A 54,698-nucleotide genomic window follows, 5' to 3' on the forward strand; every position below is an offset into this window, starting at 1 on the left:
GCATCGTCGTGCCCTATGCCATGCCGGGCATCGTCGCCGGCTGCATCATCGTCTTCATGCTGACGGCGGGCAGCTACCTCACGCCCATCCTGCTCGGCGGCAAGAACAGCATGTGGTTCACCGAGCAGATCTACGAACAGTTCGTGACGCGCTACAACTGGGAATCGGGTGCGACCTTCGGCGTGCTGCTGCTCGTCTTCACCTCGTTCGTCGTCTGGCTCGGCCTGCGGCTTACCGGCCAGAGCCTCGCCTCCACCGTCGCAAAGGACTGACCATGAACGTCGCGGCCCCGCAATCGCCTTTCCTGCAATGGCTCTATCGCGGCTACATGCTGGCGTTCCTGTTGTACCTCGCCGCCCCGCTCTTTGCCGCCGGCATGTTCGCCTTCAACGATTCCATGTTCCCGGCGCTGCCCTGGAACGGTTTCACGCTCGACTGGTTCTTCAGCAGCACCGAGCCGAAGATCGGCATGTTCCATGATCGGCGCCTGCTGCGCGGCCTGCAGAACTCGCTCTATATCGGTGTCATCGTCTCGGCGCTCGCCGTCGCGGCCGGCACCTGCAACGCCTTCCTCTTCGAGCGCAAGCAGTTCCCGGCGAAGAATTTCTTCTACATCCTGATGATCGTGCCGCTGGTTATTCCCGGCGTCATCCTCGGCATCTCGATCCTCGTCTTCGCCAGCATGATTGCCAACGGCCTCGAAGAAGCCTTCGGCATCGAATGGGACTTCCTGCGTCCCGGTCTCTTCCTCGTCATCCTCGGCCAGTTCTCGTTCCTGACGACCATCACCTCGCTGGTCATCGCCGCGCGCCTGCGCAAATTCGACATCTCGCTGGAGGAAGCCGCGCTCAATCTCGGTGCGACGCGGCTGCGCGTGCTGATGACGGTGACGCTGCCCTATCTGATGCCCGCGCTCTTCTCCGCCTTCGTCGTCGCCTTCCTCGTCTCCTTCGAGAACTTCAACACGACGCTGATGCTGGTCGGCTCCGACGCGCCGCTGACCATCACCATGTACGACCGCATGGTGAAGGTCGGCTCGACGCCGGTGCTGAACGCCGTCTCGTTCTTCCTGATGGTGGGCTCCGGGGCGCTGGCACTGCTCAGCGTGGTGGTTCAGCGCGGGAAGGAGTGAGCCGCACCCCGGGCCACCCATTTGCGGCGCAGGGTCGGTTATGCTGCAGCCCTGATTCCTGGTTTGTTTGCAAAGCGCCGTCCTGTCACTCGATGGATTGGCCGGCCTCCAGGAACGGTGCGTTTTCGCGGAGATGGATGACCGTTGGGCCATCCGCGGCGAAGGCGGCCTTTACCGCGGCTTCCAGTTCGGCAAAACTGCCCGGCTGGGCGGTGCGGCAGCCATAGGCTTCGGCGAGCTTGACGAAATCCGGATTGTGCTGGTTGACGCCGATTGTCGGGATGTCGCGGGCGATCATGCCGTCGCGGATCTGGGCGAGGCTGTCGTTGTTCCACAGGATGATGGCGAGCGGCAGCTTGTTCTCCACTGCGGTGCCGAGTTCCTGGAGCGTGAACTGGAACCCGCCGTCGCCGACGATGACGGCGACCGGCGTCCCAGGGCTTGCGATCTTGCCGCCGATCGCCGCCGGGAGCGCATAACCGAGCGTACCGAAGCCGGCCGGGAAATGCCAGGTGCGGGGCAGGGCGCTGCGGTAGAAGGCATAGCCGGTATAGGCGAGCTGCGTCATGTCGGTATAGACCACGCCGTCGTCGGGGATGGCGTTGCGCAGGCTGTCGAGCACGCGGACGTGTTTTTGTTCGAGCGGCGTCAGGGCGCTGCGTTCGGCGGCGCGCAGTTCGGCGATGGCGTTGGAATTCCTGAAGCCTTCGGCCGGGGCGAGCCTTTCGGCGATCGCCGCGAGCGCGAGTCTCGAATCCGCCTCCATGGCGACATCGACGTCGTAGTCGCGCACCAGGGTTGCCGGGTCGATGTCGATGCGGATGATTTTTCCGCGCATCGGCAGCGGGCCGTCGAGCCAGATATCGGGTTCGGCCAGCTCGGTGCCGACGAGCAGCACGGCGTCCGCATCGTGTACGAAGGCCTGGGTGGCGCCGCGGTCGACCGTTACCTCAAGGGCGAGCGGGTGGTCGTCGGGCAGGATGCCCTTGGCCGCGATGGTCGGAATGACGGCCGCGCCGATCTTTTCCGCGAGCGCCTTGACTTCGGCGGAGGCCGGGACCGCGCCGCCGCCGGCAATGATCACCGGCCGCCTGGCGGCGTTGAGGATCGCGGCGGCGGCCTCGACCTGTGCCACGTCCGGCGCGCGGCGGCGGGCGGTGCTGCGCCGGTTCGCCGGCTTGTCGTCGGGCGCCTTGAAGACGTCGAGCGGGATGGAGAGGTGGACGGGACGCGGGCGGCCGCTTTCGAAGAGGGCGAAGGCGCGGGCGATGTATTCGCGCACCTGGTCGGGGCTGGTGGCCGTCTCGGAGAAGGCGGTGAGGGGACGGGTGACGGCGGACTGGTCGGTGATCTCGTGCAGCATGCCACGGCCCATGCCGAGGTCCTTGTTGGCGGCGACCGATGTGATGACCAGCATCGGCACGCTGTCGGAATAGGCCTGGCCGATGGGCGTTGCGGCATTGGTGACGCCGGGGCCTGATATCAGCACGCAGACGCCCGGCTTGCCGGACATGCGGGCATAGCCGTCGGCCATGAAGCCGGCGCCCTGTTCATGGCGCACGCCGACATGGCGGATGCCGGCGGCATCCATGCCGCGATAGGCTTCGAGCGTGTGCACGCCAGGCATGCCGAAGACGGTGTCGACGCCGTAGGCCTTCAAAATCTGCATCAGGCGGCTGCCGCAGGAAATGGTCTCGTTCATGGAAGGATCCGTTCGGAAAAATCGGTGTCAGGGTTTGGCGGCGTCTTCGAGGCCCATCCAGATCGAGCCGTATTCGTCGGCGACGACCATCAGGCTCGCGCCGAGATCTTGCGCGAAGGCCCGCTCGGTGCGCGACCAGGCGGGCATGATCCAGGGTTTGCCGGCTTTCGCGGCGGCCTCGGCGATCTTCTTGAGGTCCGCCTTGTCGGCATCCGTGTTGCGATAGGCCCCGCGGCCGGAATCGAGCGAGAGGTCGCTCGGGCCGACGAAGAGGCCGTCGACGGTCGGCAGCGCGAGGATCGCCTCGACATCTTTCAGGGCGGCGGCGGATTCGATCATCGGGTAGCAGCGCGTCTTGGCGTTTTCGTTGTCGTAGTAGTCGGGCTTCACGCCGCCGTAGCGGGCAGGGCGCGTGCCGGAGAAACTGCGCGTGCCGAGCGTCGGGTACTTGGCCGAGGCGGTGACGCGGAGGGCGTGTGCGACATCGCCGATATGGGGGATGATGACGCTGTCGGCGCCCATGTCGAGCGCCTGCTGGATCGGGATCGCCTCCGGCCCCAGCACCTTGGCGTGCATGGTCATGCCGAGCGCCTTGCCGAGCGCGATGATGCGATCCAGCGCTTCGAGGTCGAACAGGCCGTGCTCGATATCCAGCACGACATGGCGATAGCCGATGTCATGGGCGATCTCGATCATCGCCTGGTGCGGGGTGGAGAGCCAGACGGCGAGGTTGTTCAGCGTATCAGCCATGGGCGGCTCCATCCTTCTTCTGCCGCTCGGCGATCATGGCGGCGATATCGACGAGATCCTGCAATTTTGCGCCGGCGCGGATGCGCGCCACCCAACTTCCCTCGTCCTCCTGGTCGGCGAGCGCGATGTCGGAGATGCCCGCCACTTCGGCGGGCGGCAGGACGAGGATGCCGCAATCGTCGGCGAGGATCGCATCGCCCGGATTGACGGTGACGCCGCCGCAGGAGACGGGGATGTTGCAGCCCCCGCCGAGATTGAGCAGCTTCGTGGTGATGGGCGAGACGCCGCGCGCCCAGGTCGGCACGCCCGCCTCGCGGATGGCGGCGGGATCGGTGATCATGCCGTCGACGATGACGCCGGCAAGGCCGCGTTCCCTGGCGACCGCCGCCATGAAGCCGCCCCAGGCGGCATGACGCTCGTCGCCGGCCCGGTCGATGACGAGGATGTCGCCCGGCCGCACCCGATCCATCGCGTGATAGAGCAGGGTGGAATCGGGGCCGGGGATCGACACGGTCTGTGCGGTGCCGGCGACGCGCACGCCGTCGATCAGCGGGCGCAGGTCGTTGCGCATGAAACGGTCGTGCAGATAGTGGCCGACGGTCGCCGCCTCGACGCGGGCGAAGCGGGCGAGCAGGTTGGCGTCGAGTTGCGGCGCGGGATCGGCGATCCGGTAGGATTTGATCGACATGATATGGAAATGTCCTATTGCGTGAGAAGTCTGATGGCGGCCGGCGCGCAGGCGAGCGTGCCGGGCTCTCCGGTCTGCGGGGTCGGGCGGCCGTCGCCGTTGCGAAGGCGGGCGTGCAGGCGGGTGCCGTCGGCAAGCGTCAGGCCGTAGACGGTGTCGGTGCCGATATAGACGGCCCCGCTGACCGTGCCGGCAAAGCGGATCGTCCCGCCGGCCTCGCCCTCGACGAAGTGCAGCGCCTCCGGGCGGATGGCGAGCGTGCAGGGATCGCCGGCTTGCACGGGCAGGGTGCAGGGCATCTCGAACCGGCCGCCAGCGGCCTCCACGGTGAGGCGATCGTCGCTGCGGCCGAGAACGCGCGCATCGATGAGGTTCATGTCGCCGATGAAGCCGGCGGTGAAACGGTTGGCGGGGCGCTCATAGATATCGGCCGGGCCGCCGACCTGCTGGACGGTGCCGTTGTTCATCACCGCGATGCGGTCCGACATGGTCAACGCCTCCTCCTGGTCGTGGGTGACGAAGATGAAGGTGATGCCGAGCTTGCGCTGCATCTCCTTCACCTCCATCTGCATCTCCCGCCGAAGCTTGAGATCGAGCGCACCGAAGGGTTCGTCGAGCAGCAGGACGGAGGGGCGGTTGATCAGCGCGCGGGCGAGCGCCACGCGCTGTTGCTGGCCGCCTGACAGAGCCGAGGGCTTGCGGTCGACGGCGTGGCCCATGTGCACGCTTTCGAGCGCGGCCTGCACGCGCTGGCGGATCTCGTCCTTTGCAACGCCCTTCACCGAAAGGCCGAAGCCGACATTCTCGCTGACGGTAAGATGCGGGAAGAGCGCATAGCTCTGGAACACGGTGTTGACGTTGCGCTGGTGGGCGGGAACGCCGGTCACCTCCTTGCCGTCGAGCAGCAGGCGGCCGGAGGTCGGCTCCTCGAAGCCGGCGATCATGCGCAGCGTCGTCGTCTTGCCGCAGCCGGAGGGGCCGAGGAAGGTGAAGAACTCGCCCGCCTTGATGGTGAGGTTCATCCGGTCGACGGCATAGGTCGTCTCGCCGCCGGCGGCGCCGAAGGCTTTTCGGATATCGATCAGTTCGATGGCGGCACGGCTTGCGCCGGCCGTCCCTGTCGTGGTGTCAGGCGGCATATCGTTCGAAACTCGCGATGGAAAGGAGGGGCGGCCGGAGATCGGCTTCCGGCCGCCGAAAGCGCGTTACTGGGCTGTCTTCACCTTGGTCCAGCCGTCCTGGTAGAGTTTCGTCGCATCCCCCACGTCGAGGATGAAGTCGGCCTTCATCAGCTTGTCCTCCGGCGGATAGATCGCGGCGTTCTCCGCCACCTCCTTCGGCAGCAGCGCCTTGGCCTCGTCGATGACGGTCGCCGATTTCGACAGGTCCGCCGCCTTGGCGGCGACCTCCGGCCGCATGATATAGTCGATGAACTTGTAGGCTTCCTCGACATTCTTCGCCGATGCCGGAATGGCGAAGCCATCGATCCACATCGAGCCGCCTTCATCCGGAATGACGTATTTGACGTTCGGGTTCGTCGCCATCACCTGGGCGATCGAGCCGTTCCAGCCCTGCACGATGCAGGCTTCGCCCGATGCGACGAGGTCGCCGAAATTCGTGCTGTTATAGCCGCCGAGCACCTTCTTCTGCTCGATCAGCGACTGGGTCGCCTTCTCGATCTCCTCCGCGTTGGTGGTGCCGGCCTTGAAGCCGTTGACCTGCAGGCCGGCGATATAGGCCGCCAGCATGTTGTCGAGCATGTAGATGCGGCCTTCGTACTGCGGGTCCCACAGCGCCTTCCAGCTCGTCGGCGGCGTCTTCACGCAGTCTTCGTTATAGGCAAAGCCGGTCGTGCCCCAGATATAGGGCACGGACCATTTCTGGCCGGGGTCGAAGGAGACCTCCCTGAACGGGGCGCCGAGATTGCCGAGATTGGGGATTTTCGTGTGGTCGAGTTCCTTCAGCAGGCCCTGCTTGGCGAGCACCTGCACAGTGTACTGGCTCGGCTCGATCAGGTCGTAGCCGCTGGCGCCGGCCGAGAGCTTGGCCATCATCGTTTCGTTGGAATCGTAGGTATCGAAGGTCACGGTGATGCCGGTCTCCTTCGCGAAGTCGTCCACGATCTCCTGCGGCACTTCGCCGGACCAGGCATAGATGTTGAGCTCGGCGGCCGAGGCGCCCGATGCGAAGGCGATCAGGCTGACCGAGGTGAAAAGGGTTCTCCAGTTTTTCATTGTCGCATTCCCCATTTTGGTTGGTGGTTATGATGGTTTGCGGACCGTCTTGAGATAGCGTCCCATGACGATCAGGATGACGAGCACGTTGACGGCGATCAGCATCGCGCCGAGCGCGTTGATCTTCGGCGTGAGGCCGGTCTTCAGCATGGCGTAGATCTGGATCGGCAGCGGCGTGGAGCCGACGCCGGAGACGAAGGTCGAGACGACGAAATTGTCGAAGGAAATCACCGCGCAGAGCAGGAAGGCGGAGAGAATGGCGGGTGCCAGCAGCGGCAGCGTCACGCGCAGGAAAACCTGCCGCCCGTTCGCGCCGAGATCGGCGGCCGCCTCGTCGAGGCGCGGATCGAGGCCCGAGGCGGCGGCGCGCACGATGAGGAAGCTGAACGGGATCGACACGAGGACATGGCCGGCGATCAGCGTGCCATAGCCGAGCGGAATGCCGGTCCAGACGGTCGCGACGAGCAGGCCGACAGCAAGCACGATTTCCGGCAGCACGAGCGGGGCGATGACCAGCGTCGAGAACAGGTTCTTGCCTGCGAAGGGACGCTTGACCACGGCGAGCGCCGCGCTGGTGCCGACGGCGGTTGCAAGCGCCGCCGAGGCGAATGCGACGATGACGCTGACCTGCAGGCCGGCGCGAAGGCCGCGGTCCCGGAATGCCTCCGCGAACCAGGCGAGCGAAAACCCCTCCCAGATCACCGTCGAGCGGCCGGCATTGAAGGCATAGATCACCAGCACCAGCAGCGGGGCAAAGAGGAAGATGTAGCCGACAAGCGCGGCGACGGGCACGTAGAGCGAAAGAACCTTCCTCATGCCCGCGCCTCCTCGACCGAGCGCAATACGCGCATGTAGCAGACGATGATGACCGAGGAGATGGCGAGCAGCACGACGGAGACGGCGGCGCCGAGCGGGATGTTGCGGAAATCGAGGAAGAGCTGGACGATGAGGTTACCGAGAATGATGCTCTTGCCGCCGCCGAGCAGCACCGGGATGGCATAGACGCCCATGGCCGGCACAAAGACGAAGAGGATCGCCGCCATGACGCCGGGCAGCGAGAGCGGGAAGGTCACCCGCCAGAAGGATTGCAGCGGCGTCGCGCCGAGGTCGTCGGCCGCTTCCAGAAGGCGCCTGTCGAGGCCGTTCAGCGCGGCGTGGATCGGCAGCACCGTCGTCGGCAGGAAGGCGTAGAGCATGCCGACGAGCACGGCCGGATAGGTGCCGATCATGCGGATCGGCTGTTCGATGAAGCCGAGGCCGAGCAGCGCGCTGTTGATCGTGCCGTTGCGGCCGAGCAGCACCATCCAGGCCGACATGCGCACGATGAAGTCGATCCAGAAGGGAATGAGGAGCAGCGCGAGCAGGATACCGGCGTAGCGGCCGGCTCTCAGCGCGATGAAATAGGCGATGGGGTAGCCGACCAGCAGGCAGACGAGCGTGGAGACGGCGGCGAGCTGGAGCGAATTGACGAAGATCGGCAGATAGATCGACTGGAAGAGTTCGCGGTAGCTCGTCAGCGTGAAGCCGAATTTCGCGCCGCCATAGGTATCCTGCTCGGCGAAGGAGAAGGCGATGACGATCAGGATCGGGATGACCAGGAGAAGGATCGCGCTGAGGAGGGACGGGGCGAGAAGCGCCAGCGTCACGAGGTTGCCCCGGCGCGCGGCGGTCATTTGCGTGTCTCCACGCGCGCGTGGCGCGCTGGCTCCACCGGCCGGATGAGGTTCGTCGCGCTGACGGAAAGGTGTGCCTGCATCGCGGCCTCGGCCTTGTCGGGGTCGCGGCTTGCCAGGGCCTCGTGGATGACGACCATGTCCTTCAGGTCCTCGAAGAGCAGCGCCACCGGCATGCGCGAGACATAGAGGCTGCGCACCGAAAGGGCATAGAGGCGGGTCAGCGCCTGCGCGAGATAGGTGTTGCCGGAGGCCTCGGCGATCAGCTTGTGCATCTCCTCGTCGATGCCGAGATGCCATTCGATCTCCATGCGCTTCGCTTCGACGCCGGCGCGTGCCTCCTCGATCAGCACGGCGAGGCGGTCGAGCTGGGCGTCGCTGATGCGCGTCGCCGCGAGGCGCGCGGCCCAGACTTCGGCCTGCAGGCGGAATTCCTGGAGCTGGAAGAAATCGGTGGCTGAGGTGGAGGAGACGAAATAGCCGCGCTGGGGCACCGCGAGCAGCAGGTCCTCCTGCGCCAGCCGCTGCAGGGCTTCGCGCAGCGGCGTGCGGCCGACCGAGAGCCGTTCCATGCATTCCTTCTCGTCGATCGGCGAACCCGGCAAGAGTTCCGCCTTGATGATGGCGGTGCGCAGCCCGTGATAGGCGACGTCGCTGAGGCGCATTTTCTTGGCGGAGAAGGGCTGCAAGGCTTGGTACTCCAAAAATATATTTTTAAGATATCAACTAAATATTTTCTGTCAACGGATCTTCACGCAGAGCGTCGACCGTGAAAAAACGGCAAGCATCGCCCCGGAGAGCTCTCGGGATGGCCGGGATTTCGGGATGGCGTCCATCGGGCGTCGGCTGAGGGCCTGCTCCTTCGGCGTCCAGCAGCCGAGGTGTCGTCGCGTAGGCTCGTTTTCAGTGCCGGCGACGGCTGGGCTTCCGCGCGATCGAGGAGCTATCGACCGGTTGGCGCCGATTGTCCCGGCTCATGTTTGACGTCACAATGGGAGTGGAAAGCGCGGCCGGGGCGTCTGAGTACAGACGGCAGCCCGTTCGTGCTTTCCGTGGAGCCCAACACCGTCGGAGCAGAACGTGGCCACTCTCACCAGGATACGCGAACCCAAGAGCGGCGCAGATCCAAGGCCCGGCCCGTTTTCCTCAAGCCCGCCAACCTTCGAGCACATCATCACGGGCATCGACGAGAGCTTTCTCTGGCGGCTCGATGACTATCCCTGGGAACGCAATGTCTGGAATTTTCATCCGGAGTTCGAGATCCACCTGATCCGCAAGGGGGCGGGCATTGCCTTTGTCGGCGACTATATCGGCGCCTTTTCGGCGACCTATCTCACGGTTATCGGCAGCGACCTGCCGCATGACTGGGTGACGATGACGGCGCCGGGCGAGGTGATCGAAGGGCGGGATATCGTGCTCCAGTTCCACCCCGACCGGATTCGCGAGGCGACGCGGCTGATCCCGGAATTCGCCCAACTGGAGGATTTCTTCTCCCGCGCCCAGCGCGGCCTCGTCTTCCACGGCGAGACGCTGGTCAAAGGCGCCGAGCTCGTCGAGCGCATGGGGACGGAGAAAGGCGTCGCGCGTTTTGCCCTCTTCCTTCAACTGCTCGACCTGCTCGGTGCGTCCAGTGAATACGACATTCTCTCCTCGCCGGAATATTCGCCGAAGCTCGATGCCGAAACGCTCGACGCCCTCCAGCGCGCCCTCGTCTTCATCTACCGCAACTTCGCAACCGATATCCGGCTTGCGGATGTCGCGGACCTTGCCGGCATGAGCGAGAGCGCCTTTTCCCGTTTCTTCAAGAAGAACACCGGAAATACCTTCACCGATCACGTCAACAAGCTGCGCATCTGGCAGGCCTGCAAGCTTCTGGCGGAAAGCGACATGCCGATCACCGACATCTGCTTCGAGGTCGGCTACATGAACATTTCCAATTTCAACCGCACCTTTCTGCGCCAGCACCGCATGACGCCCTCGGCCTATCGGCGGCTGGCTCCCCATCGCCGGTCCATGCGTGACGATCCCGCTGCAAGCCGATGAAACGTTGCGAAAACCATGCAGAATTTTCGCATTGCAGCATAATATTCCGCATTAAAGTATAGAATCGCTGCATCAGGCGCGCTAGTTCCCCCGTCTCCCTTCGCTAGTATCAGCACCAGCGAAGATATTCGCTGACAGATTGGCGCCGGCACGAGGAGGTCGAGCCGCGCCGACCACCGGATCCTTAGGGGAGGTTCATCCATGAAATCCGTGAAGACGCTCGCTTCGAGCATCGCCTATGCATGCCTTCTTGCCGGCTCGGTCTCGTCGATCGCGCTGGCTGCGGAGTGCTCCGGCACGATCCGCGTTCTCGCCCAGCCGCGCGACGGCCTGACGCTTCTGGAAGGACACAAGGACGAGTTCAAGAAACTCTCCGGCGGCGCATCCTTCGAGATCGACTATCTCAACGAGAACGACCGGCGCGCCAAGACCAAGGCCGATGCCTCCACCATCGGCAAATACAACGTGTACTATGTCGACGAAGCGAACGTGGCGCTCTTTGCTTCCTCCGGCTGGGTGGCGCCGCTTTCCGACTATTATCCCGCCGAATACGACTATGCCGACTTCGATCCCGGTCGCCAGAAGGTCGCGACCTATGACGGCAAGGCCTGGTTCGCGCCCGTCACGGGCGGCGGCGACCTGATGGTCTACCGCAAGGACCTCCTGGACGCTGCGGGTATCAAGCCGCCGACGACGCTCGATGAACTGAAGGATGCCGTCCAGAAGCTGCACCAGCCGGACAAGGGCGTTTACGGCATTGCACTGCGCGGCCAGCGCGGTTCGGGCGCCAATGTCTGGCGCTGGATGCCCTACTTCAAGGGCTTTGGCGGGGAATGGTTCGACGGCAATACGCCCGTCTTCAACGGCGAGGCGGCCGTCAAGGCGACGGAGACCTATCTCGATCTCTTCAAATATTCCGCGCCCGGCACGCAGACCGGTAGCTGGGATGAATCGACGGGCGCATTCCTCTCCGGCCAGGTCGCCATCCTGATCGAATCGACGCCGCTCGCCGGCCTCGCGATCGATCCGAAGACCTCGCAGGTCGTCGGCAAGGTCGGTTACCTGCCGCCCCCGACGCCGTTGACGGGCGGCGGCTACGGCCATGGCCTTGCCATCGGCACCAAGGCCAATCCGGACGAGGCATCCAAGGCCTGCGCCGGCCTTTTCATCGCCTGGGCGACGTCGAAGGAGAATGAGCAGCGGCGCCTTGAAGCCAATCAGTTCGGTGAGCTGAATCGCACCAGCATCATGGCGAGCGATGCTTTCGCCAAGCTCTATGGTCCGGACCTCGGTCAGGCGCTTGCCGACACCGGCAAGGTCACGGCGGTCAATTTCTGGCAGAGCGCGCTCTGGCCGGATCTCGGCGACCGCTGGGGCATCATCCTGGAGGAACTGATCACCGGCTCGCGCTCCGACATCAAGGAAGGCCTTGCCGAACTCGAAGGCTTCGCCAAGGACCTCGTCGCCCGCAGCCAGTAAACCTTTGAGCCGCGCGGCCGCTTTCGCCTTCCGAGACGGCGGCCGCGCGATCCCGGGGAAACATCCATGAAACCAAGAACCAGCCTGCCGGCCGTCTTCCTGGCGCCGCCGCTCGTCATCCTGGCGGTGCTCGCCTTCGTGCCGACCGCCTATGCCATCTACATTTCCTTCCGCAACCGCGAGCTCAGCCGCCCCGACGGCAGCTTCGTCGGCCTGGCCAACTATATCGACCTCTTCTCCGACCGCCGCTTCATCAATGCGGTGGGCGTGTCGCTGACATGGGAGGTCATAACGGTCACCTTGACGCTCCTCGTTGCGATCGTGCTCGGCATCCTGCTCTTCGAATTCGCCTCGATGCGCCAGCGGGCGGTGCTGACGCTGGTCTTCCTGGTGCCGGTCATCCTGCCGCGCGTGTCGGCCGCCTTCGTCTGGAAATTCGCCTTCCATCCGCTCTACGGGATCATCACCTATCCCTACAAGATGATCACCGGCCAGCCGCTCGACGTGCTGTCGAGTCCCGCCACGGCGCTGATGACGGTCGCGCTGGTCGATGTCTGGCAATGGGGCCTGTTCTTCGCGGTCATCGTGCTCAAACTACTTGAAACCCTGCCGCCACAGCCCTTCGAGGCCGCACGGCTCGACCATGCGCGCCGCTGGGAGATCTACGCCTATGTCGCCCTGCCCATGCTGAAGGCCCCGCTGATCTCGCTCACCTTCATCAAGATGATCGAGTCCCTGCGCGCTTTCGACCTCATCTATGTCATGACCCGCGGGGGGCCGGGCATCGCGACGGAAACGCTCGACATGTACGCCTTCTCGCAGGGCTTCATCGAGTCGGGCCGCATCTCCTACGCTTCCAGCATGGCGGTCCTGATGATGCTGGCGACGACCGTGATCTTCACGGTGATCTGGAAGAGGGTGAAGCCATGAATGTCTCCCGTTTCCTCGGCAAGTCCATTCTCTATCTTGCGGCCTTTTCCGCGGTCTTCCCCATGGTCTGGACGGCGATCAATGCCTTCAAGAACCGGGTGGATATCGTCACCCCCACGCCGCTCTTCCTCTTCACGCCGACGCTCGACAACTTCGCCTATGTGCTGGGACGGGAGAGCGTTGCGGCGGGTCTTGTCAATTCGCTGCTCGCTGCCGGCGGATCGGTGCTGATCGGCGCGCTGCTCGGCCTGCCGGCGGCCTATGCGATCGCGCGCTACCCGAACCGCTGGTCCGCCGACATCCAGTTCTTCGTGCTGTCGCTGCGCTTCCTGCCGCCGGTCGCGGTCGCGATCCCGCTCATGGTGATCTGGCTCGACCTCGGTTTCTACGACACGCGGTTTTCGTTGATCGTCACCTATACCTTGTTGACGCTCGCGACCATCATCTGGCTCGGCGTGCCGGCCTTCGCCCGTGTTCCGAAGGAGGTCGAGGAAGCGGCGCGTGTCGATGGCTACGGCCCCTATGCGGTCTTCCTGCGCGTCGCCCTTCCGATCGCCTCGCGCTCGCTCATCGGCGCCGTCGCCTTTGCCTTCGTGCTGGTCTGGAACGAGTTCCTGATCGCGCTGATGCTGACGACCTCGGACGCCAAGACGTTGCCGATCGTCGCCTCGGAACTCACCCAGCTCGGCCGTGACGTGCCCTGGGGCATCCTCAATGCCTCGGTCGTGCTGCTCTCCATTCCGCCGCTCCTGCTTATCGGGATCCTCAGCGGCCTCCTCAACAATGCGTTCCGGCGCAAGAGCAATTGATGACAGGACATTCTCCCATGCAAGCCTTGGTTCTCGAAGAGAAGGGCGTGCTTGCCCTTCGCGACATCGATCTCCCGCTTTCCGTCGGGCCTGAGGATGTGAAGATCGCCATCCATACGGTCGGCGTCTGCGGCAGCGACGTGCATTACTATACCCATGGCGCGATCGGTGCCTATGTGGTGCGCGCGCCCATGGTGCTGGGCCATGAGGCCGCGGGTACCATCGTCGCGGTCGGTGAGAATGTCCGCTCCCTCTCGGTCGGCGATCGGGTCTGCATGGAGCCCGGCATTCCCGACCTTTCCTCCCGCGCGTCCAAGCTCGGCCTCTACAATGTCGATCCGGCCGTGCGCTTCTGGGCGACGCCGCCGGTGCATGGGGTTCTTGCCCCCTATGTCGTACACCCCGCCGCCTTCACCTATCGCCTGCCGGACAATGTCTCCTTCCCGGAAGGCGCGATGGTCGAGCCGTTTGCCATCGGCATGCAGGCGGCCGCCCGCGCCCGCATCGTGCCGGGCGACGTCGCGGCGGTCATCGGCGCCGGCCCCATCGGCATCATGGTGGCGCTTGCAGCGCTCGCCGGCGGGTGCAGCCGGGTCCTCATCTCGGATTTTTCCGCCGAGAAGCTGGCGATCGCGGCCGCCTATCCGGGCATCGAGCCGGTCAATGTCGGCGAAGCTGTCTTTGCTGGAGCCATAGCCGCGGCAACAGGGGGATGGGGCGCCGACGTCGTCTTCGAGGCGAGCGGCAGCGCCAGGGCCTTCGAGGGGCTCTTCGATCTCGTGCGGCCGGGCGGCGCCGTCGTGCTGGTCGGCCTGCCGGTCGATGCGGTGCGTTTCGACGTCCCGGGTGCCATCTCCAAGGAGGTGCGCGTCGAAACGGTCTTCCGCTACGCCAATGTCTTCGACCGCGCCCTTGAACTCATAGCGTCCGGCAAGGTCGACCTGAAGCCCTTGATCACGGGCACCTATGCCTTTGGTGAAAGCGTCGCGGCCTTCGAACGGGCGGCCGAAGCGCGGCCGACCGACGTGAAGCTGCAAATCCGCGTGCAGGGGGAGAACTGAGCATGGCAAACATCGTCTGCAGCCGTGTCGACAAGGCCTACGGCGCCGTCAACGTCATCCGGGACTTCAATCTGGAGATCGAGGACCACGAATTCGTCGTCTTCCTCGGTCCCTCCGGTTGCGGGAAATCGACGCTGCTGCGCATGATCGCGGGGCTGGAGGAAATCTCCGGCGGCGCGGTCTCCATTGCCGGCCGCACCGTCAACGATCTCGAACCGCGCGACCGCGGCGTTGCGATGGTCTTCCAGAACTACGCGCTCTATCCGCACATGACGATCTACGACAACATCGCCTTCGGCCTGAAACGCATGAAGGTCGACAGGGCCGAGATCGACAGCCGCATAAAGGCCGTCGCCGGCACGCTCGGGCTGGAGCCCTATCTCGGCCGCAAGCCGACGGAGCTCTCCGGCGGCCAGCAGCAGCGCGTGGCGATCGCCCGCGCCATGATCAAGACGCCGCGCGTCTTCCTCTTCGACGAACCGCTCTCCAACCTCGATGCCAAGCTGCGCAACCATATGCGCGTGGAAATCGCCCGGCTGCACCAGAAGCTGAAGACCACGACGATCTATGTCACGCACGACCAGCTCGAAGCGATGACGTTGGCCGACCGTATCGTGCTCATGAAGGGTGGCGCGATCGAGCAGGTCGGCACGCCCGCGGAGATCTACGAGCGTCCCCGCACGCTCTTCGTTGCCGGCTTCATCGGCACGCCGAACATGAACTTCCTCGACGTCACGGCGCGTTCCGACGGCCAGGCCTGGCTGCTCGAAGGCGATGGCGTGCGCTTCAGGGCCGACCGCGGGCGCTTCGAGATCAAGGAGGGGCAGGCCCTCACCCTCGGCGTGAGGCCATCGTCGCTTTTGGCCGCTTCTCTCGAAGGCAACAGGGAGAACACCCTCGCCGGCATCGCCGATCTCGTCGAATTCCACGGCGACAGTGCCCTCGTTTCCTTCCGTGTGGGCGGCAAGGAGATCGGCGCCCTCGTTCCCGCAGGCAGCCGGCCGACGACCGGCGCTCCCGTGGCCTTTTCCGTCGGTGGCGAAAGCCTGCACGTCTTCGATCGCGTGACGGGCCTTTCGATGTTACGGGAGGAATCGTAAAGTCCGCTGGCGATTCATCCTGGTGAAAGAGGTTCCTGCATGACCGAGGCGACTGATGCGATCCTGGCGCTGTGCAAGGCGCTGTCGCCGACCAGGACAGCGGTTGTCCATCCGGTCAAGCCGAACGTGCTCGAAGCCGTCGACGAGGCGGTGCGCGAAAAGCTCATCGTACCGGTTCTGATCGGGCCGAGGGTGAAAATCGAGGAGGCGGCCGCTGCCGCCTCGGTCGATATTTCCGGCTGGGAGCTGGTGGACGTGGAGCACAGCCATGCCGCTGCGGCGAAGGCCGCGGAGCTGGCGGCCGGCCATCAGGTCGACGCGATCATGAAGGGATCGCTCCATACCGACGAACTGCTCGCAGCCGTCGTGCGACAGGATGCGGGGCTGAGGACGGAGCGCAGGATCAGCCATGCCTATCTCATGAGCATCGCGAGCTACCCCAAGCCTTTCATCATCACCGATGCTGCGGTGAACATCCTTCCCGACCTGCCGGCCAAGGCCGACATCGTGCAGAATGCCGCCGATCTCTGGCGCGTGGTCTTCGGGAAAGGGGTGCTTCCCAAAGTGGCTGTCCTTGCCGCCGTGGAAACGGTCAACCCGAAGATGCAGGCGACGCTTGATGCCGCCGCGCTCTGCAAGATGGCGGATCGCGGCCAGATCACGGATTGCGTCATCGACGGGCCGCTGGCCTTCGACAACGCGATCAGCGCGGAGGCGGCCATTGAGAAGGGTATCGTCTCCGAGGTTGCCGGTCAGGCGGATATCCTTGTCGTTCCCGATATCGAGGCCGGCAACATGCTGGCCAAGCAATTGACCTTTCTTGGCGGTGCGGAGGCGGCCGGCATCGTGCTCGGGGCCCGCGTGCCCGTTATCCTGACAAGCCGGGCGGACAACGAGCGGGCGCGGCTGTTGTCCTGCGCGCTCGCGGCGCTTCTTGCCGAGGCGCGCGATAAGGGGCAGATCAAGTGAACCACGTCCTCCGGGAGGCGGGTGTTGCAAGGCCCGCGTTTCTGCCGCCATTCAAGGCACTGGTGATTCCGGCCGATGAGGAGATGACGATGGCGATCCATGCACGCGCGCTCTTGGAGGAAGGGCGATGAAGGGTCTGATTGTCGGCCTCGCGAATGACCAGTCGCTGGCCTGGGGCTGCGCCGTGGCGCTCAAGGCGCTCGGCGCTGACATTGCCGTCACCTACCAGAACGACAAGGCCAGGCCGCATGTGGAGCCCCTTGCGGACGAACTCGGGGCGCCGATCTTCCTGCCGCTCGACATATGCCGGCCGGAACAGATGGACGATGTTTTCAAGGCCATCGAGGCACGCTGGGGCCGGCTCGATTTCCTGCTGCATTCGATAGCCTTCGCGCCAAAGGCGGACCTGCAGGGGCGTGTCGTCGACAGCTCGCCGGAAGGTTTTTCGATCGCCATGGACATTTCCTGCCATTCGCTCATCCGGCTTGCCCGGCGCGCGGAGCCGCTGATGCCCGATGGCGGCGCCATCCTCACCATGAGTTTCTACGGGTCCGAGAAGGTGGTTCCCGGCTATGGCATCATGGGGCCGGTCAAGGCGGCCCTCGAATCCACGGTTCGCTATCTGGCGGTGGAGTTGGGCGGCAAGGCCATCCGTGTGAATGCCCTCTCCACAGGGCCGGTGAAGACCCGCGCCGCTTCGGGGCTCTCGCATTTCGACGACCTGCTGGTGAGGGCCGCGGACGAAACGCCGCTCAAACAACTGGTGACCATCGAACAGGTCGGCGAGGCGGCATCGTTCCTGCTGTCGGACAAGGCCCGTTTCGTCACCGGGCAGACGATCTATGTCGATGCCGGCTACAATATCCGAGGCAAGAGATGAAACTATCCCTGCCGCTCCGGCAGGTCGACGAGCAGGCCGTCGAGAGTGTCCGTCAGCTTGATCTGGCAGGAAAGGCGCGAGCGGGCGGGGTCCGGGTCGTGGGCGAAGTCGAGCATGTCCTGTTCCAGCGCCGAGATGGCCGGCAGTCGGTCCACCCATTCGGGTGCGACATAGACATGGCAGGTGGAACAGGAGCAGGCCCCGCCGCATTCGGCGAGGATGCCGCGCACGTCGTCGTCGCGGGCCGCCTCCATCAGCGTCATGCCGGCAGCGGCCTCCACGACATGGCGGCTTCCGTCATGTTCCACAAAGGTGATCTGCACCATCGTCGTCTTTCCTTTTTCGTGCGCACTTCCGGGGACAGAACCGCTTGGCGGTCTGCTGGAACTCTTCAGGGCAGGAGCGCCGTCGCCTCGACCTCGACCAGGAATTCCGGCCGGGTGAAGCCGGAAACGATCATGAGGGTGGAGGCAGGCTTGACCGGAAGGTCGGCGACGAGGCGGTCGCGCACGGCCATGTAGTCGGCCATGTGCGCGCGCTCCGTCACGAAGGCGTTGAAGCGCAGGACATGGGAAAAGTCTGCGCCGGCTTCGGCAAGGATGGCGCGGATATTGGCGAAGCATAGTTCCGCCTGGGCGGTGACGCCCTCGGGGATCGTGCCGTCGCCGGCAAGGGCGAGCTGGCCGGAGGTGACGAGAAGCCTTTCCGAAGCAACGCCGTGGGAATAGCGGCCGAAGGGTGCGGGCAGGATGGCGGGTTGCAGCGTCTTCATGGCTGTCACGCCTCCTTGCCGGAAAGCCCGCAGCGGCGCAGGAAGAGCTCGGTTGCTTCGGCGATGATGCGGTCCGCGTCGAGCGCCTCGCTTCCCGGCCTGTCCATCAGCACGCGGGCTTGCGCCTCGTATTCGGCATAGTGCTGGGTCACCGCCCAGATGTTCATCTGGAAGAGCAGCGGATCGACGGGGGCGATCTTGCCGCTGTCGATCCATTGCTGGATCACGGCGTTCGCCTCCTCGACCGCGGCCTTGAGCGCCGCCCAGTGGGGCGTCATCTCCGGTGCACCACGGGCGATCTCATTGGCGAAGAAGCGCGAGAGATCGGGAAATTCCAGCGTGTGGCGCACCTTGCGCTTGATATACTGGGTAATCGCCAGCGCCGGATCGTCGCGCGAGGCGGAAAGGAAGAAGATGTCCTTGTAGGCCCCGACGATGTCGCTGAGGACCTGCTGGTACAGTTCCTCCTTGGAGGAGATGTAATAGTGCAACTGGGCCTTGGTGATCCCGGCCGTGAGCGCGATCGTCTGGGTGGAGGTGCCCGACAAACCGTTGCGTGCGAACTCCTGGATGGCCGCGTTGCGGATGGCGGCGTGGATTTCCTGCCGCTTTTTCTGAAGTGTGCTCATGGCGATCCTGGCCTTCCTGGCGATGCGTCGGGAGCGGACCGGCACGGTCGGCGCCGGCCCGCGGTTTCGGTTACTTGCCCGTCAGCCTGGTCTTGATGTCGAGACCCTTGCCCTTGTTGACGAAGCGCGTGTCGGCGACCTTCGAGAGATCGACGGCGCCAGCCTCGATGATCTTGCTTTCGACGGCAAGGTCATGGAAGGCCTTGATGCGCTCGGGGCTCATCGCGCCGATGCCCTTCTCCACCGCCTCGCCGGAATCGATGATCTCAAGCTTGTCGAACTGCGCCATCTCGGCGTCGAGCTTTTCGACCGTCATTTCCGGGTTGGCGGCGATGATCGCCGCATAGGCGGCTGCGCGGTCGCCGTAGAGGTAGTTGTTCCAGCCCTCGATCGAGGCGTCGAGGAAGCGCTGCACGAGGTCGGGATTGTTCTCGACCAGCTCGCTGCGGGTCTCGATGATCGAACCGTAGGTGCTCCAGCCCTGGTCGGCGAGCAGGAACACGTCGACGTCGGCGCCTTCCTTCGCCGCGTAGAGCGGCTCGGCGGTGCCATAGGCCTGCTGCACCATCGACTTGTCGCTCAGGAACTGCGCGAGGTTGAAGCCGTAGGGACGCAACTGCTCGTCCTTGAAGCTGAGGCGGGTGACCATCCACTGCCAGAAGCTGAACTGGCCGTCCTTGGAAACGAGGATGGAGGGGGCCTTGGTGAGCGCCGCGAAATCGGCATATTCGCCCTTGTGCGCCATGAAGGCCTGCGGGTCCTTCTGGAAGATCGCCGCGACGACGGTGGTGGGAATGCCGTTGCGCACGTTGTCGAAGGCGAGCAGCAGGTTGCCGCCCATCAGGAAGTCGAGCCGGCCGGCCGGCAGCATCGGCCGTGTGTTGACCTGCGGGCCGCCCATCTTGATCTCGACGTCGAGGCCGTATTTGGCATAGGTGCCGTCCACCACGGCCTGGTAGAAGCCGCCATGGCCGCCCTGCGCCAGCCAGTTGGTGCCGAAGACGACCTTGTCGGCCGCCCAGGAGGAGCCGGCGGCGAGCAGCAGGCCCACGGCGGCGAAAAGACTTGTCATGCGTTTCATGCGCGTTTTCCCCTTTGGTTGTCTCAGGTATCGGTGCGGGCCATGCCGTCGGTCCAGCCCCGGGTCTTGCCGGGGTTCATCAGGCCGTACGGATCGGCGCGTTTCTTGAATTCGATCTGCGTCTGGTCGATCTGCTTCATGCCGCCGTCCTCGATGGTCACGACATGAGGGTCGAAGATCGTGCAGCCGTCCGTCTCTTCCAGCTCGGCGATGAGCCGGTACATGGCCTCCTCGCCGCGATAGCGCACCAGCGGCAGGGCGAAGATCTGCACCTCGCCATCCATGCGCGCCATTTCGTGGTGCCAGTAGATCTCCTCGCCGTAGCGGGCCATCTGGCGGAGCACGAGGTCTGGATCGAAGGGCCGCGGATAGGCGACCTGCAGGTAGGTCCAGCTCTTGTCCACCTTGAGGGCCTGCAGCGTTGTGTGGTTCCAGCCGCATTCATAGGCCGGTTGCAGGCCGGCGGCGCGGATCTCCGGCTTGCGCATGGCGAAGGAGATGCGCCCGCCATGCGCCTCGGCCTCGGCGGTAAAGCGCGCCATCTCCCCGGGCGCAACCATGGCGAAGACGGCGTCCCGGTCGGCCGGGAAGAGATCGCCGAGCTTGTTGTAGAAGGGCGCGAAGCGGCGCTCGACGGTGGTCAGCAGATAGCAGTCGAGGCCCTTCTCCTGGGCGGAGGAGGCGAAGCGCAGCGCCGCGTCGTAGCCGTCGAAGAGCGCGGCGGTGTGGATCCAGTCCGTCGCGCGGGTGAGGCCGACGCCGAGCTCTACCACGATGCCGTTGGTGCCGTAGGCGTGCTGCACCTTCTGCACGTCCTCGCCGAAAAGCTCGATGACCTGCGGCTCCGGCTCGACGGTGACGACCTTGGCATAGGTGAGGTTGCCGGGGTCGCGCAGCATGCCGTGGCGCAGCGAGCCGATGCCGCCCGAGCCGCCGGCGACAAAGCCGCCGATGGTCGCCATCTGGCGGGTCGAGGGATACATCATCAGTTCCTGCCCGGTCTCGTGCGCGGCGTCGTCGAGCCGCGAGATGCGGGCGCCCGCCTCCACGCGCACATGGCCGTCGGTGATCTCGATCACCTTGTCGAGGCGGGTGAGGTCCATGACGATGCCGCCCTCCAGCGGCACACACTGGCCGTAATTGCCGGTGCCGCCGCCGCGCAGCGTGAGGGGAACCTTGTGGCGGGCGACGACGGAGGCGACATGCATGACCTCCTCGACGGTCTGCGGCACGACGACCAGCTCGCCGAGCTTGTCCTTGAGCTGCTCGTTGAGGATCGGGCTGTACCAGAAATAATCGCGCGAGCGCGCGGCGATGTAGTTCTCGTCGTCATGGGCGCGGATCCCATTCAGCGCCGCCTTGATCGACGTCCAGTCGCGGTGTCCGGTCATGTCTGTTCTCCTTGATGGTCTGTCAGGATGCGGCCATTGCGCCAGACAGTGCGGTCGGCACGCGGTCGGCTCAGGGCATCGATAAGGTCCTCGGCGTCGAGCCGGATGAAATCGGCGGGGCCGCCCTCGGCAAGCGCAAGGCTGCGGCCCATCCAGCGGGCGGGCGTCTCGCTCACCGCGTCCAGCCAGTCTTCGGGTTGGAGGTGGCCGAGCAGGGTCGCGCCGCGGAAGGCGTCGAAGAGGTCGTAGTCGCCGAAGGGGAAGAAGGCGTCGCGCACGTTGTCGGAGCCGATCATTACCTTCAGCCCGGCGGCGCGTGCCTCGTGCAGGGGCGCAAGGCCGCGCAGGCGCGGCGTGCGGCCGGCCTTCGCATCCTGCAGGTAGGCGTTGCAGCCGGGCAGCACCGTCAGCCCGACGTCCGCTGCGCCCGCCCGGGCGAGAAGAGCCGCGACCTCGGCGGGATCGCGCACCGAAAGCGCGCAGCCATGCCCGCACAGCACCCGGCCGGCAAGGCCGCGCCGTTCGGTCTCCGCCACGATGGCGTCGATGCCGCGCGCCTCGACCTCCAGCCCCTCGTCGACATGGAAATCGAGGAGGAGGCCGTGCTTTTCCGCGAGGTCGAAGACCTGCGCAAGCCGGGCTTCGAGGTCGTCGTTGCGATAGATGAAGGCCCCGAGCACCCCGCCGGCCGCCTTGACCTCGCGGGCGATGGTCTCGCCAATCTCGGCGAAGAGGTCGAGCGGGGTCAGCGAGGCGAATTCGAGGTGGATGCGGGCCCGCCACTCATCCGCAAGGTCGCGCAGCACGGTCCAGGCCGCCGGCGGCGACGCGCCGTACCAGTCGACATGGCTGCGCATCAGCGCCGTGCCGTGGCGATAGGCGCGGTCGAGGGCTCGGCTCGCCCGCTGTCGGAGATCGGTATGATCCCAGAGCGCGGCGTCGGCCTGCATCATCTCGATGGCGTGGAAAAGCGAGGTGGCGCGGGCCGGCATGCGGGGCGCGGTGAAGGTCTTGTCGAGATGGGTGTGGATGTCGGCCATCAGCGGCAGGACGAGGCCGCCGCCCCGGCTGGACGAGGGGGCGATGGCCGCGATGCGGCCGCCGCTGACGGCGATGTCCCAGTGCCCCTCCCGGCCGGCGAGGCTGACGCCCGCAAGGCGCTGGCCGCCGGCGCCGGCATCGGCGGGGCTGGTGATCTCGATGGTCCGCATGGGGTTCACGTCTCGCGCTTGATTTCGCTTTCGTGCCAGTGGCCGAGCACGAGATGCGACAGCCAGGACGTGACGAGGAAGATCCCGACGCCCAGCACCGAGACGAGGAACAGCGCGGCGAACATGCGCGGGATCTCGTTGCGGAAGCTCGATTCGAGGATGCGCGAGGCAAGGCCGGTGTTCTGCCCCGCCGTGCCCGCGACGAACTCGGCGACGACCGCGCCGATCAGCGAAAGGCCGCCCGCGATCTTCAGCGCCGCCATGAAATAGGGCAGCGCCGAGGGGATCAGGAGATGGCGCAGGCGCTGCCAGGGCGTCGCCTGGTAGAGCCGGAACATGTCGCGCAGGTTATGGTCGGCGCTGCGCAGGCCGATCGCCGTGTTCGACAGGATCGGGAAGAAGGCGACGATCCAGGCGCAGATGAGCAGCGCGAAGAAGGTGTTGCTGACATAGATGAGGATCAGCGGCGCAATGGCGATGATCGGCGTCACCTGCAGGATGACGGCGAAGGGGAAGAGGCACATTTCCACCGTGCGCGACAGGGCGAAGAGCATGCCGAGCAGCACGCCGCCGATGATGGCGAGGCCAAGCGAGAGCAGCGTCAGCTTGACCGTGAAGGCTGCGCTCTGCATCAGCGACGACCAGTCCTGCACCAGCGTTTTCGCGATCAGGCTCGGCGCGGGGATGAGGTAATGCGGCACCTCGTTGTACCAGACGAGGAATTCCCAGAGGCCGAGGACCGCGAGGATCGAGACGATGGGCATGATGACGCGCAGGCGCCGCTCGCGGCGTTCGAGAAGGATGCGCGGATCGAGGATTTCGCTTTCGGCAACGGCGGGATCAATGGTTGAGATCGACATGGTCCATGGTCCCTTCGAGTGCGTTGCTGACGAGACGACAGTTGTCGGTGTATTCCGACGTCATGCGGTAAGCGCTCGTGCGCGTGTCGGCGCCGGGCAGCGCGATATCGTGCACCACGCGGCCGGGGCGCGCGGCCATGACCACGACGCGGCTGGAGAGATAGACGGACTCGAAGACCGAGTGGGTGACGAAGATCACCGTCAGCCCGTGCGAGCGCCAGAGGCCCAGCACTTCGTCGTTGAGCTTGGAGCGCGTCATCTCGTCGAGCGCCGCGAAGGGCTCGTCCATCAAAAGCAGCTTCGGCTTCGTCACCATGGCGCGGGCGATGGAGGCGCGCATCTTCATGCCGCCCGAAAGCTCGCGCGGATAGGAGCGGGCGAAATTGGCAAGGCCCACCATGGAAAGGGCCTCTTCCACGCGGGCCTTCGCCTCGCCCTTGCCGAGCCCCTGCAATTTCAGCGGCAGGAAGACGTTCTCGAATACCGTCGCCCAGGGCATCAGCGTCGCTTCCTGGAAGACATAGCCGATATCGCTGCCATGGGGGCTTTCGCCGGCCGGATGGCCGTTGACGGTGATCGAACCCGACGAGAAGGACAGAAGGCCGGAGATCATCTTCAGCGCCGTGCTCTTGCCGCAGCCGGAGGGGCCGAGGAAGGAGACGAACTCGCCGTTGCGGATTTGTAGCGACATGCCGCGCAACGCCACGGTGCCGTTGGCGAAGCGCTTGGAGACGTCCTTCATGTCGATGAGGACGGGGGCGCCGGTGAGGCCGGCGGCCTTGGGGAGGGGGCTTGCCGCGTTCATGCTACCACTCCGGTTTTCTGTCCAGCCAGTCGGCCGGCAGGCTGTCGATTTCCGCCATGGCTTCGACGAGGCGCGCGACGGCGTGGTCGAGGGTCGCCTCGCCCTTCGCGGCGGTGGCGAGATGCGCCTCGCCGCAGGCTCCGGCGACGCTGAAATCCTGCGTCTTCCAGCCGGGCTTCGCGCCGCGGCCGAGGCCGAGATGGCGGAAGTTTTCGACAAGATCCTGGCCGCGCGAGCGGAAGTCGCGGGCGGCGGTCATGTCCACATTGTCGGGATCGAGCGCCAGCAGGACGGAGGTTTCCATGTCGCCGGCGTGGATGCCGTGGGTGCGCTCGACATCGGAATAGATGCCCTCCGGCATGCCGAAGCCGAACCAGTTGACCGAGAAGGTCAGCATGTCGTGCGCGATGCGCAACTGGCGGGTGACGACGTCCATGATCGGGATGTTGCCGCCATGGCCGTTGAGGAGAACGAACTTGCGCACGCCCGAGCGCGCCACGCTGGCGCCGATCTCGGTGAGCACACGGATCAGCGTTTCGGCCGAAAGGGTGAGCGTGCCGGGATAGTCGATGTGCTCGTCGCTCTTGCAGACGGCCTGCGTGGGCAGGAAGAGCACCGGGCTGTCCTCCGGCAGGGCTTTTGCGAGACGGCGCGACACCCCGTCGACCGTACAGCTGTCGACGGACATGGGCAGGTGCGGCCCGTGCTGCTCGATGGCCCCGATGGGAAGGACGGCGATGATGCGCCCGCGATCGAGCGCGGTGAAATCGCGGCTGGAATAGTCGGCCCAGAAACGCTTCATCGAAAAGCCTCCGTGCCGTCAGAGACACCCGTTGCTGACAGAAACTCCATCTTGCTTCTCCTCTTCCTCCGGGTTTAGATAAACAAACTCATAGCAAATGGTCAAACTATTTGGTATGTTCTTTCCAAGTGTTACGATAAGCTTTTGATTATCATCATGTTTATTCGTGGTTCCAGCTATCGGGAGGATGGCCGGAATGACGTCTGGGAGGACTCATGAGACGACCGCGCCTGTTGATCACACGCCCTATGCCGGCGCCCGTGCATGAGCGTGCGGGCACGCTCTTCGACCTGACGATCCGCAAGGACACGGGCCCCACGACAATGGCGGAACTCTCCGCCGCCCTCCTCGATCATGACGCGATCCTGCCCTCGCTCGGCGACGTCTTTTCCCCGGCGGTGTTTGCGGGCGTGGTATCGTCGCGCTGCCGCATCCTTGCCAATTTCGGGGCCGGGGTCAGCCATATCGACCTTGCGGCCGCCGCAGGCGCCGGCATCGCCGTGACCAACACGCCGGGGGCCGTCACCGGCCCGACCGCCGATCTCGCCATGCTGCTTCTGCTGATGAGCGCGCGCCGTGCGGGCGAGGGCGAGCGGCTCGTGCGATCGGGGGAGTGGAAGGGCTGGCACCCGGTGCAGCTTCTCGGCCAGGACGTTTCCGGCAGCACGGTCGGTATCGTCGGCATGGGGCGCATCGGGCAGGAGGTCGCCCGGCGCGCCGCCGCCGGTTTCGGCATGCGGGTGTTGTTCCACAACCGCTCACCGAAGACGGTGCCCGGCGTGGAGGCGATGCAGGTGCCGCTGGATGAATTGCTGCGGCGCGCCGACTTCGTCGTGCTGACCGTGCCGGGCGGCAACGAGACGCGCCACCTGATCGACGAGCGCGCCTTCATGCTGATGCGGCCTGAGGCGCATCTCGTCAATGTCTCGCGCGGTGAAGTGGTGGACGAGGCGGCGCTGATCCGGGCGCTGGACAATCGCCGGATCGCCGGGGCGGCGCTCGATGTCTACGAATTCGAGCCCGCCGTGCCGGCCGCCCTGCGCGAACGCGACGACGTCGTGCTGCTGCCCCATCTCGGCTCGGCGACGCATGCGGCACGCGCGGCGATGGGCATGACGGCGCTCGACAATCTGGAAGCCTTTTTCCGCGGCGATACGCCGGAAAACCGGGTCGCGTGAACACGAGGTAGGGGAGGACGACATGAACCATATTGCGATCCTGGGGGCCGGGCAGGCCGGCTCGTCACTGGCGGCCAAGCTGCGGGGCCTCGGTTTTGGCGGGCGCATCACCCTCATCGGCGAGGAGGGCACGCTGCCCTACCAGCGCCCGCCGCTCTCCAAGAAGTACCTGATGGGGGAAATGACGCTGGAGCAACTGCACCTGCGGCCCGAACGCTTCTACGCGGACAACGACATTGCCCTGCTGCTCGGTGAAAAGGTCGCCGCCATCGATCGTGCCGCGCGGCAGGTCCGTCTCGGCAACGACGTGGTGGCCTATGACCAACTGGCGCTGACGACGGGAGCGACGCCGCGTGCGCTGCCGGCCGCGCTCGGGGGCGGCCTGCAGGGCGTCTATGTGGTGCGCAACCTGGCCGATGTCGATCGCATGGCCCCGGAATTCCGCGAAGGGCGGCGGGTGCTGGTCGTCGGCGGCGGTTATATCGGGCTGGAGGCGGCGGCGGTGGCGGCCAGGCTCGGCCTGAAGGTAACGCTGATCGAGGCGGCCGAACGCATTCTCCAGCGCGTCGCCGCACCGCAGACCTCGGACTATTTTCGGAACCTCCATGCCGGCAACGGCGTCGAAATCCTCGAAGGGACGGGCCTTGCCGGGCTGGAGCGCAGGGAGGCGATCTCGGCGGCGCTTTCGGACGGCTCGCGCCGCGAAGTGGATTTCGTCATCGTCGGCATCGGTGTGGCGGCCAATGACGGGCTGGCGGCGGCGGCGGGTCTTGCCTGCGACGGCGGCATTCTCGTCGATGCGCATGGCAGGACCGGCGATCCGGCCATCTGGGCGGCCGGCGATTGCGCGCGCCTGCCCTATCGCGGCGAGATGATCCGGCTGGAAAGCGTGCAGAACGCCATCGACCAGGCCGAGGCGGTCGCCGCCAACATGCTGGGCGCGGCGGCGGATTACGTGCCGAAGCCGTGGTTCTGGTCCGATCAGTATGATGTGAAGCTGCAGATCGCCGGCCTGAACATGGCATTCGACCAGGTGGTGGTGCGGCCGGGGGCGAACGAGAGGGCGCGCTCGCACTGGTATTTCCGCCAAGGCGCGCTGCTCGCCGTCGATGCCATGAACGAGCCGCGCAGCTACATGGTGGGCAAACGTCTGATCGAGGCAGGGCGCTCACCCTTGCCGGGCCAGGTGGCCGACGCGGGCTTCGATCTGAAAAGCCTGATATGACAGGCTCCGAGGCGCGTTTTTCCGCCGGCATCGCGCCTGTGCCCGGCGGAGGTCCATCCGGATGCCTTCCGCGCTTCCGCTGATGTTTTCCTTGAAACCCGGTGGCTCAATCGATATCCGACGCCGGTGATCGGAAACACAGAACCATCGACAGGTTGAGCAGCATGGCCCCCGACTTCCTTGTAACGCATTCCGGCGGCTTTCATGCGGATGAACTGCTGTCCAGCGTGATCCTCACGCGGCTGTTTCCGGCTGCCCGTCTCGTGCGCAGCCGCGCGCCGCAGTGGATTACGCCCGGCAGCGACAGGATCATCTATGATGTCGGCGGCGCCTATGATCCGGCCATGGGGATATTCGACCATCATCAGCGCGGGGCGCCATTGCGGGAGGATGGCCAGCCGTTCAGCTCCTTCGGGTTGATCTGGCGCCAGTTCGGCCGGGACTACCTGAGGGCCGTCGGCGTTCCCGCTTCCGATATCGATGCCCTGCATGCAGGCTTCGATATGGATTTCGTGCTGCCGGTCGATCTGATGGACAACGGGGCCTTGAGCCCGTCGGTTGCCGGCGCTCTGGCCAAGCTGACGCTGCCTGTCCTGCTGGAAACGCTCAAGCCTGTCTTCGATGACAGGGAGCCGGATGCCGACGACCGGGCATTCCAGAATGCGCTTGCGATCGCGCGCAGTTTCGTAGAGGCGAGCATAAGGCAGGCCGCCGCGAAGCTGCGCGCGGAGGCGATCGTGCTCCAGGCGATCACGGCGGCTGGTGATAATCCGGTGCTGGAGCTTCCCATGGGGATGCCGTTCCGGCCTGCAATCGTGAAGGCGGGTGCGGATCATCTTCTGTTCGTCGTCCATCCGCGAGAGAACGATTGGTGCCTGACCGGCATCAGGCGGTCGAGCGACGGATTCGAATTGCGGGCCGATCTTCCGGCGAGTTGGGCCGGCCTGTCCGGCGAGGATCTTGCAGCGGTTTGCGGCGTGGCCGACGCAACGTTCTGCCATAACGGCCGCTTCATCGCCGCGGCGAGAACGCGCGATGCCGCGCTCGATATGGCGAGGATCGCGGTCGTGCATGCCGGGCCGGCAGCGGCAACATAGGCGGCCGGCTGACCTCGGGACATCGATGTGATCCGTATGGCGGGCCGGGGGGAGGCGATCCGCGCCGACGGGACATGCGCAGGCCGGCCCCGCAAGGGGCCGGCCACGTTGTTCGATGGGGTGCGGTCGATGGTCATCGTGCCGGGTTGGGGCCGATGCGCTTGCCGTGGCGGGTGCGTTCCTCGCCCTTGTGGACCATGGTGACGGCATAGTCGATGCCCATGCCGTAGGCGCCGGAATGTTCCTTCACGATGGCGGTGACGGCGTCATAGGTCTTCTTGTGGGCCCAGTCGCGCTGCCATTCGAGGAGGACCTGCTGCCAGGTAACGGGCACGACGCCGGCCTGGACCATGCGGTCCATCGCGTATTTGTGGGCATCCACCGACGTGCCGCCGGATGCATCGGCCACCATGTAGATCTCGTAGTCGGTGTCGTGCAGGCAGGAGAGGGCGAAAGTGGTGTTGCAGACTTCCGTCCACAGACCGGAGACAATGACCTTCTTGCGGCCGTTCGCGGCGTTCCTGGCGAGTGCGTCGCGAACGTTCTGGTCGTCCCAGGAGTTCATCGAGGTCCGCTCGAGGATGTCGTTTTCCGGGAAGACGGCGAGAAGTTCCGGATAGGTATGCCCGGAGAAGGAGTCCGTCTCGACGGTCGTGATGGTTGTCGGAATATCGAAGACCCTGGCTGCCTTGGCGAGGCCCACGACATTGTTCTTCAGCGTCTGGCGGTCGATCGACTGGACGCCGAAGGCCATCTGCGGCTGCTGGTCGATGAAGATGATCTGGCTGTTTTCCGGAGTCAGGACTTCGAGTTTGCTGGACATGGTCTATCTCCTCTCTGATGTGGAAAGGAAGGGCCCTTGCCCTGCCTTCGCCGTTTCTGCATTTCGATGGAGACAGATGTAGCGGCGTTGATTGCGTCGTAGAATTACAATAATAATGTCCATTGAATTGCGATTACGGAAATAATCGAAGTGAACGACTACAAGGCCCTGCGCATCTTCCTGCTGGCCGCCGAAAAGCGGAACTTCGCCCAGGTGGCGCGGGAGCTCAACATGGCGCCCGCCGCCATCACGCGCACCATTGCCGCGCTGGAGGAGGAACTCGGCCTCCAGCTCTTCGTGCGGACGACGCGGCAGGTGTCGCTGACGACGGACGGCGCCATCTTCGCCGCCCAGATCCAGCCGGCCTTCCAGGCACTCGAAACGGCGCGCAAGGATATCATGGATGCCCACAAGACGGACCAGGGACGGCTTCGCATCAGTGCGCCGACATGGTTCGGCAAGGCCGTTCTGCCGCCGATCCTCACCGGCTTTCGAAAACTCTATCCGAAGATCAATTTCGAGATCTCGCTGGCGGACGGTTTCGTCAACATTCTCGACCAGGATTTCGATCTCGCCATTCGCATCTCCTCGACCCCTTCCGACAAGTTCACCATCTGGCGCAAGGTCTGCGTGATTCCGCGTGTGCTCGTGGCGGCGCCCGGAAGCCGGTTTGCGGCCATGGACCATCCCGGCGAACTGGCGCCGGACGAATGCCTTGCCTATAGCGGGGAAAGCCGCCGCGAGGCGTGGGTGCTTTCGGACGGCAGCGCGACCGTCGAGATCTCCGCCGGCCGCAGCTTCAGCGCCAACAATGGCGACGTCCTCGCCGACATGGCGGCGGAGGGTGCCGGCGTCACGCTGCTGCCGCGCTTCCACGTCGCGGCACACCTGCAGGCCGGCCGGCTGGCGCATGTGCTGCCGCGCTGGTCGCCGCCCGACCTGTGGCTGACCCTTTATTACCCGCCCTACCAGGCGCTTCCGCCCCGCATCGCGGCCTTCTCGAAATATTTCGAGCAGCACGTGCCGGCCTACATGTCCGTACTGCAGTAGATCGGACCACCGGACGCGCCGATGCCGGCCTTACTCCCCGGCGTGCCGGGAAGCGGAACGCCTGAAGCGGGATTCCTCTGCAACGGGGCCTGATGCTTCAGGCTGCCCCGCGGGCCTCCCCCTTCCGCGCCAGCACGAAGTCGTACTCCACCTCCCAGAACGGCCCGGCGAAGTCGTAGCCCTTCGCCCGCGCGGGATCGTCGACGAGATGGAAATCGGCGAGGAGACTCTGCTTCACGCCGAACACGGCGTCCGAGTTGATATAGGGGTCGTGCGGGTCGAAGATATGGGTGATCAGCGTCTCGAAGCCTTCGGCCTTGAGGATGTAGTGCAGGTGCGCCGGGCGATAGGGATGCCGGCCGAGATGGTTCAGCATCCGGCCAACCGGCCCGTCATGCGGGATCGGGTAGTATTTCGGCTTGACGGCACGGAACCAGTAGCGTCCGTCCTCCCCCGTGCGAAACACGCCGCGCAGGTTGAATTCCGGCTGGATGCCGAGCTGCTGCACGTCGTAGAAACCCTCGTCGTTGGCCTGCCAGACATCCAGCACCGCGCCCGTGATCGGCCGGCCGGCCGTGTCGAGGATGCGGCCGGAGATCACCATGTCCTCGCCCTTCTGGTCGAGGCAGATGTTCGCGCCCATCGGCAGTTCCGGCGCGTCCTGTACATGGAACGGCCCGAGCACCGTGCTTTCCGAGGCGCCGGAGGGTTTGCGGTTGTTGATGGCGTCGACCAGCATCGAGACGCCGAGCGTATCGGAGAGCAGGATGAATTCCTGCCGCCACTCGTTGCACATCTGGCCGGTGCGGGTGAGGAAGAGGATGGCCTCCATCCACTCCTCCTGCGTCGGCTCGATCTCCTTCACCGCCTCGTGCAGCTTGCGCGTCACGACCTCCATGATCGCCTTCAGCCGCGCGTCCTTCGCGTTCCTGTTGCGGCCGGCGACGACCTCGACGGAGTTTTCCTCGGTGAAGAAACCCTTTTCGTGCTCGTCCATCATCGGTCTTCCTTTCCAAGTACGGCGGCCAACACCCGGCGCAGGTCGTCGGCCGGATCGTCCGTCCCCTCCGCCCGCCGCCAGCAGACGTGGTGGTCGGGCCGCACCAGCACGACGCCGCCGTCGCGCACCTCGCTGAGAGCGGCCCAGTCGCCGGAAAAATCCTGCCATTGCTGGCGCGGGCCGATGATGTGGGCGGCGATCTCGACGCCGCGTTCGCGGCCGACCACCTTCGCCGCCTCGACCCAGCCCTGCCCGCCGATGCCGGTCAGCAGCGTGAAGCGGCCGCGGCCCGCCAGATCCAGCGTCGAAACCTTCCGGCCATCCTCGGCAAAGAGCCAGGCATGCGGCAGGCGGGCGCCCGGCCAGGTCGTCTGCTGGAAATGCAGTTCCGGGTCCTTCTCGAAGGCGGGTTCGGGTTCGCCATCGGTCACCACGGCCTGCGAGCGGTAGCGCTGGTTCATCTCCACGCCGTGGGCGTCGAATTCGTAGACCTTCGCCGCGATCGCCTTGCGGATGGCGGCGCGCTGTTCCTCGGCGGCAGGCGTGTCGTTGCAGCGGGCGTCCATGTTCTGCTGCATCTTCACCGGGTCGATGGAATCGAGCAGGCCGAGCGCCTTGAAGATCGGCCCGAATTCCTCGATCGACTTGTTGGCGCGGGTGACGATCTGCTTGGCGATGGGCGCGCGCTCGGCGTCGTAGCTTGCCAGCAGCCCTTCGCCGGCCTGCCCCCTCAGCACATAGGCGAGCTTCCAGGCGAGGTTGAAGGCATCCTGGATGGAGGTGTTGGAGCCGAGCCCGTTCGACGGCGGATGGCGGTGGATGGCATCGCCCATGCAGAAGACGCGGCCGTTCGAAAGCGTCGTCGCATACATGTTGTTGACGGTCCAGGTGGAGACCGACTTGATCGTCACGTCGAGATCGGCGACGCCGACGAGGTCGCGCACGACCTTTTTCGCATGCGCCTCGTCCACGGCGGGGGCGGGCTGGTTGATGTCGTAGCCCCAGACGATCAGCCATTCGTGCCAGGGGCGCACCATGCGCACCAGCCCCATGCCGATGCCGCCGACATCGGCGCCGGGCTGCAGGACCCAGTAGAGCACCGAGGGGCGGTGGGCGACATAGCGGGAAAGATCGGCCTCGAAGAGGATGTTCATCGAGCCGGCGACACCCATGCGGCCCTCGAAGCTGAGCCCCGCATGTTCCGCCACCTTCGAATTGCCGCCGTCCGCGCCGACGAGATATCTTGAGCGCACGGTCAGGGTCTTGCCGGTCAGCCGGTCGAGGCAGGTGGTGGTGACGCCCTCCGCGTCCTGCTCATGGCTGACATATTCCGTCGACATGCGCGCCTGCGTGCCGCGCGAACAGGCGGTCTTGAAGAGCAGCGGCTCCATGAAGGTCTGCGGCAGGTCGTTCATCTTGCTCGGCGAGGAGAGCTGATGCTCTGCGCGGGAAGCGGGGTGCATGCCCCAGCTCTTCATGCGGCCGATCTCCTCGCCGGCGAGCGCCGTGCAGAAGACGTTCTCGCCCATCAGCTCCTGTTCGGCGGCGAACATGTAGGCCTCGTCCTCCACCTCGCGGCCGAGGTCGCGCAGCACCTCCATGGTGCGCTGGTTGGTGATGTGGGCGCGCGGCGTGTTGGCGAGCCAGCGGTAGCGGTTGATCACCATGTTCTCGATGCCGTAGCTCGCAAGCAGCGCGGCGGTGGCGGAACCGGCCGGGCCGGTGCCGATGATGAGAACGTCGGTTGTGATGTCAGCCATGAAAACCTCCCTGGTGGATGGATGGACCGCCCGTGAGCTTGCGGCGGACCGGAAAGAGCTGGATGCCGGTGCGGTCGGAAAAGGCCCCCCAGAGACCGCGCGGCGCGAAAAGCATGACGAGGATGCCGGAAAGACCGAGCATCAGGAGATACCAGGAGCCGTAATCGGCCATGAGGTTCTGCAGAAGGAAGAACAGGACGACGCCGAGGATCGGTCCCTCGATGGTGCCGATGCCGCCGATGACGACGATGAAGATGACATAGGCCGTCCAGTCGGTGACGGAGAAGGCGGCGTCCGGCGAGATGCGGGCCTTCTGCACATAGATCAGCGCGCCGGCAAGACCGGTGAGGAAGGCGGTGGCGAGGTAGACCAGCGCCTTCATGCGCCGCGCATCGACGCCGACGGCGCGGGCGGCCTGTTCGTTGTCGCGCACGGCGGCGAGGCCCAGCCCCTGCTTGCTGCGCAGCAGGCGGTAGATGAAGCCGATGGTGGCGGCGGCAAGGATGAGCGCCAGCCAGTAGGTGATGGCGTCGCTCGCCTCGGCCGGCTTCATGCCGAAGAGATCGCGCAGGAGGGAAACGCCCGCCATGTCGCGCACCGCCTCGCGCGGCAGCGAGGTGCCGGTGCCGCCGCCGAGCGCCTTCCACTGGGCGAAGAGGAGGCGCACGACCTCCGCCACCACCCAGGTGCCGATGGCGAAATAGGGGCCGTAGAGACGGAAGGTGAAGAAGGCGGTGGGGATGGCGAGCAGCATGGACAACACCCCGGCGATGAGGATCGCCGGCAGCGGATCGACGCCGAGGAGGATGACCGCGCCGAACATGGCATAGGCGCCGAAACCGACGAAGACCTGCTGGCCGACGGAGATCAGCCCCGCATAGCCTGCCAGAAGGTTCCAGCTCTGCGCCAGCACCAGCATGGTGAGGATGAAGAACAGGTCCTGCACCGTACTGCGCGAGACGAGGAAGGGCGCGGCGAGGCCGAGCGCCAGCACGGCGAACGCCACGAACAGCGCGAGCGAAGAGGCTTTCGAGCCGGTCTCGACCTTGAGGGATGGCATGGCGATGGACATCGAAAACACCTCAGTCGACGGCGCGCGGGAAAAGACCGCGCGGCTTGATCAGGAGAACGGCGAGGAAGGCGAGATGGCCGGACAGGATCTGCCATTCGGGGTTTATCGACGCGCCGACCGTTTGCGCCACGCCGAGGATGACGCCGCCGGCGAGCGTGCCCCAGAGCGAGCCGAGGCCGCCGATGATCACCGCCTCGAAGGCATAGATCAGCCGCGCCGGCCCGGCGGTCGGGTCGAAATTGGCGCGGGTGCCGAGATAAAGCGCGGCGATCGTCACCACCACCATGGCAAGACCGGTCGCCACCGCGAAGATCTTTCGCGGGCGGATGCCCATCAGGCCGGCGGTCACGGTGTCGTCGGAGGTGGCGCGGAAGGCGCGGCCAAGCGCGGTGCGGTAGATCAGGAGGTTGAGCCCGACGACGACGGCGACCGCCGAGAGCAGGGCCATCAGCGGCATGAGGCCGACGGTGACGGGGCCGAGGCCCATCGAGGCAGTCTCCAGCGGGCCGGCGGAGATGCGGCGGCTGTCTGCGGAAAAGCCTTCGAGCAGGCCGTTCTGGATGACGATCGACAGGCCGAACGTGACGAGCAGCGGCGGCAGCACGTCCTTGCCCAGCGTGCGGTTGAACAGCACCTCCTGCAAGGCATAGCCGAGCGCGAACATCACCGGCGCGACGATGAGGGCGGCGAGGAAGGGATTGAGCCCGAGGGTGCTCACCAGCACGAGCAGCAGGAAGGCAGCGAGCACGATGAGGTCGCCATGGGCAAGGTTGACCAGCCGCATGATGCCGAAGACGAGGCTCAGCCCCGCGGCGAACAGCGCATAGAGCCCGCCGAGCAGCACGCCCTGGACGATGGTATCAAGCATGTTCATGGCTTGGCGCTCCGAAATAGGCGGCGTGGATGTCGTCGCGGCTCAATTCTTCCGGCCGGCCGGAGAGGGTGACGCGCCCCTCCATCATGCAATAGACTTGGTCCGCCACCTTCAGCGCCTGGCCGATATCCTGCTCGACGATGACGATGGCGGCGCCGCTCGCGCGGATGCGCGGGAAGGCGGCGTAGATGTCGCGCACGACGACCGGGGCGAGGCCGAGGCTGATCTCGTCGCAGAGCAGCACGTCCGGATTGGCCATCAACGCCCGGCCGATCGCCACCATCTGCTGCTGCCCGCCGGACAGCGCCGTCGCCGGGGTGTTGCGCCGCTCCTTCAGGATCGGTAAGAGATCGTAGATGCCGCCCAGCGTCCAGGCGCCGCGCCGCTTGCCATAGGCGCCGACGAGCAGGTTCTCCTCGACCGTCAGCGAGGGAAACAGCCGCCGCCCCTCCGGCACCATGGCGATGCCGCGGGCAAGGATGTCGGGTGCGGCAAGCGCGCCGATCGCCTCGCCGCGGCAGAGGATGGTTTCGGGGTCGCTCCTAAGCACGCCGGAAATGGCGCGCATCAGCGTCGTCTTGCCCGCGCCGTTCGCGCCGATGATGGCGATGGTTTCCCCTTCGGCAATGGTGATGTCGACGCCGAACAGCGCCTGGAAATCGCCGTAGAAGGCGGTCAGGCCCCTGGTTTCGAGGAGGGCGGTCATATCTCGATCCCCAGATAGATGTCCTGCACCTCGCGCGAGGCCATGATCTCGGCCGGCGCGCCGACGCCGATCACCCGGCCGAAATTCAGCACCAGCAGCCGCTCCACCACGGAGGTCAGCGCGTGCAGCACATGCTCGATCCAGATGACGGCGACGCCCTTGGCATGGATGGCGCGGATGGTGGCGACGAGCGAGAGGCATTCGCCCTCCGTCAGCCCGCCGGCGATCTCGTCGAGCAGCAGGAGGCGCGGTTCGGTGGCAAGCGCCCGGGCGAGTTCCAGGCGCTTCCGCTGCAAAAGGGTGAGGCCGCCCGCCGGCACGTTGGCCTTGTCGAGAAGGCCGGTTTCCGCAAGGATCTCGGCGCAGCGGCCATAGGCGTCGGCTTCGCTGCGTCGTGCGCCGAAACTGCCGGCGACGAGCAGGTTTTCGAAGACGGTCAGCTTTTCGAAGGGCTGGGGGATCTGGAAGGTGCGCCCCATGCCGGCAAGACAGCGCGCCATCGGCGGCGTGCGGGTGACGTCGGCGCCGGCAAAGCGGATCGTGCCGCTGTCGGGCGAAATCGTGCCGGTGATCAGGTTGAAGAGCGTCGACTTGCCGGCGCCGTTCGGGCCGATGATGCCGAGCGCCTCGCCCTCCGCCACGGAAAGGCTGATCGCGTCGGCGACGGTGAGCGCGCCAAAACGTTTGGAAACGCCATCGAGCTGCAACAGGGACATGGTTGATCCTCCGGCCGGCGGGCTTTTCGGGCGCCGCCGGCATTCCTCACGTTCAGGCGATCGCTTCCATCGTGCCGCCGACGGGAATGGCCGGCGCGGTCTTGTTGTCGATGATGACGAGGTCGTAGCCGCCGCCGTCCTTCAGCCGCCACTGGCCGCCGACGAGTGGCGTCTTGGCCACGTTCTTCGCCGCGAAGGGCGGCAGGCCCGCGCCGTCCCAGGCGATGGTGCCGACCAGCGTGTCGAGCCGTGTCGTGGCGATGGCGGCGGCCACCGCATCGCCGTCCGTCGGGTCCTCGGCGCGATTGATCGCATCGACCGCCAGTTCGAAGAGCGCGTGGGCGAAGCCGATCGGCTGCGTCCACGGCCGGCCGGTCGCCCTGGTGAAGGCGGCGGCGACCTCGGCCGAGCTTTCACCCGTCAGCGAGGATTGGAACGGATGGCTCGGCGACCACCAGACTTCGGAGGAAAGGTTGTGCCCGGCCGCGCCGAGCGCCTCCACCGCCTGCGGGAAGAGCAGCGCCTTGCCGATCGAGGCGACCTTCGGCAGGAAACCCTGCTGCCGCGCCTGGTTCCAGAAGGTGGTGAAGTCCGGCGGGATGACGACGCCGGTGACGATCTCGCATTCGCCGGCCTTGAAGGCGTTGATCTGCGCGGAAAAATCGTCGGTCATGTTCTGGTAGCGGCCGGGGTCGTTGAGGGAATAGCCCATCTTCTCCAGCACGGGCGGGAAGCCGACGGTCTTGTCGCCCCAGGCATTGCCGTCGCCGTCGTTGGGGAAGAGGCCGCCGACCTTGCGATTGGTCTCCACCTGCGCCCACATGTTGGTGAAGACGGCGATGACGTCCTCCAGCCCCCAGAAGAAGTGATAGGCATAGTCGAAGGGCTTCCAGGCGGCCGGATCGCCGGGATTGCCCTGCTGTCCGATGAACCAGGGCTGCCAGGGCGCGACGGTGGAGATGCAGGGCATGCCCTCCGCCTCGCAGGTCGTTGCGACGGGATTGGTCGTCTCCGGCGTCGAGGCGACGAGCACAAGATTGACCTCGTCATCGACGATGAGCTGCTTGGCGACTTCCGCCGCGCGGTTGGGGTTCGACTGGCTGTCCTTGACGACGATTTCGTAGTTCAGCCCCTTCGATTTCGCGACCGCCAGAAAGCTGTCGATGACGAAGCTGTCGGCCTCGCCGAAGGCGGCGAGCGGGCCGGTCTGCGGGCTCACATAGCCGAGCTTGACCGGCGCGTTCTGCGCCAATGCCGGCATGGCAAGGCCGGATGTCAGGGCGGCGGCGCTGCCTGCGGCCGTCGTCTTCAGGAAATCGCGTCTCGTCAGCATGGGTCCTCCTCCCGTTTCCCCTCCTCCCGAGGGGTGTTGTCAGTCCGGCCGTCTGCCCTCCCAGGCATCCTGCAGCAGAGCGCGGATCGACGGACGGTCGATCGGGCGCGGGTTTCGATAGGGGTTTTGCGTGGCGATCTCGGCGGTAAGGTCGAGATCCTTCTCCGAAAGCCCGAGGTCCTTCAACGCCAGCGGCGCGCCCGCCGCCCTTGCGAAATCCCACAGCCCGCCGCCGACCGATCCGCCGAAAACCTCCGCCACCGGGGCAGTAAGGTCCGGCACGGCGACGGCGTTGAAGGCTGCGGTGTGCGGCAGCATGATCGCGTGCGTATCGGCATGCGGCGTGTCGAACCTGCCGCCGAGCGTGTGGCAGATCTTGTGATGCAGCGCCATGCCGACGGTGCCGAGCACCGTGCCGCAGAGCCAGGCGCCGTAAAGCGCCTCCGCCCGCGCTTCGCCGTCCTCGGGCGTCGCCACGATCGCCGGCAGGCTCCTCTTGAAGGCGCGCAGGCCCTCGGCGGCCATCAGCGAGGAGACGGGGTTGCGATCTTCGGCATAGAGCGCCTCGACGGCATGGGCCATGGCGTTGAGCCCGCTCGTCACGCTCATGCCGACCGGCAGGCCGAGGGTGAGCGCCGGATCGTAGATCACCACTTCCGGCAGGATGGCGGCGCTGCGCACCGTCGTCTTGCGCCCGCCTTCCGTCTGGCCGAGGATCGGCGTCACCTCCGAGCCGGCATAGGTGGTGGGAATGACGATCTGCGGCAGGTCGGTGCGGTAGGCGATGGCCTTGCCGAGCCCCGTCGTCGAGCCGCCGCCGAGCGAAACCACGCAATCGGCCCCCGTCTGGCGCACGATTTCCATCGCCCTTTCCGTCACCTCGACGGGCGTGTGCATCACCGCCCCGGCGAAGATGCCGGCCGCGCGGCTCCCGAGTGTTTCCGCCAGCCTTTCGGCGTCGGCGCGCTGGTGCGGCGTCGAGAGAACGAGGGCGCGGCGGCAACCGATGCGGTCGATCCATTCGCCGACCGTTCCGGCCTTGCCGGACCCGAAGACGATATGCGCCGGGCTGGTCGAGTAGACGAAATCGCGGGTCATGCCCTGGCTCCCTGTTTTGCGCGCGCCAGCACGAAGGTGAAATCGAGCCTCCAGCAGGGTTTGTCCCCCATGCGCTCGAAGCGGCAGACGAGTTCCGGCTTGACGGCGAAGAGCGGGTCTTCGCCAAGGTGCGGGTCGCTGTCGTCATAGAGATGGGTGACGAGCGTCTCGAAACCCGCCGCCGTGACCATGAATTGCAGATGCGCCGGGCGGCGCAGTGGCAGGCCGGCTTTCAGCAGCAGCGCGCCGACCGGTCCGTCCTCCGGCACGCCGTAGCCGGCAGGCCGCACGGTGAGGTAATGGAAACGGCCCTCGTCATCCGTGCGGAAAAGGCCGCGCAGGTTGAATTCCGGCTGCAGGTCGGGCTGTTGATTCTCGTAGAGTCCGGCGGCGTTGGCCTGCCAGGTGATGATTTCGGCGCCCGGTATGGCTTTTCCGTCGAGATCCTGCACGCGGCCGGAGACGGAAAGCCGTTCACCAACGCCGTCGAGCGAGATGTCGCTGCCGAGGGCGCGGGCGGGCACGTCGGCGCGGAAGAAGGGACCGCGCAGCGTGCCCGGCGTCGCCTGTTTCGGGCGGTGGGCGTTGACCTCTTCGACAAGGGCCGTCGCGCCGAGCAGGTCTGACAGCAGTACCCATTCCTGACGCCGGTCGTCCGAGGCGTGGCCGACCTCCGTCAGGAAGGTGATGAGGTTGCGCCACTCGGCCGGCGTCGGCTTCAGTTCGCGGATGAGGGCGTGGAGGTGGGTGACCGCGCCGATCAGCGCCTGCCGCAACGGCCCGTCGCCGGCGGCCGCAAGCCGCCGCGAAAACACCTCCGACGAGGTGAGGGTGTCGACAGGGGATGCCATCGGTCCCGCCATGCTTCGTCCTCCAACATGGGAAGACGGTAGCAAAGCGCCGCAGTGGCATTGATGATTTTATTCCCGAACAATATAACGGATCGTTATGAAGATAGACGAGCGCCATCTGATCCAGCTCGCCGCCGTCGTCAAGACGGGCGGCGTCACCGAAGGCGCGGCGCTGCTGGGCCTTGCCCAGCCCGCCGTCTCGCGCACCCTCTCCATGCTGGAAAAACGCCTCGGCGAACCGCTGTTCGTCAAAGGCCGCCGCCCGCTGCAGCCAACGCCGCTCGGCCGGGCGCTCGCCGATCATGGTCAGGTCATGCTCGCCGCCTCGCGCAAGGCGTCGGATACGATCGAGAGTTTTCGCGTGGGCAAAGGCGGTACGGTGCGCATCGGTGGCACGCCCTTCTTCATGGACGCGCTGATCTCAGGCATGATCGCGACCTTCCAGACCCGGCATCCGGACGTGCGCATCGACCAGATCTACGGCTATTTCCCCGATCTCAGGGCCGCCTTGAAGGCCGACCAGATCGATCTCGCCATCTGCCCGATCGACATCCTCGACGAGGGCTCCGGCCTCGAATTCCAGCAGATCCTTCCCGGCCGCAACGTCATCGCCTGCCGCGTCACGCACCCGCTTCTGCTGAAACGCCGGCTGCAGCCCTCGCATCTCCTGGACTATCCCTGGGTCGCGCCGCCGCCCGGCAGCCCGCTGCTCGCGGACCTGCGCAGCATGCTGCTTTCCTTCGGCGCGACGGAACTGCGCATCCGCTACACGGGCGGCTCGCTGTTCAGCGTCATCAATTACCTCAAGGGCACGGATGCGCTCACCGTGCTGCCGCACGGCGTCGTCTTCGCCCAGCGCAATGAAAAATCGATCACCGCGCTGCCCGTCAACGTGCCTCACCCCGAACGCGCGCTCGGCCTCCTGAAACGTGCCGATGCGCCGCGCATGCCGGCGGTCGATCATTTCGCCCGCCATGTGCAGGTCGGTTTCGACACGCTCAAGCACCTCATCAAGCGGCACGAGGAAGCGGTCGTCTGGGGCGTTTGAAGGATCCCGCGACACGGGCGGCGAGGCTGCCGGGGCGGGAGCGGCCGTGCTGATCAGTGCCTTCCGGCGGCCAGCAGATGCCGGACGCGGGGCGGTTCCTCGCCCTTATGGTACCGGCGCACGTCCTCCTGAAGATCGGCGTCCGCCTTGGAGATGCGGCGGTGCTGGCGCAGATGCTCGGCCCAGGATTCGACGAAGAACCATTCGAGGAAGATTTTCGGATCGGCCGCGTCCTCCGTCACGCCCCAGCCATAGGCGCCGTCGCGCCGCCGTTCGGCGGAGAAGCGATGCAGCGCGTCGAGGAAAGCCGCACGGTCGGCATCCTCGATGCGGTATTCCACGGTGATCAGCACGGGGCCGCGGTCATGGTCGACGGGGTCGGCGGTCAGTGGTTCGGGCCAATGGTTGGAGGGCACGAGGTCGGCCTCGCCCTTGGGCAGGCGCAGCCGATGGAAGAGGAGGCCGGCGACGACGAGCCCGATGGCTGCGACGAGCAGGGTCGTGGCGATGCCGAGGGCTTCGGCGATGGTGCCCCAGGCGAGGCTGCCGGCGGTCATCGCCCCGTTGAACACGGTGAGATAGATGGCGAGCGAGCGGCCGCGCACCCAGTTGGGCAGCACGGACTGGGCCGTGCCGTTGAGCGTGGTGAGCGCCGTGATCCAGCCTGCGCCGAGGACGAGCAGCAGCAGGACCGCCACCCATTGCGGCGGGGCGAGGGAGAGCGCCGCCATCACCAGGGCCGCGGCGATGGCCGCCAGCAGCATCAGCCCGTCCACGTCGAGCCGGGTGCGCAGCAGCGGCATCAGGAAGGCCCCGCCGATCGCGCCGGCCCCGACCGCGCCGAGCAGGATGCCGTAGAAGCCCGCCGTGCCGCCGAGAAGGTTGCGCGCCACCAGCGGCAGCAGCGCCCAGACCGCGCTGGAGAAGGCGAAGAACACGGCCGCCCGCACCAGGACGACATGCAGCTCCCGGCTCGACCGGGCATAGCGCAGGCCGGCGCGGAAGGCGCCGAAGAAGCGCTCGGAGAGGGCGTCCTCGTCCGCCGCTTTTCGTCGCCACCACAGGAGGGCGGAAACGACGAAGACATAGCTGATGACGTCGACGCCATAGGTGACGGCCGCGCCGAAGGAGGCGAGCAGAGCGCCGCCGAGCGCCGGGCCGATGGCCCGCGAGATGTTGATGCCGAGCGAGTTGAGGGCAATGGCGCCCTTGACGTCGGCCCTGGTCACCAGTTCCGGCACGATCGCCTGCCAGGTGGGGGCCATCAGGGCCGCGCCGATGCCGCCGACGAAGGTGAAGGCGACGAGCGAGGTGACGGTTTGCAGGCCCGTTGCCGACAGGGCCAGCAGGCAGAGGCTCGCCGAGGCGAGAATGAGCTGGATGGCGATCAGGAATTTCCGGCGATCGAGGATATCCGAGAGCACGCCCGCCGGGATCGCCAGCAGGAAGATCGGGAAGGTGGACGCGGCCTGGATGAGCGCCACCGCCGCCGGCGCCGCCGAAAGGTCCGTCACCAGCCAGGAGCTGGCGACATCGCGCACGAAGGTGCCGATATTGCCGATGACCGTCGCCGCCCAGAGGACGGCGAAGACCTTCTGGCGCAGCGGGGCGAAGGCGCCTGCGCGGGCGGTGTCGGCGGCTCCGGCCATCAGCTCAAGTCCTCCTTCGCGCCATTCTTCCAGCGATAGAGATCATACCAGGCGACGAGCACGAAGGCACCGGCAAGGCCGAGATGCTCGAAGAAGGAATTGGTCGCCATCATGCGCGGCATGCCTGGCGGCATTTCCCAGAAGCGCAACGCGATGAAGGTCGCCATCAGCGTGAAGCCGGCGAGCGCCAGCGCGCCGATCCAGCGCCAGAAGCCGGAGAGCACCATGGCCGAGCAGACGAGCTCGAAGAAGATGACGGCCGCGGCGATGGGGGCGGCGGGGGTGAGGCCGAAATGCTCCATCTCGGCGATGGCGCCGTTGAAGTCGAAGAGCTTCATCACGCTGCCCTGGATATAGGCGGCGCAGAGGCCGAGCAGCGCGATCCAGCGCACCGGATGGTTGATGACGAAGGGGGCGCAGACCCTGGCCGCGCGCTGTTCCATGGTTCCAGGCATGACGTTCATCTCTTTGTTGTTCTGCAATTCCGGAGGACCTCACACCGCCCAGCAGGCGCAGCCGAGCGCGCCGAAGAAGCCCCTGAGATCGCCGACCGGCAGTTTCGCCGCCCAGGCGGCCGCGTGGTCGTGGCCGTGCACGCCGCAGGAACTGGCGCAGCCGCAGGTCGAGATCGCCGCCCGGCGCAGCGAGCGCTTGCCCGCGCCCTCCGGCTCCGCCCAGGCCGCATAGCCGCCAAACGTCCTGGCCGGCGACCAGTCGGGCATGGCGGGCGGCACGGGGTTCTCGTCGAGCGACGCGAAATCGCCCGCACCATGGACGATCTTCCCGCCGACCATCGTGAGGTCGGATGTCAGGAAGGAAATCTCGTCTTCCGCGCAGGCGAAAAAATCCTTGTCGGGGATGATGAGATCGGCGAACTGGCCGGCTTCGATGCGGCCCTTGCTGCCTTCCTCGTTGGAGAACCAGGTGACGTTTTCCGTCCACATCCTGAGCGCCGTTTCGCGGTCGAGGCAGTTGCGGCGCGGATAGAGCGCCGTGCCGCCCACGGTCTTTCCGGTGATCATCCAGGCGAGCGAGACCCAGGGATTGTAGGAGGCGACGCGGGTCGCGTCCGTGCCGGCGGAGACCTTGACGCCCTTTTCCAGCATGCGGGCGATCGGCGGTGTCGCTTCCGCGGCCGCATGGCCGTAGCGCTCGACGAAATATTCGCCCTGATAGGCCATGCGGTGCTGCACGGCGATGCCGCCGCCGAGCGCCGCCACGCGGTCGATCGAGCGTTCCGAAATCGTCTCGGCATGGTCGAAGAACCAGTTGAGGCCCTGGAGCGGAATGTCGCGGTCGACCTTCTCGAACACGTCGAGCGCGCGGGTGATCGTCTCGTCATAGGTGGCGTGCAGGCGCCAGGGCCAGCGGTTCTCCGCCAGGATGCGCACGACCGCCTCGAGGTCGCCTTCCATTTCCGGCGGCATGTCCGGCCGGGGTTCGCGGAAATCCTCGAAATCGGCGGCGGAGAAGACGAGCATCTCGCCCGCGCCGTTGTGGCGGAAATAGTCGTTGCCCTGCTTGTATTTGACCGATTTCGTCCAGTTGAGGAAGTCTTCCTTCTCCTCCTTCGGCTTCTGGGTGAAGAGGTTGTAGGCCAGCCGCACGGTCATCTGGTTCTCGTCGGCGAGCTTCTGGATGACGGCATAGTCGTCCGGATAGTTCTGGAAGCCGCCGCCGGCATCGATGACGGAGGTGATGCCGAGCCGGTTCAATTCGCGCATGAAATGCCGGGTGGAGTTGACCTGGTAGTCGAAGGGCAGCTTCGGCCCCTTGGCGAGCGTCGAGTAGAGGATGCCGGCATTGGGTTTTGCCAGAAGCAGGCCGGTCGGGTTGCCGTTCGCATCGCGGGTGATCTCGCCGCCCGGCGGGTTCGGCGTGTCCCTGGTGTAGCCGACGGCTCTGAGCGCGGCGCCGTTCAGCAGCGCCCGGTCGTAGAGGTGCAGCAGGAAGACGGGCGTATCGGGCGCGGCGGCATTGATCTCGTCGAGCGTCGGCAGGCGCTTTTCGGCGAACTGGTGCTCTGTGAAGCCGCCGACGACGCGCACCCATTGCGGTGGCGGCGTATTCGCCACCTGCCGCTTCAGCATGTCCATCGCATCGGCGAGCGAGCGCACGCCGTCCCAGCGCAGCTCCATGTTGAAGTTCAGGCCTCCGCGCACGACGTGGGTATGGTTGTCGCAAAGGCCTGGCAGCACGCCGCGGCCCTTGAGGTCGATGATCCGCGTCTTGGGCCCGGCGAACGCCATGACCTCCTGCTCCTCGCCGACGGCCCGGAACGTGCCGTCGGCAATCGCGACGGCGCTCGCCTTCGGCTTGCTGCGGTCGAGGGTCGTGAAGCGGCCGTTGCGGAGGATGAGGTCGGCGGTCATCGGGCGGGGCTCCTGTTGGGCATGCGCGGCAACGCCGCTGCCCAGGGTGAGGGCGGCGGCCGTCGCACCCAGAAAGTTGCGGCGTGTCGGCATCATGTCTGTTTCCTGTCCGAGGGTTCGCCGCCCTTCGGCAATTCGCCGAAGACATGCGGCTTGACGTGATGGTGCAGCCAGGAATGACCTGCCGCCTCCCGGTTCCAGAGCGATCTGGCGAGCGGCACGATCTGTTCCCCGGCAAGCATGCCGAAGAGGCCGACCAGCGCCACCACCGGCGGGGCGGGAGAGCGCACGTTGATGAGGCTGTAGATCACGCCGACGAGCAGGCCGGCACCGAGCGAGAGCAGGTAGAGTTTCATCGCGGCTTCCTTCCATAACGGATCGGAGCCCTTGCGCAGACGGGTGCGGAAGGGCGGGGCACGCGGCTCAATGCCCTTCGGAGGCGCCGAACATGGTCTTGGCGTAGGTGATGCCGAGGCCGTAGGCGCCGCCGAATTTTTTCGCGATGCCGGTCGTCATGTCGTAGGTTTCGGCCCGGGCCCAGTCGCGCTGCAGCTCCAGCAGGTATTGCAGCGCGGTCATCGGACGCACGCCCGCCTGTACCATGCGATCCATGGCGCGGTCATGCGCTTCGGCGGAAATGTCGCCGCAGGCATCGGCGATGACATAGACCTCGAACCCCTGGTCGAGTGCCGAAAGGGCCGGACCGACGATGCAGACCGAGGTCCACAGGCCGCACATGACCAGGCGCGTCTTGCCGATACGGTTGACCTCGGCGATCACCGCGGCGTCCTCCCAGGTGTTCATAGAGGTGCGGTCGAGCAACGGCTGGCCGGCAAAGGCCTCGGTGATCTCGCTGAACATCGGGCCCGAAAAGGTCTTTTCCGCCACCGTCGTCAGGATGGTCGGCACGCCGAACCCCTTCGCACCATGGGCGACGAGCGCCGCATTGTTGCGCAGGCTCACCGCATCGATCGATTTGGTCGCAAAGGACATCTGCGACTGGAAGTCGATCATGATCAGCGCGTGGTCCGTGGGGGATATCAGAAGGCCGCCGGGGGTGGGCGTGGCGTTCGGGGACATGGGCTCTTCCCTTTCTGGATGCCGGTTGCAGGGTTTCCGGCCCCGGACTATGCCTCCGCGCCTTGCGCCGTTCTTGTCGCCTATGTTTGTCTTTTGAACATTTCGCCAGGTTTCTGGGTTGCATGCATTCGCATCTGCACGCCGGCGCAAAGCCTGCGGCTGCCCGCGGGCTGAGGGGCAATCACTAAAACAGGAATGTCAGGGCCGGTTGTCGCGGCGAAACCGCGCCGGTGTCTCGCCGGTCACCGCGGAGAAGGTCTTCGTCAGGTGGCTCTGGTCGGCGAAACCGCAGTTGATGGCGATCTCGGCGATGGGGATATTCGTACGCAGCAGGTCCTTGGCGTGGGCAACGCGGTATTCGGTGAGCCAGCGCGCGGGCGTGCGCCCGAAGCTCGCCTTGAAGGCCTTGATGAAGTAGCTCGGCGACAGCGCGCAGCTTTCCGCCAGCTCTGCAATCGAGAACCGGCCGTCGAGGCGGGTGGCGAGGAATTCCAGGGCGCGTTTTTCCTGCCAGGGCGCCAGCGTGCCCTTGCGTTCGGCGGGGAAATAGATGCCGCCATAGGTCTGCGTCAGATGGGTGAGGATGGCAAGGCTCACCTGGTCGACGAACAGGCGGCTGGCCTCTCGCGGCCGCTCCAGCGCCGGCAGCAGCGCCTGGGCCAGGCCGAGCACGACGGCATCGACCGTGCCCGGCGGGCATTTGAAGCCAGACAGTTCCGGCCGGCCGAGCTCCGCGGCGAAGGCGCGCACATGCCAGAAGGGGATCTGGAAGCGCACATTGTCGAAGGGCGAGAGATGGTGGCAACGCCATTCCTCGCGCAGGTCGGTGATCGCGAGCGCCCCCTTGGGATGGCCGCCCTCGAAGACCAGCGCCTCTCCCCGCCACAGCCTGTGCAGCCGGAAGTCGCGCAATTGCGTGATGACATGGAAGGCTTCCTCGCGCGCATTCGCCGGGCCGGGGGCAGGTTCGTCCCGGTCGCAGCTCAGCCGTGTGATGACGAGGGGCGTTGCATGCAGGACCGACCGGTGCAGGGAGGTCGTGCCGATCGAATCTTCGTCGTTCATCGTGTCCTCCCGTGGTTGACTGATGGACGGAACCAGCGTGCGTGTTCCTCCCGCTGAAGCAAAGGGGTCTCCTCAGTGGAGGCGCCGGTGGCGTCCGGCCGGCGCGTCGGCTGCGGCATCGTCATGCATTTCGCCGTAGTGGTGCAGGAGATGGGCGCAGACGGCGACCGCCATATGGCGCAGCAGCGCCGGCGGCGAGGCCTGCCGGCCACCGCCGAGCAGGGCGAGCAGGGCCGTCCCGAGATTGTTCAGCACGCTGTCCGGCCTGCCTCGCCGGCAGGCCAGCCGGCGTATCTTCATGCCCGACGACAGCAAGGCGGCCTCGTCGAAGAGCGTCTTCGGCAGCACGAAGGCCAGCACGTCCAGCCGGCTGTGCTGGCGAATGGCGGCGCCCTCGTCGAGATCGACGAGGCAGATCGAGCCGCGCTCATAGCGGCGGACCGGCGCGCACGTTCCGTCCTGCCGGATGTCGGCATGCTCCACATCGTCCAGATAGAGCATGAGGAAATAGGCGCTGCAGGCGGGAAGGCGGATGTCACGCGCCTCTCCCGCGTTGAGATCCTTGCAGATGCTCGTGACGGAGAAGGTCGCGGACTTGATGGGGACGGTGGTGAGGCTCGGGGCTTCGGGTGTTCCGAAGCAGAGGCCCACACAGCTAAGTTCTTTACCTGGAAACGTCAACGGCACACTCTCAATCACGCCGGTGGGACGATATCACCGGGGAGAAACCGGATTATTGTGCGACCTTAGTTCAGCCTGCCGAAGCACGCAACGCTCGGCCAGAATGGTCGATAATTGCGATATCGTCAATAATAAATGCATGATTATGTCTATTCTGATGGAGCGGTGTTGGGCCTATCTCTGTGCAACGAAGACATCCACGAGCGAGGACAACACCATGCTTACCCAGATCAAAGGCTTGCATCACGTCACCTCCATGGCCGCCGATGCCCAGGAAAACAACGATTTCTTCACCAAGACGCTCGGCCTGCGCCGCGTCAAGAAGACCGTCAATTTCGATGCGCCGGACGTCTATCATCTCTATTACGGCGACGAGACCGGCTCGGCCGGCACGGTCATGACCTACTTTCCCTTCCCGCACATCGCCAAGGGCAATCGCGGGGCAGGGGAAGTCTCCGAAACCGTGTTCTCCGTGCCGAAGGGGTCGCTCGGCTACTGGAAGGAACGGTTTGCCGAAAAGGGGCTTGCCGGCCTTGCCGCGGATGAAGCCTTCGGCGAGAAGCGCCTGCGCTTCCTCGGCCCTGATGGTGACGGCTTTGCCCTTGCCGAGGTCGACGGCGATAGGCGCCTGCCCTTTGCCGGCGGGCCGGTGCCGGGCGACGACGGCGTGCACGGGTTCCATGGCGTGACCATGCGGCTGCGCGACGACGGTGCCACGGGCGAACTGCTGAAGTTCATGGGTTATGAGGAAGTCGACCGCCGCGGCGGCCTGACCCGCTATGCCGTCAAGGGGGGCAACGGCGCCGATTTCGTCGATCTCGAAGTGCTGCCCGGCGCGCCGGCGGCGCGGCAGGGGGCCGGATCCGTCCACCATGTCGCCTTCGCGGTCGAGGACCGCGCGGCGCAGGCCGAGGTGCGCAAGGCGCTGATGGATACCGGCTACCATGTCACCCCGGTCATCGACCGCGACTATTTCTTCGCCATCTACTTCCGCACGCCCGGCGGCGTGCTGTTCGAGGTGGCGACGAACGAGCCCGGCTTCAACCGCGACGAGGATACTGCCCATCTCGGCGCGGCACTGAAGCTTCCGCGCCAGCACGCCCATCTGCGCGAGCGGATCGAGGAGATCCTGCCGCCCATCGTCGACTAAAGGATTTCCGATGAAATCCGGTTCGCCGGGATTGCTCCCGGTCGCCGGCCGCCGGCACTGTCCGGCGGCTTCCTGCTTCGTTCATGCATCTCCGCCTGCCGCCCGAAGCGCTCCTGCGGATTTGCTCTAAAGGAGATTCACATGTCCCGTGACGCCTACCACCACGTCTCCAAAGCGCCGGCACCCGGCGCGCCGCTCGTTTTCGCCTTCCACGGCACGGGCGGCGACGAGCATCAGTTCACCGGCCTTATCGGCCAGATCCTGCCAGCCGCCGGCATTGTCTCGCCCCGCGGCGACGTGTCCGAACATGGAGCGAACCGCTTTTTCCGCCGCAAGGCGGAAGGGGTCTACGATATGGCGGACCTCGCCGTGCGCACGCGCAGGATGACGGATTTCATCCATGCCCACAAGCAGGCCAATCCGGGTGCGCCGATCTACGGCCTCGGCTATTCCAACGGCGCGAACATCCTTGCCTCGGTGCTTTTCGAGGCACCGGACCTTTTCGACCGCGCGGTGCTGATGCATCCGCTGATCCCCTGGACGCCGGCGTCCAATCCGGCGCTCCAGGGCCGGGAGATCCTGATCACCGCCGGGCGGCGCGATCCGATCTGCCCGCTGCCGCTCACCGAGGGGCTTGTCGCCTATCTCGAAGGGCAAGGCGCGAAAGTCGACCTCGTGCTGCATGACGGGGGTCACGAGGTGCGGCAGCAGGAGATCGACGCCATCGCGGCCGCCCTTACCCGGAAGATATAGGCCGCTCCGCCCGGTGGACCGGCAAAGCGATCCGCGACCTTCCACCGGTCTTCGCGCGAGCACTAAGGATTATTCCCGCCTCCGGGCCGGTCGGGGGCCTGGTCGAACCGGGCCTTCAAGGTAGGGGATGGCCCAGAGCGCTTGCCTGCCGGTCCGGATGTCCCGGTGCGACGTTCAACTGTTCGAGCAGCGTTCCGTGGTACTCCCAGAATCCTGCGATGAAACGCTCCGCAAGCTGGTTGTCCGTTGCATCGCTGCGGCGGATCGCCAGGAAACCGGCATCGACGAAGTCGGTGAAGGGGCGGACCACGACGCCTCTGCCCTGGTAATCCGTGGCGGAGGACGGGTCGATGATCGTGATGCCGACGCCTTCCGACACCAGCGTCAGCGCGGTGTGGGAGAGGCGTGTCTCGATCGTTGAAGCCCTCGGAATGCCCGCCAGCGCGACCTCGACCCGCATTGCAAACAGCGTGCCCGGTTCCAGCGTGATCATGTGCTCGCCTTCCAGATCGGCCGGCCCGATCCGGGATCGGGCCGCGAGCCTGTGGCCCTCCGGCATGGCGACCACGGCCGCGACCGGGCGGGATTCCGTCAGGAAGCCGGGGCGGTCGAGCGGGCCGTCAGCAAAGCCGAGATCGGCCTGGCCGGAGGCGACGGCCTCGATGACCATGGTCGAGGGAATGCCGCTCAGGGAGACGTGGATGTTCGGGCGGTCGCGCAGGAAGCGCGCGAGGTAGCGCGGCATGATGCCGTTGGCGAGCGCGGGCATCACGGCGATGCGCAGCATGCCGGCATTCTGCCGGCCAATCTCCTCGGCAAAGGCCTTGATGCGGTTGAGCCCGACATAGGCGCGCTCCACCTCCCTGAGCAGCGTGGTGGCCTCCGGGGTCGGAACGAGCTGGTTGCCGCGCCGCTCGAACAGCCGAAGCTTCAGGTCGATCTCGAAGTCCCGGATCAGCCGGCTCACCGCCGGCTGGGTAATCGCCATCAGCTCGGCCGCCGCGGTCATCTTGCCGGTGAGCATGACCAGGCGGAACGCTTCGACCTGCCGCAGATTCATGCGGGTCTCCATAATATTTGGTTATTCTCTACCTTGAATTTCGAATTTGACGGTATGGAGTGCCGCCTGCCAAAGTCAAGCCCATAACGCGCCGGCACGTCATCGGCGCAAGGGAACGGACCAGGTGGACGCGTGGGCGCTTACTTCGACTTGATGGGTTTTGCCGATGGTGGCTGGGGCGTCGACATGCTCCGCGCCACGGCCGTCACGCTTGCCGTGGCGCTTGCCGGTTTCGGGCTCGGCTCGCTTTTCGGCATGCTCTCGGCGGCCGCCTCGCTCTCGCAGATCCCGTCGCTGCGCCATCTTGCCGATGGATATACGACCGTGCTGCGCGGCGTGCCCGATCTTCTGGTCATCTACCTGTTCTACTTCGGCGGCAGCGCCGTCATCACGCAGCTTGGCCACCTGTTCGGCGCGCAAGGGTTCGTGAGCGCGCCGGTGTTCCTGACCGGCGCCATGGCGATCGGCGTCGTGTCCGGCGCCTATCAGGCGGAGGTCTTTCGCGGTGCGGTGCTTGCGCTGTCGCGCGGCGAGATCGAGGCGGCCAAGGCCTACGGGATGGGAGCGTTTCTCCGCTTCCGGCGCATCATCCTGCCGCAGGCGGCCCGTTTTGCGATCCCGGGGCTTGGCAATGTCTGGCAGCTGGTCCTGAAGGAATCGGCCCTCATTTCCGTCGTCGGGCTGGTCGAGCTGATGCGCCAGGCGCAGATCGGCGCCGGCTCGACCCGCAAGCCGTTCACCTTCTTCCTGACGGCCGGCGTGCTCTACCTGGTGATCAGCCTCGTTTCCGGCGCCGCCTTCCGGGCCGCCGAAGCGCGCGCGATGCGCGGCATCCGGAGGGCGTCATGAACCTCTTCGACATTCCGTTCCTCGTCGACAATTTCCTTGCCCTGTGCCGCGGCATTCCCCTCACGCTGCAGTTGACGGTGCTCTCGGTCTCCTCGGGCGCGGTTCTTGCCATGCTGCTTGCGGGCCTTCGCCTCTCCGGCAACCGGGTGCTCGACGGTCTCGCCCGGGGTTATATCTTCGTCTTCCGCGGCACGCCGCTGCTCGTTCAGCTCTACATCATCTATTATGGACTCAGCCAGTTTCCGGAGCTGCGCAGGAGTTTCGCCTGGCCGTTCCTGCGGGAGCCCTACTGGTGTGCGTCGCTGGCGCTCTGTCTCAACACGGCCGCCTACAGCGCCGAGATCATTCGCGGCGGCGTCATCGCCGTCCCGCTCGGGCAGATCGAGGCGGCGAAGGCCTATGGCATGGGCCGCCTCACGCTTCTGCGCCGGATCATCGCGCCGCAGGCCCTTCGCCTGATGCTGCCAGCCTATTCGAACGAGCTGATCCTCGTCGTGAAGTCGACCGCACTCGCCTCCACCATCACGATGATGGAAGTCACCGGAATTGCCGCCAAGCTGATCTCGGCCAGCTACCGGCCCGTCGAGATCTTCATCTGCGCCGGCGCGATCTACCTTCTTCTGAATTTTTCCATCACGCGGTTGCTCCGGTTCTTCGAGCACCGGCTTTCCCGCGACCAGCGCCCCCATGTCGTCGCGACCGGAGAACAGGCATGACAGATCAGACCCGCATCCCGGCCGTGGAAATCGCGCGCCTGGAGAAATGCTACGGCCCGCTCAAGGTCCTTCACGACGTTTCCCTCACGGCGCAGCCCGGGGAGGTGATCTCCATCCTCGGCGCATCCGGATCCGGCAAGTCGACGCTCCTGCGCTGCGTCAACATGCTGGAAGTGCCGAACGCCGGCACGGTCTCGATCTTCGGCGAGGCCTACAGGCTGGATCAGCGCCCCGACCAGCCGGCGCGCGTGGTCGACCGGCGCCAGCTTCAAAGGCTTCGCTCCCAGGCGACGATGGTGTTCCAGTCCTTCAATCTCTGGTCCCATCTGACGATCCTCGAAAACCTCATCGAGGCCCCGGTCCATGTCCAGGGCCGGGACCGCAAGGCATGCATCGCCGAGGCCGAGGCGCTTCTGGAGCGGGTCGGCATCGCCGACAAGCGCCATGCCTATCCGGCGCATCTTTCCGGCGGACAGCAGCAGCGGGCGGCCATCGCCCGGGCGCTCGCGATGCACCCGAAGATCATGCTGTTCGACGAGCCGACATCGGCGCTCGATCCCGAGCTGGTCGCCGAGGTCCTCAAGGTCATGCGGGACCTCGCCGCGGAAGGCCGCACGATGCTCGTCGTCACCCATGAGATGGGCTTTGCCCGCGACGTCTCCAGCCGGGTCGTCTTCCTCCACAAGGGTTACATCGAGGAAGACGGCACGCCAGCGGACGTCTTCTCCCATCCTCGCAGTGAACGTTTCCGGCAGTTCATTTCGACGCATGCCCATTGAGACCGGAGAATAACCAGAGGTGAACCCATGAAATTGACCCTTATCCTGTCGGCGGTGGCACTCGCCGCGTCGCTGCAATCCGCCCATGCGGCGGACAAGATCCGCATCGCGACCGAGGGCGCCTATGCGCCCTGGAACTTCTCCGGCCCCAACGGCACGCTGGAAGGTTTCGAGATCGATCTGGCCAACGACCTGTGCAAGCGGATGAACAGGGAATGCGAGATCGTCGCCCAGAACTGGGACGGGATCATCCCGTCGCTGACGGCGGGCAAGTATGATGCGATCATGGCGGGCATGAGCATCACGCCCAAGCGCGAGGAAGTCATCGCGTTTTCGACGCCCTATGCGGCGGCGATCAATTCCTTCGCCGTGCTCGACGACAGCGATCTCGCCGGGCTGCCGATGGCCGGCAAGCCGCTTTCGGTCGATTCGGAGGCGGCCGGGCCTGTTCTCGAGGAGATCGCCAAGCTGGTTGGCGGCAAGACCGTCGGCGTGCAGGGCTCGACGACCGCCTCCTCCTTCATGGAGCAGTATTTCAAGGATGCGGCGGACGTCCGGGAATACAAGACGACGGAGGAGCACGATTTCGACCTCGTCAGCGGCCGGCTCGATGCCGTCGTCGCCAATGCGACGGTGCTCGCCGCGGCAATGGAGAAGGAAGACATGGCCGGCACGAAGCTCGCCGGCCCGCTGTTCTCCGGCAAGGTGTTCGGCATGATCGGCATCGGCCTGCGCAAGGAAGACACCGCGCTGAAGGCGGATTTCGACGCGGCGATCACGGCCGCCCGTGCGGACGGCACGGTCAAGACCCTGTCGGAAAAGTGGTTCAAGCTCGACGTCAGCCCGCAGGACTGACGGCGCCAGAGCAATTCCGGCACATGTGCGACGCGGTTTTGCGTCCGGAATTGCGGTGAAACAGACTCTTGCGCCTGTCCGCGTTGCGGGTGGGCGCTTCCCTTCCTTCCAACATCACAGACTGCTGGCATGCGGACCCTACCGGATCAGGAAATTGTCGTCGTCGGAGGCGGCCTTGTCGGCGCGGCCGTCGCATGGGGGCTGGCGCGCAAGGGCCTGGCGCCGCTCGTTCTCGACGGAGAGGACCTGTCGCACCGCGCCTCGCGGGCGAATTTCGCGCTGGTCTGGGTCCAGGGCAAGGGCGTGGGCGCTCCCCACTATGCCCGCTGGACGATCGCCGCCGCCCGCCGGTGGCCGTCCTTCGCGGCCGACCTCCTGGAGACGTCGGGGATCGATGTCGGCCTTCGGCAGAGGGGCGGCTTCACCTTCGCGCTTGCCGGCAGCGAGATGGCGATGTGGACGGAGGAGGTCGGCTGCGTTGCCGAAGCGCTCGGCGAGGATGCGCCCGACCATGCCGTGCTCGACCATGCCGAGACCGCGCGCATGGTGCCCGCGATCGGCAGGGACGTCGTCGGCGCCATCTATTCGCCGCTCGACGGGGACGTGAATTCCCTGCGCCTCTTCCGGGCATTGCATGTCGGCATGCTGAATCTCGGGGCCGCCTACCGGCCGCACAGCGACGTGACCGAGATCGTGCCCAAGGCCGGCGGATTTCTCCTAACGGGGGCCTGGGGCGAGGTTCTTGCAGGCCGGGTGGTGCTTGCGGCCGGAAACGGCAATACGCGGCTTGCGCCGATGGTGGGCCTTTCGGCCCCGACCCTTCAGAGCAAGGGCCAGATCCTCGTGACCGAGAAATG

57 protein-coding genes (2 of these 57 cut by a window edge) are annotated in these 54,698 nt (G+C 65.9%); 22 read left to right on the forward strand and 35 right to left on the reverse strand.

The features are described from left to right. Together EV665_RS23010 and EV665_RS23015 are read left to right on the forward strand one after the other, a co-directional pair. A protein-coding gene (locus EV665_RS23010; RefSeq protein WP_133035854.1) for an ABC transporter permease crosses the window boundary here: on the forward strand, positions 1-272 show its 3' portion. 598 nt of this gene lie to the left of the window's left edge; only the last 272 of its 870 coding nucleotides appear in the window; the start codon falls outside the window, past its left edge; the stop codon is at positions 270-272. A 2-nt stretch (positions 273-274) separates the two neighbouring features. After that, the gene (locus tag EV665_RS23015) at positions 275-1,132 is read left to right on the forward strand and encodes an ABC transporter permease (RefSeq protein WP_133035855.1); all 858 of its coding nucleotides are present in this window, start codon (positions 275-277) and stop codon (positions 1,130-1,132) included. Between the two features lie 85 nt (positions 1,133-1,217). Here the strand turns inward: EV665_RS23015 and EV665_RS23020 are convergent, their stop codons facing one another. The 8 genes from EV665_RS23020 to EV665_RS23055 all read right to left on the reverse strand — a co-directional run bounded on the left by EV665_RS23020 (position 1,218) and on the right by EV665_RS23055 (position 8,868). Then, entirely contained in the window at positions 1,218-2,834 is a 1,617-nt protein-coding gene (locus EV665_RS23020; RefSeq protein WP_133035856.1) for a 5-guanidino-2-oxopentanoate decarboxylase, read from the reverse strand. 27 nt (positions 2,835-2,861) lie between these two features. Further along, a complete protein-coding gene (locus tag EV665_RS23025; protein ID WP_245507805.1) occupies positions 2,862-3,584 on the reverse strand; it encodes an HpcH/HpaI aldolase family protein in 723 nt (240 codons plus the stop codon). After that, on the reverse strand, positions 3,577-4,272 hold the full coding sequence (locus EV665_RS23030; RefSeq protein ID WP_133035857.1) for an RraA family protein: 696 nt from the start codon (positions 4,270-4,272) through the stop codon (positions 3,577-3,579). The genes EV665_RS23025 and EV665_RS23030 overlap by 8 nt, the downstream gene beginning before the upstream one ends. A gap of 14 nt (positions 4,273-4,286) precedes the next feature. After that, entirely contained in the window at positions 4,287-5,411 is a 1,125-nt protein-coding gene (locus tag EV665_RS23035; protein ID WP_133035858.1) for an ABC transporter ATP-binding protein, read from the reverse strand. 66 nt (positions 5,412-5,477) lie between these two features. Further along, the gene (locus tag EV665_RS23040; RefSeq protein ID WP_064331506.1) at positions 5,478-6,506 is read right to left on the reverse strand and encodes an ABC transporter substrate-binding protein; all 1,029 of its coding nucleotides are present in this window, start codon (positions 6,504-6,506) and stop codon (positions 5,478-5,480) included. 27 nt (positions 6,507-6,533) lie between these two features. Beyond that, the gene (locus EV665_RS23045; RefSeq protein WP_133035859.1) at positions 6,534-7,322 is read right to left on the reverse strand and encodes an ABC transporter permease; all 789 of its coding nucleotides are present in this window, start codon (positions 7,320-7,322) and stop codon (positions 6,534-6,536) included. Next, positions 7,319-8,179, reverse strand: coding sequence for an ABC transporter permease (locus EV665_RS23050; RefSeq protein WP_133035860.1), 861 nt, complete (start codon positions 8,177-8,179; stop codon positions 7,319-7,321). Before EV665_RS23050 ends, EV665_RS23045 begins: the two co-directional genes overlap by 4 nt. Next, positions 8,176-8,868: a GntR family transcriptional regulator gene (locus tag EV665_RS23055; RefSeq protein ID WP_133035861.1), complete on the reverse strand. Its 693-nt coding sequence runs from the start codon at positions 8,866-8,868 to the stop codon at positions 8,176-8,178. Before EV665_RS23055 ends, EV665_RS23050 begins: the two co-directional genes overlap by 4 nt. A 391-nt stretch (positions 8,869-9,259) precedes the next feature. Here EV665_RS23055 and EV665_RS23060 point away from each other — a divergent pair, with 391 nt between their 5' ends. From EV665_RS23060 to fabI, 8 genes are all read left to right on the forward strand, one after another. After that, on the forward strand, positions 9,260-10,222 hold the full coding sequence (locus EV665_RS23060; protein ID WP_380687572.1) for an AraC family transcriptional regulator: 963 nt from the start codon (positions 9,260-9,262) through the stop codon (positions 10,220-10,222). A gap of 201 nt (positions 10,223-10,423) precedes the next feature. After that, positions 10,424-11,701, forward strand: a complete 1,278-nt coding sequence (locus EV665_RS23065) for an ABC transporter substrate-binding protein (protein WP_133035862.1) — start codon at positions 10,424-10,426, stop codon at positions 11,699-11,701. A 66-nt stretch (positions 11,702-11,767) separates the two neighbouring features. Further along, on the forward strand, positions 11,768-12,631 hold the full coding sequence (locus EV665_RS23070; RefSeq protein WP_133035863.1) for a carbohydrate ABC transporter permease: 864 nt from the start codon (positions 11,768-11,770) through the stop codon (positions 12,629-12,631). Next, complete coding sequence (locus EV665_RS23075; RefSeq protein WP_133035864.1) at positions 12,628-13,440, forward strand: carbohydrate ABC transporter permease; 813 nt, start codon at positions 12,628-12,630, stop codon at positions 13,438-13,440. The genes EV665_RS23070 and EV665_RS23075 overlap by 4 nt, the downstream gene beginning before the upstream one ends. A 17-nt stretch (positions 13,441-13,457) precedes the next feature. Further along, on the forward strand, positions 13,458-14,501 hold the full coding sequence (locus EV665_RS23080; protein ID WP_133035865.1) for an NAD(P)-dependent alcohol dehydrogenase: 1,044 nt from the start codon (positions 13,458-13,460) through the stop codon (positions 14,499-14,501). A gap of 2 nt (positions 14,502-14,503) precedes the next feature. After that, positions 14,504-15,601: an ABC transporter ATP-binding protein gene (locus EV665_RS23085; RefSeq protein WP_133035866.1), complete on the forward strand. Its 1,098-nt coding sequence runs from the start codon at positions 14,504-14,506 to the stop codon at positions 15,599-15,601. Positions 15,602-15,640: 39 nt separating this feature from the next. After that, on the forward strand, positions 15,641-16,570 hold the full coding sequence (locus EV665_RS23090; RefSeq protein ID WP_133035867.1) for a bifunctional enoyl-CoA hydratase/phosphate acetyltransferase: 930 nt from the start codon (positions 15,641-15,643) through the stop codon (positions 16,568-16,570). Positions 16,571-16,697: 127 nt separating this feature from the next. Then, positions 16,698-17,450, forward strand: a complete 753-nt coding sequence (gene fabI, locus EV665_RS23095; protein ID WP_133035868.1) for an enoyl-ACP reductase FabI — start codon at positions 16,698-16,700, stop codon at positions 17,448-17,450. Positions 17,451-17,452: 2 nt separating this feature from the next. On the opposite strand, the gene EV665_RS23100 is transcribed toward fabI, so the two are convergent. The 9 genes from EV665_RS23100 to EV665_RS23140 all read right to left on the reverse strand — a co-directional run bounded on the left by EV665_RS23100 (position 17,453) and on the right by EV665_RS23140 (position 25,001). Then, positions 17,453-17,776, reverse strand: a complete 324-nt coding sequence (locus tag EV665_RS23100) for a 2Fe-2S iron-sulfur cluster-binding protein (protein WP_064331496.1) — start codon at positions 17,774-17,776, stop codon at positions 17,453-17,455. 65 nt (positions 17,777-17,841) lie between these two features. Continuing rightward, entirely contained in the window at positions 17,842-18,222 is a 381-nt protein-coding gene (locus EV665_RS23105) for a RidA family protein (protein WP_133035869.1), read from the reverse strand. A 5-nt stretch (positions 18,223-18,227) separates the two neighbouring features. Continuing rightward, positions 18,228-18,851 (reverse strand): TetR family transcriptional regulator C-terminal domain-containing protein, encoded by a 624-nt coding sequence (locus EV665_RS23110; RefSeq protein WP_133035870.1) that lies wholly within the window; start codon positions 18,849-18,851, stop codon positions 18,228-18,230. 70 nt (positions 18,852-18,921) lie between these two features. Beyond that, the gene (locus tag EV665_RS23115; protein ID WP_133035871.1) at positions 18,922-19,932 is read right to left on the reverse strand and encodes an ABC transporter substrate-binding protein; all 1,011 of its coding nucleotides are present in this window, start codon (positions 19,930-19,932) and stop codon (positions 18,922-18,924) included. A gap of 23 nt (positions 19,933-19,955) precedes the next feature. Next, entirely contained in the window at positions 19,956-21,323 is a 1,368-nt protein-coding gene (locus EV665_RS23120) for an FAD-binding oxidoreductase (RefSeq protein WP_064331492.1), read from the reverse strand. After that, positions 21,320-22,534: an amidohydrolase family protein gene (locus tag EV665_RS23125; protein WP_133035872.1), complete on the reverse strand. Its 1,215-nt coding sequence runs from the start codon at positions 22,532-22,534 to the stop codon at positions 21,320-21,322. Before EV665_RS23125 ends, EV665_RS23120 begins: the two co-directional genes overlap by 4 nt. A gap of 5 nt (positions 22,535-22,539) precedes the next feature. Next, the gene (locus tag EV665_RS23130; RefSeq protein ID WP_133035873.1) at positions 22,540-23,394 is read right to left on the reverse strand and encodes an ABC transporter permease; all 855 of its coding nucleotides are present in this window, start codon (positions 23,392-23,394) and stop codon (positions 22,540-22,542) included. Next, positions 23,375-24,199, reverse strand: a complete 825-nt coding sequence (locus EV665_RS23135) for an ABC transporter ATP-binding protein (protein WP_064331489.1) — start codon at positions 24,197-24,199, stop codon at positions 23,375-23,377. Before EV665_RS23135 ends, EV665_RS23130 begins: the two co-directional genes overlap by 20 nt. A gap of 1 nt (position 24,200) precedes the next feature. Continuing rightward, positions 24,201-25,001, reverse strand: coding sequence for a creatininase family protein (locus tag EV665_RS23140; RefSeq protein WP_133035874.1), 801 nt, complete (start codon positions 24,999-25,001; stop codon positions 24,201-24,203). Between the two features lie 215 nt (positions 25,002-25,216). Here EV665_RS23140 and EV665_RS23145 point away from each other — a divergent pair, with 215 nt between their 5' ends. The 3 genes from EV665_RS23145 (at position 25,217) to EV665_RS23155 (ending at position 28,501) form a co-directional block, all read left to right on the forward strand. Continuing rightward, complete coding sequence (locus EV665_RS23145; protein WP_210234666.1) at positions 25,217-26,179, forward strand: 2-hydroxyacid dehydrogenase; 963 nt, start codon at positions 25,217-25,219, stop codon at positions 26,177-26,179. A 22-nt stretch (positions 26,180-26,201) separates the two neighbouring features. Then, a complete protein-coding gene (locus EV665_RS23150) occupies positions 26,202-27,404 on the forward strand; it encodes an NAD(P)/FAD-dependent oxidoreductase (RefSeq protein WP_133035875.1) in 1,203 nt (400 codons plus the stop codon). 164 nt (positions 27,405-27,568) lie between these two features. After that, a complete protein-coding gene (locus tag EV665_RS23155) occupies positions 27,569-28,501 on the forward strand; it encodes an MYG1 family protein (RefSeq protein ID WP_133035876.1) in 933 nt (310 codons plus the stop codon). 133 nt (positions 28,502-28,634) lie between these two features. Here the strand turns inward: EV665_RS23155 and EV665_RS23160 are convergent, their stop codons facing one another. Then, a complete protein-coding gene (locus tag EV665_RS23160; RefSeq protein ID WP_133035877.1) occupies positions 28,635-29,324 on the reverse strand; it encodes a hydrolase in 690 nt (229 codons plus the stop codon). A gap of 150 nt (positions 29,325-29,474) precedes the next feature. Between EV665_RS23160 and EV665_RS23165 the strand changes: the two genes are divergently transcribed. Then, positions 29,475-30,374, forward strand: a complete 900-nt coding sequence (locus tag EV665_RS23165) for a LysR family transcriptional regulator (protein ID WP_064331484.1) — start codon at positions 29,475-29,477, stop codon at positions 30,372-30,374. A gap of 97 nt (positions 30,375-30,471) precedes the next feature. Here the strand turns inward: EV665_RS23165 and EV665_RS23170 are convergent, their stop codons facing one another. The 9 genes from EV665_RS23170 to EV665_RS23210 are packed head-to-tail and all read right to left on the reverse strand — an operon-like array spanning position 30,472 to position 39,796. Next, the gene (locus tag EV665_RS23170; RefSeq protein WP_133035911.1) at positions 30,472-31,371 is read right to left on the reverse strand and encodes an intradiol ring-cleavage dioxygenase; all 900 of its coding nucleotides are present in this window, start codon (positions 31,369-31,371) and stop codon (positions 30,472-30,474) included. Further along, on the reverse strand, positions 31,371-33,134 hold the full coding sequence (locus EV665_RS23175; protein WP_133035878.1) for an FAD-dependent oxidoreductase: 1,764 nt from the start codon (positions 33,132-33,134) through the stop codon (positions 31,371-31,373). Before EV665_RS23175 ends, EV665_RS23170 begins: the two co-directional genes overlap by 1 nt. Beyond that, positions 33,127-34,206, reverse strand: a complete 1,080-nt coding sequence (locus EV665_RS23180; protein WP_133035879.1) for a branched-chain amino acid ABC transporter permease — start codon at positions 34,204-34,206, stop codon at positions 33,127-33,129. Before EV665_RS23180 ends, EV665_RS23175 begins: the two co-directional genes overlap by 8 nt. A gap of 10 nt (positions 34,207-34,216) precedes the next feature. Then, on the reverse strand, positions 34,217-35,080 hold the full coding sequence (locus EV665_RS23185; protein WP_133035880.1) for a branched-chain amino acid ABC transporter permease: 864 nt from the start codon (positions 35,078-35,080) through the stop codon (positions 34,217-34,219). After that, positions 35,067-35,786 carry an ABC transporter ATP-binding protein gene (locus tag EV665_RS23190; RefSeq protein ID WP_133035881.1) on the reverse strand — a complete coding sequence of 240 codons (720 nt, stop codon included), beginning with the start codon at positions 35,784-35,786 and terminating at the stop codon, positions 35,067-35,069. Before EV665_RS23190 ends, EV665_RS23185 begins: the two co-directional genes overlap by 14 nt. Beyond that, entirely contained in the window at positions 35,783-36,502 is a 720-nt protein-coding gene (locus EV665_RS23195) for an ABC transporter ATP-binding protein (RefSeq protein WP_133035882.1), read from the reverse strand. Before EV665_RS23195 ends, EV665_RS23190 begins: the two co-directional genes overlap by 4 nt. A 52-nt stretch (positions 36,503-36,554) precedes the next feature. After that, complete coding sequence (locus EV665_RS23200) at positions 36,555-37,835, reverse strand: ABC transporter substrate-binding protein (protein WP_133035883.1); 1,281 nt, start codon at positions 37,833-37,835, stop codon at positions 36,555-36,557. Between the two features lie 39 nt (positions 37,836-37,874). Continuing rightward, entirely contained in the window at positions 37,875-38,933 is a 1,059-nt protein-coding gene (locus tag EV665_RS23205; RefSeq protein WP_133035884.1) for a maleylacetate reductase, read from the reverse strand. After that, positions 38,930-39,796 carry a dioxygenase family protein gene (locus EV665_RS23210; protein ID WP_133035885.1) on the reverse strand — a complete coding sequence of 289 codons (867 nt, stop codon included), beginning with the start codon at positions 39,794-39,796 and terminating at the stop codon, positions 38,930-38,932. Before EV665_RS23210 ends, EV665_RS23205 begins: the two co-directional genes overlap by 4 nt. A gap of 85 nt (positions 39,797-39,881) precedes the next feature. Between EV665_RS23210 and EV665_RS23215 the strand changes: the two genes are divergently transcribed. Continuing rightward, positions 39,882-40,832: a LysR family transcriptional regulator gene (locus tag EV665_RS23215; RefSeq protein WP_133035886.1), complete on the forward strand. Its 951-nt coding sequence runs from the start codon at positions 39,882-39,884 to the stop codon at positions 40,830-40,832. 53 nt (positions 40,833-40,885) lie between these two features. Here EV665_RS23215 and EV665_RS23220 read toward each other — a convergent pair whose 3' ends face one another. The 7 genes from EV665_RS23220 to EV665_RS23250 form a co-directional block, all read right to left on the reverse strand. Next, the gene (locus EV665_RS23220) at positions 40,886-42,481 is read right to left on the reverse strand and encodes an MFS transporter (protein ID WP_133035887.1); all 1,596 of its coding nucleotides are present in this window, start codon (positions 42,479-42,481) and stop codon (positions 40,886-40,888) included. Continuing rightward, on the reverse strand, positions 42,481-42,936 hold the full coding sequence (locus tag EV665_RS23225; RefSeq protein WP_133035888.1) for a DoxX family protein: 456 nt from the start codon (positions 42,934-42,936) through the stop codon (positions 42,481-42,483). Before EV665_RS23225 ends, EV665_RS23220 begins: the two co-directional genes overlap by 1 nt. Before the next feature lie 39 nt (positions 42,937-42,975). Further along, positions 42,976-44,853, reverse strand: coding sequence for an amidohydrolase (locus EV665_RS23230; protein WP_064332663.1), 1,878 nt, complete (start codon positions 44,851-44,853; stop codon positions 42,976-42,978). Positions 44,854-44,945: 92 nt separating this feature from the next. Continuing rightward, complete coding sequence (locus EV665_RS23235; protein WP_064331472.1) at positions 44,946-45,209, reverse strand: XapX domain-containing protein; 264 nt, start codon at positions 45,207-45,209, stop codon at positions 44,946-44,948. A gap of 67 nt (positions 45,210-45,276) precedes the next feature. After that, positions 45,277-45,933, reverse strand: coding sequence for a hydrolase (locus tag EV665_RS23240; RefSeq protein ID WP_064331471.1), 657 nt, complete (start codon positions 45,931-45,933; stop codon positions 45,277-45,279). Between the two features lie 198 nt (positions 45,934-46,131). Then, on the reverse strand, positions 46,132-46,998 hold the full coding sequence (locus EV665_RS23245) for a helix-turn-helix domain-containing protein (protein ID WP_133035889.1): 867 nt from the start codon (positions 46,996-46,998) through the stop codon (positions 46,132-46,134). A gap of 72 nt (positions 46,999-47,070) precedes the next feature. Beyond that, positions 47,071-47,649 (reverse strand): hypothetical protein, encoded by a 579-nt coding sequence (locus EV665_RS23250; RefSeq protein ID WP_133035890.1) that lies wholly within the window; start codon positions 47,647-47,649, stop codon positions 47,071-47,073. 247 nt (positions 47,650-47,896) lie between these two features. On the opposite strand from EV665_RS23250, the gene EV665_RS23255 reads away from it, so the two are divergent. Continuing rightward, a complete protein-coding gene (locus EV665_RS23255) occupies positions 47,897-48,829 on the forward strand; it encodes a ring-cleaving dioxygenase (RefSeq protein ID WP_064331468.1) in 933 nt (310 codons plus the stop codon). Positions 48,830-48,970: 141 nt separating this feature from the next. After that, positions 48,971-49,582 (forward strand): alpha/beta hydrolase, encoded by a 612-nt coding sequence (locus EV665_RS23260; protein WP_133035891.1) that lies wholly within the window; start codon positions 48,971-48,973, stop codon positions 49,580-49,582. Positions 49,583-49,697: 115 nt separating this feature from the next. On the opposite strand, the gene EV665_RS23265 is transcribed toward EV665_RS23260, so the two are convergent. Further along, positions 49,698-50,642, reverse strand: a complete 945-nt coding sequence (locus tag EV665_RS23265) for a LysR substrate-binding domain-containing protein (protein ID WP_133035892.1) — start codon at positions 50,640-50,642, stop codon at positions 49,698-49,700. 153 nt (positions 50,643-50,795) lie between these two features. On the opposite strand from EV665_RS23265, the gene EV665_RS23270 reads away from it, so the two are divergent. The 5 genes from EV665_RS23270 to EV665_RS23290 all read left to right on the forward strand — a co-directional run. After that, on the forward strand, positions 50,796-51,491 hold the full coding sequence (locus EV665_RS23270) for an ABC transporter permease (protein ID WP_133035912.1): 696 nt from the start codon (positions 50,796-50,798) through the stop codon (positions 51,489-51,491). Then, positions 51,488-52,207: an ABC transporter permease gene (locus EV665_RS23275; protein ID WP_133035893.1), complete on the forward strand. Its 720-nt coding sequence runs from the start codon at positions 51,488-51,490 to the stop codon at positions 52,205-52,207. Before EV665_RS23270 ends, EV665_RS23275 begins: the two co-directional genes overlap by 4 nt. After that, positions 52,204-52,986: an ABC transporter ATP-binding protein gene (locus tag EV665_RS23280; RefSeq protein ID WP_133035894.1), complete on the forward strand. Its 783-nt coding sequence runs from the start codon at positions 52,204-52,206 to the stop codon at positions 52,984-52,986. Before EV665_RS23275 ends, EV665_RS23280 begins: the two co-directional genes overlap by 4 nt. A gap of 27 nt (positions 52,987-53,013) precedes the next feature. Beyond that, complete coding sequence (locus tag EV665_RS23285) at positions 53,014-53,841, forward strand: lysine/arginine/ornithine ABC transporter substrate-binding protein (protein ID WP_133035895.1); 828 nt, start codon at positions 53,014-53,016, stop codon at positions 53,839-53,841. A 129-nt stretch (positions 53,842-53,970) separates the two neighbouring features. Then, on the forward strand, positions 53,971-54,698 hold the 5' portion of the coding sequence (locus EV665_RS23290) for an NAD(P)/FAD-dependent oxidoreductase (protein WP_133035896.1). It continues 394 nt past the right edge of the window; 728 of the gene's 1,122 nt are visible here — the first part of the coding sequence; it begins with the start codon at positions 53,971-53,973; its stop codon lies off the right edge, out of view.

Origin of the sequence: Shinella granuli (assembly GCF_004341885.1) — a bacterium.
GTDB lineage: Bacteria > Pseudomonadota > Alphaproteobacteria > Rhizobiales > Rhizobiaceae > Shinella > Shinella granuli.

Excerpts from the sequence above, each read along its gene's own strand:
- fabI (WP_133035868.1), top strand. The coding sequence starts at position 16,698 with ATGAAGGGTCTGATTGTCGGCCTCGCGAATGACCAGTCGCTGGCCTGG.
- EV665_RS23030 (WP_133035857.1), bottom strand. The coding sequence starts at position 4,272 with ATGTCGATCAAATCCTACCGGATCGCCGATCCCGCGCCGCAACTCGAC.
- EV665_RS23100 (WP_064331496.1), bottom strand. The coding sequence starts at position 17,776 with ATGGTGCAGATCACCTTTGTGGAACATGACGGAAGCCGCCATGTCGTG.
- EV665_RS23170 (WP_133035911.1), bottom strand. The coding sequence starts at position 31,371 with ATGGACGAGCACGAAAAGGGTTTCTTCACCGAGGAAAACTCCGTCGAG.
- EV665_RS23105 (WP_133035869.1), bottom strand. The coding sequence starts at position 18,222 with ATGAAGACGCTGCAACCCGCCATCCTGCCCGCACCCTTCGGCCGCTAT.
- EV665_RS23110 (WP_133035870.1), bottom strand. The coding sequence starts at position 18,851 with ATGAGCACACTTCAGAAAAAGCGGCAGGAAATCCACGCCGCCATCCGC.
- EV665_RS23235 (WP_064331472.1), bottom strand. The coding sequence starts at position 45,209 with ATGAAACTCTACCTGCTCTCGCTCGGTGCCGGCCTGCTCGTCGGCGTG.
- EV665_RS23140 (WP_133035874.1), bottom strand. The coding sequence starts at position 25,001 with ATGAAGCGTTTCTGGGCCGACTATTCCAGCCGCGATTTCACCGCGCTC.
- EV665_RS23125 (WP_133035872.1), bottom strand. The coding sequence starts at position 22,534 with ATGCGGACCATCGAGATCACCAGCCCCGCCGATGCCGGCGCCGGCGGC.
- EV665_RS23130 (WP_133035873.1), bottom strand. The coding sequence starts at position 23,394 with ATGTCGATCTCAACCATTGATCCCGCCGTTGCCGAAAGCGAAATCCTC.
- EV665_RS23230 (WP_064332663.1), bottom strand. The coding sequence starts at position 44,853 with ATGACCGCCGACCTCATCCTCCGCAACGGCCGCTTCACGACCCTCGAC.
- EV665_RS23050 (WP_133035860.1), bottom strand. The coding sequence starts at position 8,179 with ATGACCGCCGCGCGCCGGGGCAACCTCGTGACGCTGGCGCTTCTCGCC.
- EV665_RS23080 (WP_133035865.1), top strand. The coding sequence starts at position 13,458 with ATGCAAGCCTTGGTTCTCGAAGAGAAGGGCGTGCTTGCCCTTCGCGAC.
- EV665_RS23135 (WP_064331489.1), bottom strand. The coding sequence starts at position 24,199 with ATGAACGCGGCAAGCCCCCTCCCCAAGGCCGCCGGCCTCACCGGCGCC.
- EV665_RS23280 (WP_133035894.1), top strand. The coding sequence starts at position 52,204 with ATGACAGATCAGACCCGCATCCCGGCCGTGGAAATCGCGCGCCTGGAG.
- EV665_RS23020 (WP_133035856.1), bottom strand. The coding sequence starts at position 2,834 with ATGAACGAGACCATTTCCTGCGGCAGCCGCCTGATGCAGATTTTGAAG.
- EV665_RS23285 (WP_133035895.1), top strand. The coding sequence starts at position 53,014 with ATGAAATTGACCCTTATCCTGTCGGCGGTGGCACTCGCCGCGTCGCTG.
- EV665_RS23115 (WP_133035871.1), bottom strand. The coding sequence starts at position 19,932 with ATGAAACGCATGACAAGTCTTTTCGCCGCCGTGGGCCTGCTGCTCGCC.
- EV665_RS23070 (WP_133035863.1), top strand. The coding sequence starts at position 11,768 with ATGAAACCAAGAACCAGCCTGCCGGCCGTCTTCCTGGCGCCGCCGCTC.
- EV665_RS23220 (WP_133035887.1), bottom strand. The coding sequence starts at position 42,481 with ATGGCCGGAGCCGCCGACACCGCCCGCGCAGGCGCCTTCGCCCCGCTG.
- EV665_RS23145 (WP_210234666.1), top strand. The coding sequence starts at position 25,217 with ATGAGACGACCGCGCCTGTTGATCACACGCCCTATGCCGGCGCCCGTG.
- EV665_RS23075 (WP_133035864.1), top strand. The coding sequence starts at position 12,628 with ATGAATGTCTCCCGTTTCCTCGGCAAGTCCATTCTCTATCTTGCGGCC.
- EV665_RS23090 (WP_133035867.1), top strand. The coding sequence starts at position 15,641 with ATGACCGAGGCGACTGATGCGATCCTGGCGCTGTGCAAGGCGCTGTCG.
- EV665_RS23155 (WP_133035876.1), top strand. The coding sequence starts at position 27,569 with ATGGCCCCCGACTTCCTTGTAACGCATTCCGGCGGCTTTCATGCGGAT.
- EV665_RS23265 (WP_133035892.1), bottom strand. The coding sequence starts at position 50,642 with ATGAATCTGCGGCAGGTCGAAGCGTTCCGCCTGGTCATGCTCACCGGC.
- EV665_RS23200 (WP_133035883.1), bottom strand. The coding sequence starts at position 37,835 with ATGCTGACGAGACGCGATTTCCTGAAGACGACGGCCGCAGGCAGCGCC.
- EV665_RS23240 (WP_064331471.1), bottom strand. The coding sequence starts at position 45,933 with ATGTCCCCGAACGCCACGCCCACCCCCGGCGGCCTTCTGATATCCCCC.
- EV665_RS23150 (WP_133035875.1), top strand. The coding sequence starts at position 26,202 with ATGAACCATATTGCGATCCTGGGGGCCGGGCAGGCCGGCTCGTCACTG.
- EV665_RS23015 (WP_133035855.1), top strand. The coding sequence starts at position 275 with ATGAACGTCGCGGCCCCGCAATCGCCTTTCCTGCAATGGCTCTATCGC.
- EV665_RS23175 (WP_133035878.1), bottom strand. The coding sequence starts at position 33,134 with ATGGCTGACATCACAACCGACGTTCTCATCATCGGCACCGGCCCGGCC.
- EV665_RS23180 (WP_133035879.1), bottom strand. The coding sequence starts at position 34,206 with ATGTCCATCGCCATGCCATCCCTCAAGGTCGAGACCGGCTCGAAAGCC.
- EV665_RS23275 (WP_133035893.1), top strand. The coding sequence starts at position 51,488 with ATGAACCTCTTCGACATTCCGTTCCTCGTCGACAATTTCCTTGCCCTG.
- EV665_RS23185 (WP_133035880.1), bottom strand. The coding sequence starts at position 35,080 with ATGAACATGCTTGATACCATCGTCCAGGGCGTGCTGCTCGGCGGGCTC.
- EV665_RS23035 (WP_133035858.1), bottom strand. The coding sequence starts at position 5,411 with ATGCCGCCTGACACCACGACAGGGACGGCCGGCGCAAGCCGTGCCGCC.
- EV665_RS23260 (WP_133035891.1), top strand. The coding sequence starts at position 48,971 with ATGTCCCGTGACGCCTACCACCACGTCTCCAAAGCGCCGGCACCCGGC.
- EV665_RS23190 (WP_133035881.1), bottom strand. The coding sequence starts at position 35,786 with ATGACCGCCCTCCTCGAAACCAGGGGCCTGACCGCCTTCTACGGCGAT.
- EV665_RS23025 (WP_245507805.1), bottom strand. The coding sequence starts at position 3,584 with ATGGCTGATACGCTGAACAACCTCGCCGTCTGGCTCTCCACCCCGCAC.
- EV665_RS23215 (WP_133035886.1), top strand. The coding sequence starts at position 39,882 with ATGAAGATAGACGAGCGCCATCTGATCCAGCTCGCCGCCGTCGTCAAG.
- EV665_RS23270 (WP_133035912.1), top strand. The coding sequence starts at position 50,796 with ATGGGTTTTGCCGATGGTGGCTGGGGCGTCGACATGCTCCGCGCCACG.
- EV665_RS23195 (WP_133035882.1), bottom strand. The coding sequence starts at position 36,502 with ATGTCCCTGTTGCAGCTCGATGGCGTTTCCAAACGTTTTGGCGCGCTC.
- EV665_RS23040 (WP_064331506.1), bottom strand. The coding sequence starts at position 6,506 with ATGAAAAACTGGAGAACCCTTTTCACCTCGGTCAGCCTGATCGCCTTC.
- EV665_RS23225 (WP_133035888.1), bottom strand. The coding sequence starts at position 42,936 with ATGCCTGGAACCATGGAACAGCGCGCGGCCAGGGTCTGCGCCCCCTTC.
- EV665_RS23160 (WP_133035877.1), bottom strand. The coding sequence starts at position 29,324 with ATGTCCAGCAAACTCGAAGTCCTGACTCCGGAAAACAGCCAGATCATC.
- EV665_RS23205 (WP_133035884.1), bottom strand. The coding sequence starts at position 38,933 with ATGACCCGCGATTTCGTCTACTCGACCAGCCCGGCGCATATCGTCTTC.
- EV665_RS23065 (WP_133035862.1), top strand. The coding sequence starts at position 10,424 with ATGAAATCCGTGAAGACGCTCGCTTCGAGCATCGCCTATGCATGCCTT.
- EV665_RS23245 (WP_133035889.1), bottom strand. The coding sequence starts at position 46,998 with ATGAACGACGAAGATTCGATCGGCACGACCTCCCTGCACCGGTCGGTC.
- EV665_RS23085 (WP_133035866.1), top strand. The coding sequence starts at position 14,504 with ATGGCAAACATCGTCTGCAGCCGTGTCGACAAGGCCTACGGCGCCGTC.
- EV665_RS23255 (WP_064331468.1), top strand. The coding sequence starts at position 47,897 with ATGCTTACCCAGATCAAAGGCTTGCATCACGTCACCTCCATGGCCGCC.
- EV665_RS23210 (WP_133035885.1), bottom strand. The coding sequence starts at position 39,796 with ATGGCGGGACCGATGGCATCCCCTGTCGACACCCTCACCTCGTCGGAG.
- EV665_RS23120 (WP_064331492.1), bottom strand. The coding sequence starts at position 21,323 with ATGACCGGACACCGCGACTGGACGTCGATCAAGGCGGCGCTGAATGGG.
- EV665_RS23045 (WP_133035859.1), bottom strand. The coding sequence starts at position 7,322 with ATGAGGAAGGTTCTTTCGCTCTACGTGCCCGTCGCCGCGCTTGTCGGC.